General features: G+C 70.2%; 53 protein-coding genes and 1 tRNA gene (1 of these 54 running past the window's edge). 48 read left to right on the forward strand and 6 right to left on the reverse strand.

Features of this window, described 5'->3' with window-relative positions; all coding sequences use genetic code 11:
• Positions 1–377 (reverse strand): DEAD/DEAH box helicase family protein (locus ACYQ8L_RS05690; RefSeq protein ID WP_459940811.1); only part of this gene is annotated, 377 nt, incomplete at its 3' end.
• A gap of 24 nt (positions 378–401) precedes the next feature.
• Here ACYQ8L_RS05690 and ACYQ8L_RS05695 point away from each other — a divergent pair.
• Complete coding sequence (locus ACYQ8L_RS05695) at positions 402–1,688, forward strand: nickel-dependent lactate racemase family protein (protein ID WP_459940812.1); 1,287 nt, start codon at positions 402–404, stop codon at positions 1,686–1,688.
• A gap of 158 nt (positions 1,689–1,846) precedes the next feature.
• Here ACYQ8L_RS05695 and ACYQ8L_RS05700 read toward each other — a convergent pair whose 3' ends face one another.
• Positions 1,847–3,556: a carbohydrate kinase family protein gene (locus ACYQ8L_RS05700; RefSeq protein ID WP_459940813.1), complete on the reverse strand. Its 1,710-nt coding sequence runs from the start codon at positions 3,554–3,556 to the stop codon at positions 1,847–1,849.
• A gap of 135 nt (positions 3,557–3,691) precedes the next feature.
• On the opposite strand from ACYQ8L_RS05700, the gene ACYQ8L_RS05705 reads away from it, so the two are divergent.
• Positions 3,692–3,982 carry a hypothetical protein gene (locus ACYQ8L_RS05705; protein ID WP_459940814.1) on the forward strand — a complete coding sequence of 97 codons (291 nt, stop codon included), beginning with the start codon at positions 3,692–3,694 and terminating at the stop codon, positions 3,980–3,982.
• Positions 3,983–4,024: 42 nt separating this feature from the next.
• Here ACYQ8L_RS05705 and ACYQ8L_RS05710 read toward each other — a convergent pair.
• Positions 4,025–4,098: transfer RNA gene (locus tag ACYQ8L_RS05710), tRNA-Cys, on the reverse strand.
• 69 nt (positions 4,099–4,167) lie between these two features.
• Between ACYQ8L_RS05710 and ACYQ8L_RS05715 the strand changes: the two genes are divergently transcribed.
• The 30 genes from ACYQ8L_RS05715 to ACYQ8L_RS05860 all read left to right on the forward strand — a co-directional run bounded on the left by ACYQ8L_RS05715 (position 4,168) and on the right by ACYQ8L_RS05860 (position 36,771).
• Positions 4,168–4,773, forward strand: coding sequence for a 4Fe-4S single cluster domain-containing protein (locus ACYQ8L_RS05715; RefSeq protein ID WP_459940815.1), 606 nt, complete (start codon positions 4,168–4,170; stop codon positions 4,771–4,773).
• Between the two features lie 270 nt (positions 4,774–5,043).
• On the forward strand, positions 5,044–6,309 hold the full coding sequence (locus tag ACYQ8L_RS05720) for an ABC transporter substrate-binding protein (protein ID WP_459940816.1): 1,266 nt from the start codon (positions 5,044–5,046) through the stop codon (positions 6,307–6,309).
• Positions 6,310–6,606: 297 nt separating this feature from the next.
• Positions 6,607–7,473 (forward strand): branched-chain amino acid ABC transporter permease, encoded by an 867-nt coding sequence (locus tag ACYQ8L_RS05725; RefSeq protein WP_459940817.1) that lies wholly within the window; start codon positions 6,607–6,609, stop codon positions 7,471–7,473.
• The gene (locus ACYQ8L_RS05730; protein ID WP_459940818.1) at positions 7,470–8,489 is read left to right on the forward strand and encodes a branched-chain amino acid ABC transporter permease; all 1,020 of its coding nucleotides are present in this window, start codon (positions 7,470–7,472) and stop codon (positions 8,487–8,489) included. The genes ACYQ8L_RS05725 and ACYQ8L_RS05730 overlap by 4 nt, the downstream gene beginning before the upstream one ends.
• Positions 8,486–9,259 carry an ABC transporter ATP-binding protein gene (locus tag ACYQ8L_RS05735; RefSeq protein ID WP_459940819.1) on the forward strand — a complete coding sequence of 258 codons (774 nt, stop codon included), beginning with the start codon at positions 8,486–8,488 and terminating at the stop codon, positions 9,257–9,259. The genes ACYQ8L_RS05730 and ACYQ8L_RS05735 overlap by 4 nt, the downstream gene beginning before the upstream one ends.
• On the forward strand, positions 9,253–10,005 hold the full coding sequence (locus tag ACYQ8L_RS05740; RefSeq protein ID WP_459940820.1) for an ABC transporter ATP-binding protein: 753 nt from the start codon (positions 9,253–9,255) through the stop codon (positions 10,003–10,005). The genes ACYQ8L_RS05735 and ACYQ8L_RS05740 overlap by 7 nt, the downstream gene beginning before the upstream one ends.
• Positions 10,006–10,013: 8 nt before the next feature.
• Positions 10,014–11,693 carry a class I adenylate-forming enzyme family protein gene (locus ACYQ8L_RS05745; protein WP_459940821.1) on the forward strand — a complete coding sequence of 560 codons (1,680 nt, stop codon included), beginning with the start codon at positions 10,014–10,016 and terminating at the stop codon, positions 11,691–11,693.
• Positions 11,694–11,783: 90 nt separating this feature from the next.
• Positions 11,784–13,661, forward strand: a complete 1,878-nt coding sequence (locus ACYQ8L_RS05750) for a sensor histidine kinase (protein ID WP_459940822.1) — start codon at positions 11,784–11,786, stop codon at positions 13,659–13,661.
• Positions 13,658–15,016, forward strand: coding sequence for a sigma-54-dependent transcriptional regulator (locus tag ACYQ8L_RS05755; RefSeq protein WP_459940823.1), 1,359 nt, complete (start codon positions 13,658–13,660; stop codon positions 15,014–15,016). Before ACYQ8L_RS05750 ends, ACYQ8L_RS05755 begins: the two co-directional genes overlap by 4 nt.
• Positions 15,017–15,449: 433 nt before the next feature.
• Positions 15,450–15,680 (forward strand): addiction module protein, encoded by a 231-nt coding sequence (locus tag ACYQ8L_RS05760; protein ID WP_459940824.1) that lies wholly within the window; start codon positions 15,450–15,452, stop codon positions 15,678–15,680.
• On the forward strand, positions 15,677–15,985 hold the full coding sequence (locus ACYQ8L_RS05765; RefSeq protein ID WP_459940825.1) for a type II toxin-antitoxin system RelE/ParE family toxin: 309 nt from the start codon (positions 15,677–15,679) through the stop codon (positions 15,983–15,985). The genes ACYQ8L_RS05760 and ACYQ8L_RS05765 overlap by 4 nt, the downstream gene beginning before the upstream one ends.
• A 59-nt stretch (positions 15,986–16,044) precedes the next feature.
• Positions 16,045–16,227, forward strand: a complete 183-nt coding sequence (locus ACYQ8L_RS05770) for a helix-turn-helix domain-containing protein (RefSeq protein WP_459940826.1) — start codon at positions 16,045–16,047, stop codon at positions 16,225–16,227.
• A gap of 105 nt (positions 16,228–16,332) precedes the next feature.
• Positions 16,333–16,779 carry a flavodoxin domain-containing protein gene (locus tag ACYQ8L_RS05775; protein WP_459940827.1) on the forward strand — a complete coding sequence of 149 codons (447 nt, stop codon included), beginning with the start codon at positions 16,333–16,335 and terminating at the stop codon, positions 16,777–16,779.
• Between the two features lie 203 nt (positions 16,780–16,982).
• Positions 16,983–19,550 carry a leucine--tRNA ligase gene (gene leuS / locus ACYQ8L_RS05780; protein ID WP_459940828.1) on the forward strand — a complete coding sequence of 856 codons (2,568 nt, stop codon included), beginning with the start codon at positions 16,983–16,985 and terminating at the stop codon, positions 19,548–19,550.
• Complete coding sequence (lptE, locus tag ACYQ8L_RS05785) at positions 19,547–20,041, forward strand: LPS assembly lipoprotein LptE (RefSeq protein ID WP_459940829.1); 495 nt, start codon at positions 19,547–19,549, stop codon at positions 20,039–20,041. Before leuS ends, lptE begins: the two co-directional genes overlap by 4 nt.
• Positions 20,038–21,030: a DNA polymerase III subunit delta gene (gene holA / locus ACYQ8L_RS05790; protein ID WP_459940830.1), complete on the forward strand. Its 993-nt coding sequence runs from the start codon at positions 20,038–20,040 to the stop codon at positions 21,028–21,030. Before lptE ends, holA begins: the two co-directional genes overlap by 4 nt.
• Positions 21,031–21,319: 289 nt before the next feature.
• Positions 21,320–21,868: a nitroreductase family protein gene (locus ACYQ8L_RS05795; protein WP_459940831.1), complete on the forward strand. Its 549-nt coding sequence runs from the start codon at positions 21,320–21,322 to the stop codon at positions 21,866–21,868.
• A gap of 594 nt (positions 21,869–22,462) precedes the next feature.
• Positions 22,463–23,119 carry a histidinol phosphate phosphatase domain-containing protein gene (locus ACYQ8L_RS05800; RefSeq protein WP_459940870.1) on the forward strand — a complete coding sequence of 219 codons (657 nt, stop codon included), beginning with the start codon at positions 22,463–22,465 and terminating at the stop codon, positions 23,117–23,119.
• The gene (locus ACYQ8L_RS05805) at positions 23,116–24,351 is read left to right on the forward strand and encodes an outer membrane protein assembly factor BamB family protein (protein ID WP_459940832.1); all 1,236 of its coding nucleotides are present in this window, start codon (positions 23,116–23,118) and stop codon (positions 24,349–24,351) included. The genes ACYQ8L_RS05800 and ACYQ8L_RS05805 overlap by 4 nt, the downstream gene beginning before the upstream one ends.
• A gap of 84 nt (positions 24,352–24,435) precedes the next feature.
• A complete protein-coding gene (locus ACYQ8L_RS05810; protein WP_459940833.1) occupies positions 24,436–25,185 on the forward strand; it encodes a TerB family tellurite resistance protein in 750 nt (249 codons plus the stop codon).
• A gap of 185 nt (positions 25,186–25,370) precedes the next feature.
• Positions 25,371–26,840, forward strand: coding sequence for an IMP dehydrogenase (gene guaB / locus ACYQ8L_RS05815; protein ID WP_459940834.1), 1,470 nt, complete (start codon positions 25,371–25,373; stop codon positions 26,838–26,840).
• Between the two features lie 30 nt (positions 26,841–26,870).
• Positions 26,871–28,418, forward strand: coding sequence for a glutamine-hydrolyzing GMP synthase (guaA, locus tag ACYQ8L_RS05820; RefSeq protein ID WP_459940835.1), 1,548 nt, complete (start codon positions 26,871–26,873; stop codon positions 28,416–28,418).
• Between the two features lie 3 nt (positions 28,419–28,421).
• Entirely contained in the window at positions 28,422–29,054 is a 633-nt protein-coding gene (gene gmk / locus ACYQ8L_RS05825; RefSeq protein WP_459940836.1) for a guanylate kinase, read from the forward strand.
• Positions 29,055–29,110: 56 nt separating this feature from the next.
• On the forward strand, positions 29,111–29,320 hold the full coding sequence (gene rpoZ, locus ACYQ8L_RS05830; protein ID WP_459940837.1) for a DNA-directed RNA polymerase subunit omega: 210 nt from the start codon (positions 29,111–29,113) through the stop codon (positions 29,318–29,320).
• Between the two features lie 30 nt (positions 29,321–29,350).
• Positions 29,351–31,477: a RelA/SpoT family protein gene (locus tag ACYQ8L_RS05835; protein ID WP_459940838.1), complete on the forward strand. Its 2,127-nt coding sequence runs from the start codon at positions 29,351–29,353 to the stop codon at positions 31,475–31,477.
• 226 nt (positions 31,478–31,703) lie between these two features.
• A complete protein-coding gene (locus ACYQ8L_RS05840) occupies positions 31,704–32,120 on the forward strand; it encodes a RidA family protein (RefSeq protein ID WP_459940839.1) in 417 nt (138 codons plus the stop codon).
• A gap of 131 nt (positions 32,121–32,251) precedes the next feature.
• Positions 32,252–33,982 (forward strand): FAD-dependent oxidoreductase, encoded by a 1,731-nt coding sequence (locus tag ACYQ8L_RS05845; protein WP_459940840.1) that lies wholly within the window; start codon positions 32,252–32,254, stop codon positions 33,980–33,982.
• Positions 33,963–34,661 carry a hypothetical protein gene (locus tag ACYQ8L_RS05850; RefSeq protein ID WP_459940841.1) on the forward strand — a complete coding sequence of 233 codons (699 nt, stop codon included), beginning with the start codon at positions 33,963–33,965 and terminating at the stop codon, positions 34,659–34,661. The genes ACYQ8L_RS05845 and ACYQ8L_RS05850 overlap by 20 nt, the downstream gene beginning before the upstream one ends.
• 131 nt (positions 34,662–34,792) lie before the next feature.
• Positions 34,793–35,353 carry a DUF6125 family protein gene (locus tag ACYQ8L_RS05855; protein ID WP_459940842.1) on the forward strand — a complete coding sequence of 187 codons (561 nt, stop codon included), beginning with the start codon at positions 34,793–34,795 and terminating at the stop codon, positions 35,351–35,353.
• Positions 35,354–35,535: 182 nt separating this feature from the next.
• The gene (locus ACYQ8L_RS05860) at positions 35,536–36,771 is read left to right on the forward strand and encodes a L,D-transpeptidase family protein (RefSeq protein WP_459940843.1); all 1,236 of its coding nucleotides are present in this window, start codon (positions 35,536–35,538) and stop codon (positions 36,769–36,771) included.
• Positions 36,772–36,789: 18 nt separating this feature from the next.
• Here the strand turns inward: ACYQ8L_RS05860 and ACYQ8L_RS05865 are convergent, their stop codons facing one another.
• From ACYQ8L_RS05865 to ACYQ8L_RS05875, 3 genes are read right to left on the reverse strand one after another with little or no spacing between them, the layout of a single operon-like run.
• Entirely contained in the window at positions 36,790–37,284 is a 495-nt protein-coding gene (locus ACYQ8L_RS05865) for a hypothetical protein (protein ID WP_459940844.1), read from the reverse strand.
• Positions 37,281–37,841 (reverse strand): NUDIX hydrolase, encoded by a 561-nt coding sequence (locus ACYQ8L_RS05870; RefSeq protein WP_459940845.1) that lies wholly within the window; start codon positions 37,839–37,841, stop codon positions 37,281–37,283. Before ACYQ8L_RS05870 ends, ACYQ8L_RS05865 begins: the two co-directional genes overlap by 4 nt.
• A gap of 16 nt (positions 37,842–37,857) precedes the next feature.
• On the reverse strand, positions 37,858–38,421 hold the full coding sequence (locus ACYQ8L_RS05875; protein WP_459940846.1) for a UbiX family flavin prenyltransferase: 564 nt from the start codon (positions 38,419–38,421) through the stop codon (positions 37,858–37,860).
• 213 nt (positions 38,422–38,634) lie between these two features.
• Between ACYQ8L_RS05875 and mdh the strand changes: the two genes are divergently transcribed.
• From mdh to ACYQ8L_RS05955, 16 genes are all read left to right on the forward strand, one after another.
• Complete coding sequence (gene mdh / locus ACYQ8L_RS05880) at positions 38,635–39,564, forward strand: malate dehydrogenase (RefSeq protein WP_459940847.1); 930 nt, start codon at positions 38,635–38,637, stop codon at positions 39,562–39,564.
• A 56-nt stretch (positions 39,565–39,620) separates the two neighbouring features.
• Positions 39,621–40,499 (forward strand): LysR family transcriptional regulator, encoded by an 879-nt coding sequence (locus ACYQ8L_RS05885; protein ID WP_459940848.1) that lies wholly within the window; start codon positions 39,621–39,623, stop codon positions 40,497–40,499.
• Between the two features lie 116 nt (positions 40,500–40,615).
• A complete protein-coding gene (locus ACYQ8L_RS05890; RefSeq protein WP_459940849.1) occupies positions 40,616–41,458 on the forward strand; it encodes a fumarate hydratase in 843 nt (280 codons plus the stop codon).
• A gap of 14 nt (positions 41,459–41,472) precedes the next feature.
• Positions 41,473–42,033: a Fe-S-containing hydro-lyase gene (locus tag ACYQ8L_RS05895; RefSeq protein ID WP_459940850.1), complete on the forward strand. Its 561-nt coding sequence runs from the start codon at positions 41,473–41,475 to the stop codon at positions 42,031–42,033.
• Positions 42,034–42,348: 315 nt separating this feature from the next.
• The gene (locus ACYQ8L_RS05900) at positions 42,349–42,762 is read left to right on the forward strand and encodes a 4Fe-4S dicluster domain-containing protein (protein WP_459940851.1); all 414 of its coding nucleotides are present in this window, start codon (positions 42,349–42,351) and stop codon (positions 42,760–42,762) included.
• A gap of 12 nt (positions 42,763–42,774) precedes the next feature.
• Positions 42,775–43,641, forward strand: coding sequence for a CoB--CoM heterodisulfide reductase iron-sulfur subunit B family protein (locus ACYQ8L_RS05905; protein ID WP_459940852.1), 867 nt, complete (start codon positions 42,775–42,777; stop codon positions 43,639–43,641).
• 184 nt (positions 43,642–43,825) lie between these two features.
• Positions 43,826–45,130, forward strand: a complete 1,305-nt coding sequence (locus ACYQ8L_RS05910; RefSeq protein WP_459940853.1) for an FAD-dependent oxidoreductase — start codon at positions 43,826–43,828, stop codon at positions 45,128–45,130.
• A gap of 56 nt (positions 45,131–45,186) precedes the next feature.
• Complete coding sequence (locus ACYQ8L_RS05915; RefSeq protein ID WP_459940854.1) at positions 45,187–46,914, forward strand: CoB--CoM heterodisulfide reductase iron-sulfur subunit A family protein; 1,728 nt, start codon at positions 45,187–45,189, stop codon at positions 46,912–46,914.
• Positions 46,915–46,951: 37 nt separating this feature from the next.
• Positions 46,952–47,347, forward strand: coding sequence for a four helix bundle protein (locus tag ACYQ8L_RS05920; protein ID WP_459940855.1), 396 nt, complete (start codon positions 46,952–46,954; stop codon positions 47,345–47,347).
• An 86-nt stretch (positions 47,348–47,433) separates the two neighbouring features.
• Complete coding sequence (locus ACYQ8L_RS05925; protein ID WP_459940856.1) at positions 47,434–47,961, forward strand: 4Fe-4S dicluster domain-containing protein; 528 nt, start codon at positions 47,434–47,436, stop codon at positions 47,959–47,961.
• Positions 47,962–48,262: 301 nt separating this feature from the next.
• Positions 48,263–49,144: a CoB--CoM heterodisulfide reductase iron-sulfur subunit B family protein gene (locus ACYQ8L_RS05930; protein WP_459940857.1), complete on the forward strand. Its 882-nt coding sequence runs from the start codon at positions 48,263–48,265 to the stop codon at positions 49,142–49,144.
• A 581-nt stretch (positions 49,145–49,725) separates the two neighbouring features.
• Positions 49,726–52,755: an FAD-dependent oxidoreductase gene (locus ACYQ8L_RS05935; RefSeq protein WP_459940858.1), complete on the forward strand. Its 3,030-nt coding sequence runs from the start codon at positions 49,726–49,728 to the stop codon at positions 52,753–52,755.
• 44 nt (positions 52,756–52,799) lie between these two features.
• Positions 52,800–53,243, forward strand: a complete 444-nt coding sequence (locus tag ACYQ8L_RS05940) for a hydrogenase iron-sulfur subunit (protein ID WP_459940859.1) — start codon at positions 52,800–52,802, stop codon at positions 53,241–53,243.
• Between the two features lie 27 nt (positions 53,244–53,270).
• Positions 53,271–54,404 (forward strand): 4Fe-4S dicluster domain-containing protein, encoded by a 1,134-nt coding sequence (locus tag ACYQ8L_RS05945; protein WP_459940860.1) that lies wholly within the window; start codon positions 53,271–53,273, stop codon positions 54,402–54,404.
• Positions 54,405–54,490: 86 nt separating this feature from the next.
• Positions 54,491–55,273 carry a 4Fe-4S dicluster domain-containing protein gene (locus ACYQ8L_RS05950; protein WP_459940861.1) on the forward strand — a complete coding sequence of 261 codons (783 nt, stop codon included), beginning with the start codon at positions 54,491–54,493 and terminating at the stop codon, positions 55,271–55,273.
• A gap of 192 nt (positions 55,274–55,465) precedes the next feature.
• Positions 55,466–56,807: the 5' portion of an FAD-binding protein gene (locus tag ACYQ8L_RS05955; RefSeq protein WP_459940862.1), read on the forward strand. It continues 335 nt past the right edge of the window; 1,342 of the gene's 1,677 nt are visible here — the first part of the coding sequence; its start codon is at positions 55,466–55,468; its stop codon lies off the right edge, out of view.

Raw genomic sequence — 56,807 nt, forward strand, 5'->3', positions numbered from 1 at the left:
TCGGCGTGGAGCCGCGCCACCAGCACCCCGAGGGTCACGAACGAGTACGGGGTCTCCCGGGTCCCGCACCTGTCTTGGCGCACGTGGTAGCCCACCACCGGGCCGAGCCCCCACCGGTTCTCCTCGGCAACCCCTCGGCCCGCCGCCCGGGCCGCGATGCGCCGGGGTTCCAGGACGACGCAGATCCCCTCGCCCAGGAGCCCGGCGGCGAGGAGCGCCGGGGGGATCCGGGTGGTCTTCCCGGAGCCGGGGGGCGCCACGACCACGGCCGCCCCGTCCCGCCCCAGCGCGGCGCAGATGCCTGGCAGGTGCGGGTCGATGGGCAGGGGCGGTTTGCCCGGCGGGGGGCTTGCGGTAGGATCGGGAACCTCGGTCATCCCTCTTCCGGCGGAGGTCAGGCGATGCAGGTTGTCCTAAAGTACGGCACCACGGGGATCCCGGTCGAGATCGAGCCCACCCCCGGCTTCCTCGGGGTCATCGAGCCCTCGGAGCCGCCGGCCGTGGCGGACCCGATGGGCGCGGTCGCCCGGAGCCTCGCCGAACCCATCGCGAGCCGGCCCCTGGCCGAGATCGCCCGGGGCAGGGGGAGTGCCTGCGTGGTCATCAGCGACAGCACCCGCCCGGTCCCGAACCCCGTGCTCCTCCCCCCGATCCTCGAGACCCTGGAGTCCGCCGGGGTGCCCCGGGAGGGGATCACGATCCTCGTGGCCACCGGGATGCACCGGCCTAGCACCCCCGAGGAGCGCGAGCGGCTCGTGGGCCGGGAGATCCTTTCGCGCTACCCGGTGGTGGACCACCGAAGCCGCGACGCGGCCGAACTCCGCCGGGTGGGCACCCTCGAGGGCGGGGTGCCGGTGCTCCTCAACCGCCGGTACCTGGACGCCGAACTCAAGGTGCTCACCGGGTTCATCGAGCCCCACATGTGGGCCGGCTACTCGGGGGGGCGAAAGTCGCTCCTGCCCGGGATCTCGGGGCTCGAGACCCTCCAGTACATGCATGGCCCGGAGATGGTGGCCCACCCCGGCACGGTGTACGGGAAGCTCGACGGCAACCCGTTCCACGAGGCCGGGCTCCGGGTGCTGGAGATGGCCGGCGCGGACTTCATCGTGAACGTGACCCTGGACACCCGAAAGCGCGTGACCGGGGTATTCTCGGGCCACCCGGTGGAGGCCCACCTGGAGGGGTGCCGGTTCCTGGCCGGGCACTGCGTGCGGGAGCTCGACGCGCCCCTCGACTTCATCGTGACCACGAACGCCGGGGCGCCGCTGGACTGCAACCTCTACCAGACCGTGAAGGGGATCACCGGGGCGGCCCCCGCCGTGAAGCCCGGGGGCGACATCCTGATTGCGAGCCAGTGCCTGGAGGGGGCCGGGAGCCCCGAGTACCGGAAGATCCTGGAGATGGTGGACACCCCCCGGGCGTTCCTGAACCGCATCCTGCAAAAGGAGTTCTTCATCCCGGACCAGTGGTGTGCCCAGGAGACCTACCAGGTGCTCGTGGAGCGCAACGTCTGGGTCTACACCGAGGGGTTCACGCCCGAGGAGCTGGAGCGGTTCCACTTCCGGCCGGTGGCCGACCTGGCCCAGGGCATCCGCGATCTCCTCGCCCGCCACGGCCCGGGCGCCCGCTGGGCCGTGGTGCCCGACGGGCCCATGGTGATCCTCAAGGTGAGGGGCCCTGGCCGCTAGGAAGCTGGAAGGCGAGAAAGCTGGAAGGCCTGAACCCGTGTCTCTTTCGTTGCGTCGCGTGACCCGTGTGTGGGCGGTGTCCCCGTGGGACCGCCGCCGGGTCGCGGGCACCCGACGCGACTGGAGAGGCGGGTCCCCCCTGCCTCGACGGATAGGGCTCAGCCGCCTCGCGGCCGGGTCTTCCGGGTACGGCCGCGGCGGGGGGGCGCGCCTCGGGTCCGGCAGGCGAGCCCGGTTTCCAGGGCCAGGATCTCCCGGAAGGGGTGCTGGAGTTGCCGGGTCTGGATGGTGACCACGGTGTCGGTGATGGTGCCGTAGCGGGTGGGGTCGCCGGTGGAGGCCACGTGGTGGGAGATCACGTCCTGGAGCTCGGTCTCGGTGCCGAGCCGGATGTGGGCCTCGTCCATGGCGATCATGTCGGCGATGGCGGGCTTCTCCCGGGTCTGGATGAAATGCTGGGCGCCTAGGGTGGCCCCCCGGAGGGCGTGGCCGCCGTCCCATCCGAGGGCGGTGAGCCCGATGAAGATGCCGGTGAACACGTCTCCGGCCCCCAGGGTCGAGACCAGGTTGGTCACGTAGTCGTCCCCGCACACGATCCGGCGGTCGGCAAACCGGATCTCGATGCCCTCGGGCAGTTCGGCCTTGCGCCAGAACCGGATCGCCCGGTCCCGGGGCAGCCGCTCGGTGTACCGGGCCCCCTGGCTCCCGCCGGTCACGACCACCTTGCCGCCCTCGTAGCTCTCGTCGAACCGGCCCCGGTTCATCCGGTGGGCGATATGGCTCGCCGTGGCGTCGATGCCCTGCTTGTGGACCAGGTTGTCCACCTCGGTCAACTCCTCCCGGTTGCAGATCAGGTACTGCACGAAGGGCAGGACCGCCGTGTACAGGAAGTCCTTGCGGTACTCGTAGAACCGCTCCTTTTCGGTGGCGTAGTACTTCTGCTCGATCATCCGGTCCACGCACCGCAGCCACGTGAGCGTGGGGCACAGATACGTGCGCACCCCGCTCGCGAACGCGGTCTGCAGGAGCCGGGCCACGAGCCGCACCTCCTCGGGGTTCGTCATGGAGTTGATGACGAGGTGGGTCTCCACGAACTCGGGGTCGCGCCGGAGCCGGTACTCGATGTCGAAGTACACGTCGTTCAGTTGTTCCCGGGGGATCACCTCCTCGTTGGTGCGGGCGGTGAGGATGATCCGGTCCCGGGCCTTGCCCCCGTCCTCCACCAGGGTCAGCACGTAGGAGATGCGGGGCAGCAAGCCCTCCACGTGGAGTTCTTCCTCCGAGCCGGTGGAGACCCCCATGCGGTCGTAGAGTTCCCGCACCATCGGGTACCGGGGATCCCGGGTGTCGAAGAAGAACCGGTGTTCCAGGGCGATGCCCTTCGCCGGGTCCCCGAGTTCGGGGGAGCCGTAGAGAATGTGGAGCTCCTCGAGGATGTTCTTGTTGTTCCCCCCGAGGTTCACGGGCACGGGGACCGGCACCCGGACGACGGAGAGGTCGTCGGCCGAGCGGATCCGGTCGGGAAACGCGGCCCGAAGTTCCTCGAGCACGGTCTCCGGTGGGCCGCACAGGGTGAACTCGTACTGCTGGGCGTGTTTGCCGCCGAACTCCAAGCTGAAGAAAGGATTGCCGTGGACGTCTTGGAGCCCGCGGTTGGCCAGGGGGTTGAGCCACTGGGGCTGCGTGCCGTGGTCGGCCTCGAAGGCGAACACGGTGCCGGCCGGCAGGAGGATCCGGGGGCCCACCACCACGGCCCGGCCCGCCGTGGCTCGGACCACCTCGGCCATGTCCACCCGGAGCATGTAGTCGAACACCGGGATCCCGCCGAGGAGGATGAACCGCTTGGTGGGTTTCGGCGCTTTGGGCATGATTTTCCTCCGGGAAACCCTGGGTAATAGCTTTGCTAGGTTACCGGGACCCGCCGGGGAGGAAAAGGGCGGGAATTGACCGAGGGGGAAACGCCGGATAGAGTGGGCGCGCCGCCCCCCGAAACGAGGAAGGTCATGGAGAACCAAAGCCCGTCCGCCAACGGATTCCTCCGGTTTTTCGGCCTGGAGACCGGCGAGAAGGCCCGGGAGACGCTCCTGTGGGCGCTGCCCTACCTCCTGCTCATGGCGGCGGCCCTGGTGGGGCTGTCGCTCCTGGTGCAGTGGCTGTGGCCCGTCGCCGGGTGGGTGCACGCCGTGGCCATCGGGTTGGCGCTCGTGTACCTGTTTGCGTTTCTGGCCCGCATGCGCCAGATGGCCCTGGAGGCGCGGGCCGAGCCGGTGGACGAGGACCGCCCCGAACCATGAAAACGGCCGGACCCGTCGGGGCCCGGCCGTTCTGGTGTCGGATGGAGGCGCCACCCGGATTCGAACCGGGGATGGAGGTTTTGCAGACCTCTGCCTTACCGCTTGGCGATGGCGCCCCTGCAAGGTCCGTAAACCTACCCGGCGGGCCGGCCTCGTGTCAACCCCGGGGGGGGCCGAGGGAGCCTGTGATCCTCCGCTACGCCAACCTCGCCGTAACCTCCGACGTGAACGGGCCGGGGAACCGCCTGACCCTGTGGGTGCAGGGGTGCCGCCGGGGGTGCCCGGGCTGCTTCAACCCGGATCTCCAAGACCCCCTCGGCGGGGGCGCGGACACGGCCGAGGGGGTCGCCGAACGGGCCCTGGCCCTGGGGCCCTGGGAGGGGGTGAGCCTGTCCGGGGGGGAACCGTTCGACCAGGCGGGGCCGGTGGCCGCGTTCGTGCGGGCGCTGGGGGAGCGCCGGGGCCGGGCGCTCGACGTGATCGCCTTCACCGGATACCGCCTGGAGGACCTACGGGCGGGAACCCGGGACCAGCGGGAACTCCTTTCGCTCGTGGACCTCCTGATCGACGGTCCCTACCGGGCGGACCTGCCGCCGGCCCCGCCCCTGCGGGGTTCCGCGAACCAGCGATGTCTTCCCCTGACCCGGCGGGGCGCCGGGCTGCTCCAACGCGCCACATCGTCCCGCGCCGAGGTCGCCGTGACCATTGGCCCCACGGGCGAGATCTTCCTGAGCGGATTCCCCTCCCCCCAGCTCCTTCGTGCGCTGCGGTCCCGGCTGCGGGCGGGCTGACCGGGGCCACCGCCGGCGCCTTGCCCTCCTCCCGTCTCCCGGACCGCGGACCGGCGGCCTCCACCGTGTAACGCTCCTTTACACCGGCGGGATCTCCTTTACACTCTCCGATCTCGCTTGCGCGATGAAATCAAACGCGGTATCCCTGGAACGGCGGGCGGGGCGGCCGGAGCCGAACCGCCCGTTTTCGCGGGACCAAACGGCACGGATCGTGCAACTTGCCCGGTCCGGAAACCCAGTCGCGCGTCGGGGCGCGGGAAGGAGGTCGCGATGAGAGGAAAACGGTGGATCGCAGGGGCGCTGGGGGTGGTGGCGGGGGTCGGCCTCGTGGCGGCGGGGGCGTGGGCCAAGCCGATCAAGCTCGGGGCCCCGCTCTCCACGGCCTATCTCTACGGGTGGGACGCCGAACGGGGGATCCGGCTCGCGGTGGAGGAGATCAACGCCACCGGCGGGGTCAAGGTGGGGGGCGAGATGCGGCCCTTCGAGGTGGAGGTGGTGGACACCCGGGACCTAGAGCCGGGCGTGCCGGTGGACGACGCCATCAAGGCCGTGGAGAAGCTCATCCTCCAGCACAAGGTGGATTTCCTCGTGGGCGGCCCGGTCCGCTCGGAGGCGGCGCTGGCGGTGCTCGACCTTCTGAGCCAGTACAAGAAGGTCTCCATCGTCTCCACCGGGGTGCTCTCGCCCGCCTACCACAAGACCATCGCCAAGAACTACGACAAGTACAAGTACGCGTTCCGGATTTCCAACGAGATCGTCAACATCATCGTCAACGAGATCATGGCGGTGTTCAAGAAAATGCGGGCCGACTTCGGCCTGGACCGGGTGTACATCATGGTCCAAGACGTGGCCCACGCCCGGAAATCGGGGGAGGTCGTGGAGAAGTTCCTAAAGAAGGAGGGGTTTACGGTGCTGGGCCACGACGTGTACCCCACCGGGAACACGGACTTCGCCCCCGGGCTCCTGAAGGCTCGGAAGGAAAACACCCAGATCCTGTTCATCTTCATGGACATGCCCGAGACCGCCATTCTCCTCAAACAGTGGAAGAACTTCCGCATGAAGGCCCTTCCGTTCGGGTTCATGTCGGCGGCGGAGCAGCCGGGGTTCTGGGAGGCCTCGAACGGCGACTGCGAGTACACCGTGGTGGATGTGATCAACGGGGGGAACGCCCCGGCAGAAATCACCCCCTGGACCATGAAGTTCGTCAACGCCTACAAGAAGCGCTGGGGCCTGGAGCCCGAGGGCTACGGCACGAGCTCGAGCTATATGGCCGTGTACGCCCTCAAGGACGCGATCGAGCGGGCCGGAACGCTCGACCCCGATGCCGTGGTGAAGGCCCTGGAGACGATCGACCTCATGGGCGTGTACGGCCGGATCCGGTTCGATCCCAAAAGCCACCAGGTCATCCCTTCCACCGATCCGAACGAGGGGGCGGTCACGGGGTTTTTCCAGTGGCAGGCCGGTAAGCGGGTGGTGTTCTGGCCCGAGGCCGGGGCCATGGGCGAGCTCAAGCTGCCGCCCTGGGTGAAGGAGTAGCCGGCCGAACCGCCGGGGGCGGCACCCCCGCCCCCGGCGGTTCCGGCTGATGGATACCACGGAGGGCACGGAGGGCACGGAGGGGGAAGGGCACGGTGCGGGAAGGGCGCTCGCGGGCCTACCGCCGAAGGTGCTCCGGGCCCTCCACGCAAGTTCGGTCCACGGTCCACGGTCGGCGGCCTCCGGTCCCGTGGCCCGGGCCGCCGCCGGCCGCGCCGGTTTTGCTCTCCGTCCGGGTCGCCGTCGGCCGCCAAGCCGCCTGGCCGCCAAGCCGCCAAGCCGAAAAGGGCGCCTTTCATGGACATCGTCGTCTACGGATTCGTGCAGAGCGTGGTGCTTCTCCTGATGGCCTTCGGGTTCAGCCTGGTCTACGGGGTGAGCCGGTTGCCGAACTTCGCTCACGGGGCGCTCTACGTCATGACCGGGTTCGTGGCCTGGGCGTTCTCGAACCGCCTGGGGCTCCCCTACCCCCTGGCCGTGGCGGGGGCCCTCGGGGTGGCCGCCCTCGCGGGGACGCTCCTCTACCAGTTGGTGCTCAAGCGGATCCGGGGCATGGAGATGTCGGAGGTGATCGCCTCCTACGCCATCGGGCTCGCGATCCTCGAGGGGCTCCGGTGGTGGGGGTTCCGGGGCGGCACCCACGCCCTTCCGGTCATCTCCGACGGGGTGGTGTTTCCCTTCGACGTGCCCCTGGACCACCAGCGGGTGCTCGTGGTGGCCGTGGGGGCGGGGCTGCTGGTGGGCCTTTGGGCCTACACCCGGTTCTCCCGCACCGGCCTGGCGCTGCGGGCCATCGCCCAGGACGAGCGGGCCGCCATGATGCTCGGGATCGACTCCGACCGCACCGGGACGCTCGCCGTGGCCCTGGGGTCGGCCCTGGCCGGGCTCGCGGCGGTGGTGATCTTCCCCCTGGGGAACATCGTGGTGGAGGAGGGCTACAAGGTGCTCGTGTACGCCCTGGCCGTGTGCGTGGTGGGCGGGCTTGGAAGCTGGATCGGCACGGTGCTGTCCTCGTTCCTCCTCGGGTTCTCCCAGTACGTGACCGTGGCCTACGGAAAGCCCCACTACCAGATGGTGGTGATGCTGCTGGCGATCGTCGTGACCCTCGTGATCCGGCCCTCGGGTCTCTTCGGCCGGCAGAAATCCCTGGAGGAGCGGGTGTGAGCGCGCAACCCCAACGCCGGAAGGAACGGATCGACCGGGGTATCAAGGCCCGGGCCGAGACGATCTACGCCCTGAGTTCGTGGGAGGAGCTTGCCTACCTCCTGGGCCCCCGGCTCGTGTTCATCGTGGGATTCCTGGCGCTGCCCGTGCTGCTCGCGCCCTGGCCCTACTGGCACCGGGTGGCGCTTTCGGTGTGCGTGTTGGGGCTCCTGTCAGTGGCCTTCGATTTCCTGGCCAACCAGGTGGGGCTCGTGTGCCTGGGCGGAGCGTTCTTCTTCGGGGTGGGGGGCTACGCGGCCGCGCTCCTGAACACCGAGTGGGGCCTGCCGCCGGCCCTGGCGATCGGGTTGGCCACGGTGATCGGGGCGGCGTTTTGCGCCGTGCTGATCTGGCCGTGTCTGCCGCTCCGGGGCATCTACTTCGCCATTGTGACCCTGATGTACCCGCTCCTCATGACCCGGATCATCGAGGCGGCCGACATCCTGGGCGGCACCGAGGGGTTCCGGGGGCTCACGGGGTTTTCGTCGGCCTGGACCGAGTCGTACGGCCTGATCCTGGGGCTGCTGGTCGGGGTGTTCGGGCTTCGCCGGTATCTCGCCGAGGACGCCGGGCTCGTGATCCGGGCGGTGAAGGAGAACGACCAGTCGGTGCGGGCCTCGGGCATCAGCGTCACCGCGGTGCGGTTCAAGGCGGTGTTCCTGGCGGCGCTTCTCGGGTGTTTCGCCGGCGCCTACTACGTCCACATGTACCGGAACGTGGGCATCTCGGCCTTTGCCCTCGACCTGTCCATCATGCCCATCGCGGCCACCGTGATCGGGGGCGGGGGCACCCTGGTGGGGCCGGTGCTGGGGAGCCTCCTGCTGGTGCCGCTCTCGGAGTTGCTACGCGACTTCGGGTCGCTCCGGATCGTGGTGTATTCGCTCGTGCTCGCCGGGTTCGTGGTGTTCCGGAGCGAGGGGATCCTGGTGTTCGCCCGGCGAAAATACGAGCAGTTCGAAAGGTGGGTGGAGGTATGAGCGCCGGGCCGATCCTGGAACTCCGGAACGTGTCCATGCACTTCGGCGGGGTCCGGGCCGTGGACGACGTGAGCTTCTCGGTGGCCCCCGGCGAGGTGGTGGGCATCATTGGGCCCAACGGGTCGGGGAAAACGACGCTCATCAACTGCATCACGGGGTTCCTGAAGCCGACTCGGGGGAAGGTGTTCTTCCGGGACCGCGACATCACGGGCCTCGCGCCCCACCGGGTGGCCCAGCTCGGGGTCACCCGGACGTTCCAGATCATGCGGCCCTACCACTCCCTGCCGGCCTACAAGAACCTGGTCGTGCCCCTGTGCTCCCCCCGGGCCCGCCGGACCGGGGGCTGGCGAGGGGGCGGCCGCCACGGCGACCGCGACACCGTGGCCCTCGACATCCTCGAGGAGCTCGGGTTCGAGCGGGACTCCCGGGTGCCCTACCAGCCCGCCGGAACGCTTCCCACGGGGTACCTGAAGCGCCTGGAGCTCGGCCGGTGCCTCGCCCTGAACCCCGACGTGATCATCTGCGACGAGGTGTTCTCGGGGCTCTCCGCGAGCGAGATCGCAAGCCTCGTGCCCCTGATCCACAAGCTCAACGAGCAGGGGCTGACGATCCTCATGATCGAGCACCGGCTCAAGGAGCTCTTCCAGGTGGCCCGGCGGGTCGTGGCCCTCTCCTACGGCGAGAAGATCGCCGAGGGAACCCCCGAGGAGGTCACGGCCCACCCCAAGGTGCGGGAGGCCTACCTGGGATCGGAGGAGACGGGATGTTAGAGGTCCGGGAGCTCCTGGTGTTCTACGAGAACATGCTCGCCCTGAACAACCTGAGCCTCCGGTGCGACAAGGGCCGGATCGTGGGGGTGTTCGGGGCAAACAGCGCCGGAAAGAGCACCCTCATGTACGCCGTGAGCGGGGTGCTCCTGGACATCGCCTACAAGGAGAAGGTGCGGGGCGGGGAGCGGGTCAGCCAGTTCGGGGAGATCCTCTACGAGGGCGAGCCCATCGGCCACCTCAAGGCCCACGAGCGGGCCCGCCGCGGCATCGTTCTCTGCCCGGAGCGCCGCCGGCTCTTTCCCGAGTGCACCGTGCTCGAGAACCTGAAGATCGGGGGCTACCTGGCCACCCGGGCCCAGGCCCGGGAGACCCTGGAGTTCGTGCTGGAGCTCTTCCCCCGGCTCCGGGACCTGCGGCGCCGCCAGGCGGGGTTTCTGAGCGGGGGCGAGCAGCAGATGGTGGCGATCGGCCGGGCGCTCATGGCCCAGCCCCGGCTCCTGCTCCTCGACGAGCCGCTTCTGGGCCTGGCCCCGGCCATCCAGCACGACGTGATGCGGTCGGTGCCCCAGATCCGGGACGAGCGGGGGGTCACCGTGCTCGTGGCCGAGCAGTACGCCCGGCCGGTGCTGCCCTATGTCGACTACGCCTACATCGTGGAGAACGGCTCCACCGTGCTCGAGGGCACCCGGCAGGAGCTCATGGACAACCCCGACGTGCGCGCGGCCTACTTCGGGGGCATGGGATGAAGGCGCCGATGGAACGCAAGTACACGCTGGAGGGGCTCCGGATCCCCGAGGACGGGGGCCGCGAGTACACCTATAGCCGGTTTTTCGCCATGGCCGAACGGCACCCGGACCGGCCGGCCTTGGTGTACCTGGGCCAGCGCTACTCGTACCGGTGGCTCCGGGAGGCCGTGGACCGGTTCGCCACGGCCCTGGCCGCCCTGGGGGTGGGCCCCCAGGACCGGGTCATGCTGTACCTGGCCAACTGCCCCCAGTGGGTCATCGCCAACTTCGCGGTGAACCGGATCGGGGCGGTGGTGGTGCCCGTGTCGCCCATTTACACGGCCCACGAACTCCAGTACCTGGTGGAGGACGCGGGCGTCGAGACCGTGGTGTGCCAGGACACGAACTTCGGCTACGTGCAGGAGGTGTTCGAGCGCACGGGACTCCGGCGCATCGTGGTGACCACGCTCACGGAACTCCTGCCCCGATGGAAAACGGCCGTGGGCCACCTCCTGGACCGGATTCCCCGGGGCAAGGTGGCCCGGGGCGAGCACGTGGTGTGGTTCGGCGACCTCCTCAAGGCCCACCGGCCGGACCCGCCCGGGGTGGAGGTGGATCCCTGGCGGGACCTGGCCTACATCATGTACACGGGCGGCACCACCGGGTTCCCCAAGGGCGTGCCGGGCAATCACGCCACCGAGGTGGGCTACATCCGCGACGTGATGGAAGAGGTCCTCGCCCCGGGGATCGAGGAGGGGACCGACCGGATCATCATGGTGAACCCCCTCTACCATATCATGGCCAAGGGGTTCCTGATCGCGGCGGGCCTCAACTTCGGCAACACCGCCGTGCTCATGCCGGTGCCCCACGTGGACGCGATCCTCCGGGAGATCGAGCGCCACCGGGTGCGGTGGTTCCTGGGGGTGCCGGCCCTGTACCGGATGATCCTGGAGCACGACCGGGTCGACCAGTACCGGCTCGACACGCTGCGGTACTGCTTCTGCGGGGGCGACGTGCTCCCCCGGGAGGTGTTCAACCGGTGGCGGGAGCGCACCGGCGTGGCGATCCGGCAGGTGTACGGCGCCACCGAGGTGGGCCACGTGGCCTACGGACGCCTCGACGAGGAGCCCGAGCCCGACGTGATCGGCCGGCCCCTGCGGTCCTACCGGTGCAGGGTGGTGGACCCCGAGACCCTGGAGCCCGTGCCCCGGGGGGAGGTGGGGGAGCTCCTGGTGACCGCGGACTTCACGATCAAGAGCTACTGGAACAAGCCCGTGGAGACCGAGCGGGCCTACGTGGAGCTCGACGGCGAGGTGTTCTACCGCATGGGCGACTACGTGAGCGAGTCGGCCGACGGCCACCTGCGGTTCATGGAGCGCACGGCCGACATCATCAAATACAAGGGCTACCGGGTGAGCGCTTCCGAGGTGGAGGCGGTGCTCCAGGACCACCCCACCGTGGTGGGGGCCTGCGTGGTGGGGGTGGAGGACCCCGCGGTGGGCGAGCGGATCAAGGCCATCGTCGTCCTCAAACACGACGCCCGCGGCGTGAGCGGCACCGAGCTTCGCAAATGGTGCAAGGAACGGCTGGCCCCCTACAAGGTGCCCCACTACATCGAGTTTCGCGACATGCTGCCCAAGAGCAAGGTGGGCAAGCTCCTGCGGCGCGAGGTCCGGGAAGAGGAGCGCCGCAAGGCGAAGGGGGGTTAGTTTGGGCCTTCGGACCGCTAGAAGGCTGGAACGCTGGGATGCTGGGAGGCTTGGTGAAAGCACCAGGCCGAAATCCCCGCCGAAGTTGAGGTGACCGAAGACCGTGGATCGGAGACGGACCAAACGGGCATCGCGATGGTCTTGAGCCTTCCGGGTTCCCAGCCTTCCGGCTTCCCGGCGGCTCGGCGCTGGGGGCTCGTCCTGGCGTCGGGGGTGGTGGCGGCGGTGCTGTTGGTCTGGGTGCTCCGCACCGCCGACCGGATCCGGGACGAGGCCCGGGACCGGTTCTTCGAGCAGTACAACCACCAGCAACTCCTCCTGGCCCAACAGGCCGCGCGCACCATCGAGGGCACCTTCGCCACCTTCCGCCGGCACCTTTCGCTGGTGGCGAGCCTGTTCGAGGAGGGCGAGGTCTCCCGGGACACGGCCGCCCGGTTCGCCAACAGCCTGCGGCGCACCTACGACACCCTGTCGGATCTCCCCATCATCGACCTCGTGGTGTTCGATCGGGACGGCACGGTGGTGGCCATCGTGCCCGAGGACACCTACACCCTGGGCCGCAACTACGCCTGGCGGGGGTACTACCAGTGGGCGCGTGACCGGGGTGGGCCGGGGCGGATGTACGTGACCCCGTTCATGACCATGCAGGGCGGCCAGCACCGGGGGGACAAGGCCCTCATCGTGGCCGAGGGGATCTACGGCCCGGCCGGGGCGTTCAAGGGGGTGGTTACCTTCACCGTGAACTTCGACCGGTTGGCCCGGGACCAGGTGCTTTCCGTGCGGATCGGGCGTGAGGGGTACGCCTGGCTCGTGGACGCCGACGAGCGAAGCGTCCTGGTCGACCCGGCGGGCAAGATCGGGGGCCAGAGCTTCGAGCAGGCGTTCCAGGATCGGTGGCCCGTGCTCTACGCCCTGCTCGACCGGGCGGCCCGGGAGAGGGAGCCGGGGGTGGGGTGGTACGAGTTCGAGGACCCGTCCGACCCGGCCCAGACCGTGCGCAAGCTCGTGGGGTACACCCCGGTGCGGGTCGAGCAGCGGGTTTGGATCCTGGGCGTGTGTACCCCGGTGCGGGAGGTGGAGGCCGTGATGGCCTCGTTTCTCCGGGAACAGGGGCGGTTTACGGCGGCCACCATCGGCGCGATCCTCCTGGGCAGCCTCCTGCTGGCCTCCGCCTTGGCGGCCTGGAACCGGGCCCTGAGCCGCCGGGTCGAGGCCCGCACCCGGGACCTGAACCGGGCCCGCCGGGAGCTGGAGGCGGCGGTGGACGAGATCGTGGCCGCGAAACGCCTGGCCGCGGCCGGCAACCTGGCCCTCGGGGTGGTCCACGAGATCCGAAACCCCCTTTCGTCCATCCGGATGAACATCCAGATGCTCCGGGAGACCGTGGGGCCCGGGGGCGACGCGGACGAGAACTTCGCCATCATCGAGGAGGAGATCCAACGCCTGAACGGGCTGCTGCAGGGGATCCTGTCGTTCGCCCGCCCCCAGGAACTGCGGCCCGTGCCGGTGGATCTGGACCGCCTGGTGCGCTCGGTGGTGTCGCTGTGCGAGGAGCGGCTGCGTCAGTCCGGCGCCGAAGCCAAGGTGGTGGCCGAGGCGAATCTGCCGCCCGTGCGGTGCGACCCGGACCAGGTGCGCCAGGTGGTGTGGAACCTGGTCCTCAACGCCGTCGAGGCCATGGAGTCCGGGGGCGCGGTGCGAACGGTCCGGATCGAGGTGGGCCGGGACGGCCCGTGGGGCACGGTCCGGGTCTCCGACACCGGGCCCGGCATCGCGCCCGAGGTGCTCGAGAACCTCTTCGACCCGTTTGTGACCACGAAGGCGGGGGGAGGGGGGTTGGGCCTGGCCGTGAGCCAGCGGATCGTTTTGCGGCACGGGGGCAAAATCCTGGCGGAAACCCAGGGAAGCGGCGCGGCCTTCACGGTGTTCCTGCCCATCGCCGGGCCGCGGGGAGGGGAGGCGGGGTGAAAACGATTCTCGTCGTGGACGACGACCGGTCCATCCGGCGGAGCCTCCAGCTCCACCTGAAGCGCCGGGGGTTCCGGGTGCTCCTGGCCGGAGCCGCCCGGGAGGGGCTCGACCTGGCGGGCCGGGAGTCGCCGGACCTGGTGCTCCTGGATCTGCGGCTTCCGGGGGAGGACGGGTTCTGGTTCCTCGACCGGTTCCGGGACCAGCGGCCCGACACCCCGGTGGTGGTGATCACGGCCTACGACGACATGACCACCGCGGTGGAGGCCATGCGGCGGGGCGCCATGGACCACCTGGGCAAGCCCCTCGATCTCGGGCACCTCGACGCCGTGATCGGCAAGGCCCTCGATCTCGCCGCCCTGGCCCGGCGGGGCTACGCCTTCGCCGAGGCCCCCCCGCCGGCCTACGACCCCCACGTGATCGTGGGCCGGAGCCGGGCCATGAAGGAGGTGTACAAGGCCATCGGGGCCGTGGCCGACTCCCCGGCCACCGTGCTCATCCAGGGGGAGAGCGGCACCGGAAAGGAACTCGTGGCCCGGGCCATCCACTACAACGGCCGGTTCCGCACGGGGCCGTTCGTGGCCGTGGCCTGCTCGGCCCTGGCCCCCGGGGTTCTGGAAAGCGAACTCTTCGGCCACGAGCGCGGCGCCTTCACCGGCGCGGTCCAGGCCAAACCGGGGAAGTTCGAGTTGGCCGAGGGGGGCACCCTGTTCCTCGACGAGGTCTCCGAGATCCCCCTGGACGTGCAGGTGAAGCTCCTGCGGTTCCTCCAAGAGCGGGAGTTCGAGCGGGTAGGCGGAGTGGAAACCCGGCGGGCCCGGGTGCGGGTGGTGGCCGCCACCAACCGGGACCTGGCCGACCTGGTGGCCCGGGGCGCGTTCCGCCACGACCTCTATTACCGGCTCCGGGTGGTGACCATCGACCTGCCGCCCCTGAGGGAGCGGCCCGAGGACATTCCGCTCCTCGTCTCGTTCTTCCTCGAGAAGATCCGCCAGGAGCTCGGGTGCGCCGTGGAGGTGGTGCCCGAGGAGGCCATGGAGATGCTCCTCGCCCACCCCTGGCCCGGAAACGTGCGCGAACTCGAAAACGCCCTGCGCCGGGCCGCCGTGCTCTCCCCCGGCCGGGTGCTCCTGCCCGAAACCCTGCGGCTCGACGACGCCCGAAGCCGCGGACGCCTGCCGCTGTTCGTGCGCCCCCTGAAGGAGATCGAGCGCGAGCACATCGAGAACGTGCTCGCCTACACCGGCTACGAGAAAAAGCGCACCGCCGAGCTCCTGGGCATCTCCCGCCCCACCCTCGACCGGAAGATCCGCGACTACGGCATCGAGGTCCCGGGCCGGGGGGGTGCAAGATAGGGTGTTTTTCTGAAACGCATATCCGTGCAGGATAGGTGCGTGAATCGAAATTCCATGATGCGGTAAGGGATTTCCTGCAGCATATCAGGCAGGTGTCGCGAAATATCGGGGAATGAACCTTCTTGAAGATGAGTGGGAAGCAGCGCATTTCTTGCGTATAGCGCGCGGACGCATCACGCCCCTGTGTGGGGGACAGGATTCCCGCGTTGACGGGTACTGGGGTGGAGGGTATATCGAAGCCCATAGGGGGGGGTGGGGCCGGATGGGACGGGGAGGTCCGGACCATCTCTTGACGCGAGGCATCCGACGGCCGCGCGCCAATCAGCGAGGGTGGCCGCGGCCGTTTTGCTCTGCGGGGACGACGAAAGCCGAGTTCGGACCGGCGAGAGCCGGAATCCCCTCGCGATGCTCCCGAGCGAAGGAGTCGGATACCATGTCCCGGGGAAGCGACGAGCTGTTGGAAAAGGCCCTGCGTCTGAGTCTCGAAGAACGGGCCGCCCTCGTGAGGCGGCTCCTGTTGAGCCTTGACGAACCGCCGGAGTCGGAGGTGGAACGGCTTTGGCTGGAAGAGGCCCGGCGGCGCCTGGAGGAACTGCGCGACGGAAAAACGAGGGGCATACCGGCAGACGAGGTCTTCCGCCGTGCGGTTACTGAGGTCTCATGAGGGCCGAGTTCCACCCCGATGCGGCCGAGGAGTTCCGGGAAGCCGTCCGATACTACGAGGAGGAAGCCCCGGGCGTCGGCATGTTGTTCGTCGCGGAGGTCCACAGGACGATCTCGTTCCTCTGTGAGCACCCCCACGCCGCACCGGACCTGGGTGGGGGAATACGCCGAAAGGTTCTGGACCGCTTTCCGTACAGCGTCCTTTATGCCGTTGAGGCCGACTCGATCCTCGTCGTCGCCGTTGCCCACCAGAAGAGGCGACCCACCTACTGGCGCGGGAGGACCAGACGGTCCGGGGGGCCGTAATCCCGAGTTTGACTCCCGCAACCTCGGAAAGACGTAGAAAAACCGATACATTTTGGCCTGTGACCCCCAGAGTGCGCCACTCCGGTACGTGGTTTCGGCCCACCGGAGTACCCCACTGCTTCCCCCCCACCACTGGCTACGACAAGAAGCGCACCGCCGAGCTCCTGGGCATCTCCCGCCCCCCCCTCGACCGGAAGATCCGCGACTACGGCATCGACCTGACGGGGCGCAGGCGGGGTTGATGGGGGACTTTGTCGGTTTTTTATTGCTAGAAACTTGACGCCCCGGAAACCCGGTGGAAGAATGGCGGCGTTCGGTTTTCCCCAACTTCCGCTGGAGGGTTCGTCATGAAGAAGTTTCTGGTGCTGTACGTGAGCCGCACGGGCAAGACGAAGCAGATGGCCGAGTGGATCGCCGAGGGCCTCCGGTTCGCCGGGCACGAGGCCGACGTGATGCCGCTTCCCAAGTTCAAGGACCTGGAGGAGCTCAAGAATTACGACGGGGTGCTCCTGGGGTCTCCCACCTACCACAAGGATATGCTGCCGGTGTTCAAGAACTGGCTCTTCAAGGCGGCCAAGGTGGGGCTCGAGGGCAAGTTCGGCGGGGCCTTCGGCTCCCACACCCACTCGGGCGAGGCTCCGGTGGTGCTCCACGACACCATGAACCACGTGTTCAAGATGAACATGCTCGACATGGGCCCGCTCAAGATGGAGGAGCGGTTCGTGAACACCGACGAGGGCATGCGCACCTGCCAGCAGTTCGGCCGTTCGATCGGGGAGCGGGCCGGCCAGTAGGCGCGGGGTCCCACCGAGTTTCGGCGCGGGGCGGTCTCCCCTTGCGGAGGCCGCCCCGCCGCTGCGTTTGGGGCCCGTTGAAACGCCCGGGGGCGTGTGCTACGGTCACGCCGCCTCGGCGTCGGGAAGGCCCCGGCGCCCTTGCGTTTCCGGGCGTTTCGCCCGCCTTCCGAACCGATCCCGTGAACGAGGAGTGGCCGCCGATGGACGTGCGCTATCACCCCGAGGCCGTCGAGACGAAGTGGCAGCGCCGCTGGGCCGAGCAGAAGACCTTCAAGGTCACCGAGGACCCGGCCCGGCCCAAATACTACGTGCTCGAGATGTTCCCCTACCCCTCGGGCCGGATCCACATGGGCCACGTCAGGAACTACACGATCGGCGACGTGGTGGCCCGGTACAAGCGCATGCGCGGGTTCAACGTGCTCCACCCCATGGGGTGGGACGCCTTCGGCATGCCCGCGGAAAACGCGGCGATCGCCAGCGGGGTGCACCCGGCCAAGTGGACCCGGGAGAACATCGCCTACATGAAGCGCCAGCTCCAGCGCATGGGGTTCTCCTACGACTGGGACCGGGAGCTCGCCACCTGCGACCCCAGCTACTACCGCTGGGAGCAGTGGCTCTTCCTGAAGATGCTCGAAAAGGACCTGGTCTACCGCAAGACCACCACGGTGAACTGGTGCGAGACCTGCGCCACGGTGCTGGCCAACGAGCAGGTGGAGCAGGGCCGGTGCTGGCGCTGCGGCGAGGAGGTGGGGGAGAAGGAGCTCCCGGGCTGGTTCTTCCGGATCACCCGGTACGCCGACGAGCTCCTGGAATGGACCGAGAAGCTCCCCGGGTGGCCGCCCCAGGTGCTCACCATGCAGCGCAACTGGATCGGCAAGAGCCACGGCGCCGAGGTCACGTTCCCCCTGGCCGACCGGGAGGGGGCGATCACGGTGTTCACCACCCGGCCCGACACCCTCTACGGGGTCACCTTCATGAGCCTGGCCCCGGAGCACCCCCTGGCCCTGGAGCTCGCGGCCGGCACCGAGCAGGAGGCCGAGGTCCGGGCCTTCGTGGAGCGGGTGCGCCGCCAGGACAAGATCCGCCGCACGAGCGACGAGGCCGAGAAGGAGGGCGTGTTCACGGGCGCCTACTGCGTGAACCCGCTCACCGGCGAGCGGGTGCCGATCTTCGTGGCCAACTTCGTGCTGATGGAGTACGGCACCGGCGCCGTGATGGCGGTGCCGGCCCACGACCAGCGGGACTTCGAGTTCGCCAAGAAGTACGGGCTCCCCATCCGGGTCGTGATCGAGCCCGAAGGCCAGACCCTGGACCCGGCCACCATGACCGAGGCCTACGAGGGCGAGGGCCGCATGGTGCGCTCGGGGCCGTTTGACGGCACCCCCAACCGCGAGGGAATCCAAGCCGTGATCCGGCACCTGGAGGAGAAGGGCATCGGCCGGGGCACCGTGAATTATCGGCTCCGGGACTGGGGCATCTCGCGCCAGCGGTACTGGGGGGCGCCGATCCCGGTCGTCCACTGCGAGAGCTGCGGCATCGTGCCCGTGCCCGAGAAGGACCTGCCCGTGGTGCTCCCCGAGGATGTGGAGTTCCCCGAGGGCCGGGTGCTCCCGCTGGCCGAGATCCCCTCGTTCTACGAGACCACCTGCCCCGCCTGCGGCCGGCCGGCCCGCCGGGAAACGGACACCATGGACACCTTCGTGGAGAGTTCGTGGTACTTCGCCCGGTACACCTGCGCCGACTACGACGAGGGCATGCTCGACCCCGAGCGGGTCCACTACTGGATGCCGGTGGACCAGTACATCGGCGGCATCGAGCACGCGGTGCTCCACCTGCTCTACTCCCGGTTTTACACCAAGGTGCTGCGGGACCTGGGGCTTCTGCGCGTGGACGAGCCGTTCACGAACCTCCTGACCCAGGGCATGGTCTGCATGGAGACCCAGCGGTGCCCCACCCACGGGTGGCTCCTGCCCGAGGAGGCCGAGGGCGGCCGGTGCAAGGCCTGCGGCGCCGAGGTGGTGCGGGGCCGGGTCGAGAAGATGAGCAAGTCCAAGAAGAACGTGGTGGACCCGGAGCACCTGATCGCCCGGTACGGCGCCGACACGGCGCGGCTGTTTAGCCTGTTCGCCGCGCCGCCGGAAAAGGACCTGGAGTGGAGCGAGGAGGGCGTGGAGGGCGCCTACCGGTTCCTGCGCCGGGTGTGGCGGCTCGTGGCCGAGAACGCCGACTGGCTGCGGGAGACTGAGCCGTTCGCGGGCGGCGACCTCGAGGGCCCGGCCCGGGCGCTCCGGCGAAAGGCCCACGAGACGCTCCAGAAGGTCACGGCCGACATCGAGGACCGGTTCCACTTCAACACGGCCATCGCCGCCACGATGGAGCTCGTGAACGAGATGGCCTCGTTCGAGCCGAAAACCGAGGTGGACCGGCGGGTGTTCCGGGAGGCGGTGGATCTTCTGTTGCTGATGCTCGCGCCCATGGTGCCCCACCTGGCCGAGGATCTCTGGGAGGGACTGGGCCACGACACCCCCTTGAGCGACGCGGCCTGGCCCGAGGTGGACCCGGCGGCCCTGGTGCGCGACCTCATCACGGTGGTGGTCCAGGTGAACGGGAAGCTCCGGGGCCGGATCGAGGTGGCGCCCGACGCCGACGAGGCGGCCGTCCGGGAGGCCGCGCTCGCCGATGAGAACGTGCGAAACCACGTGGAAGGGAAGACCCTGGTCAAGACCGTATGGGTGCCCGGCCGGCTGGTGAACCTGGTCGTGCGGTGAGGCGGGCGGCGGCCCTTCTGGCGCTGGGCCTCCTCATCGGGTGCGGGTACCGGTGGGGCCCGCCCGCCGGCCCCGTGGAGCTCCGGATCGCGCCGGTGGACGACCGGGGCGCCGAGCCCCTGTTCGGCGCCCGGCTGGCCCGGGCCCTGGCCGAGGAGGCGACGGCGTGGGGCGGGCTCCGGCTCGCCGGGGAGGACGCGGCCCTGGTGCTTCGCACCCGGGTGGACGAGGTGACGGAGTCCGGCTCGGCCTACGCCGCCGGGGGGCTCGTGGAGTACCGGGTGGCGGCCCGGGTCACGGCCACGGCCGTCCGGCCCTCGGGGGAGGTGCTCTGGCGGGGGGCGGTGGAGGAGGACCGGGAGTTCGCGGCCGGCGCCGACGTGGGGTCCACGGAGCGGGCCAAGGAGGAGGCCCTGGGGCTTCTGGCGGGGGACCTCGCCCGGGACCTCCTGCGAAGGGTGTCGCTCGTGGCCGCGGAGGCGGGGCCGTGAGCCCGGCGCCGGTCGTCTGCCTCGTGGGCGGCGAACCGTTCCTGGTCCGCCGGGAGCTCGCCCGCCTCGAGGCCGAGGTGCTGGCCGGGGGCGATCCGGGGCTCAACCGGGAGGTGTTCACGGCGCCCGACGCGACGCCGGGCCAGGTGGTGGCCGCGGCCCAGACCCTTCCGTTCCTGGAGGGGCGACGGCTCGTCGTGGCGCGCGACGCCCACCGGTGGCCGGCCGCGGCCTGGGACCCCCTGGTGGCGTACCTCGAGCGGCCCAACCCCAGCACCTGCCTGGTGATCGTGGCCGAGACGATCGACCGCCGCACCAAGGCGGGAAAGCGGCTCCTGGAAGCGGCCGAGGTCGTCCCGTGCGAGCGCCCCAAGGAGGCCGAGGTGCCCCGGTGGGTCGAGCGGCTGGCGAAGGAGGAGGGGTTGCGGCTCGACGCCCGGGTGGCCGCGGCCCTGGCGCTTCGGGTAGGGCCCGACCTGGAGCAGCTCCACCAGGAGGTCCAAAAGCTCCGGGCGTTCGCCGGCGACGGCGGCGCGGTGGGCCTGGACGACCTGGAGCGGCTGGTCGGCGACAACCGCGAGGCCTCCGTGTTCGCCCTGTGCGACGCCCTGGGGCTGCGGAAGCTGGGGGACGCGGTGGGGGCGCTGCGGAGCCTCCTGGGCATGGGGGAGCCGCCGGTGCGGCTCCTCTACATGATCGTCCGCCATTTCCGGCACCTCTGGATGGCCCGGGAGCTCCTGGACCGCGGGGGGCGGGTCTCCCGGAGCGAGGCGGCGAAGGCCCTGGGGGCCCACCCCTTCGTGGCCGCGAAGGCCCTGGAGCAGGCCCGGGGGTGGCGGGAGCCGGAGCTCCGGCGGGTGTTCCTCGAACTCGTCCGGGCCGACCTGGCGCTTAAGACCGGGGGCGGGCCGGAGGTGTTGGAGGCCCTCGCCCTGGGCCTGTGCGGCCGGGGGGAGGCGCAAGCGACCCGCCGCGGCCGCGGGCGGTGAGCCCGTCTTGGGGGGAACCACGGAGGGCACGGAGCCCGGGAGGGGCCCGCCTCATAGTTCCGGGCCCACGGCCGCCCCCCGGAGCGGTGGAACCGCCCGCCCGTTTGGTGCCTTCCGCGATCGGCCGGCAAGCGACCGAACGGCGGAAGGGGGGTTCCGGGTTTGACGGCCAGGGGCGAATGGGGTACGAGGGGCGGGGAACGGCGCCGGCGGGCCCACCGGGGGGCACCGACCGGACGCCGGAGACCGTCGGCCGGACGACCGAAATTCTTCCAAAGGAGGTGGCACCATGGAGCTCTACGAAGCGATCCGCGGACGCCGTTCCATCCGGAAGTACAAGCCCGATCCCGTGCCCCAGGAGGTGCTGGACCGCCTGTTGGAGGCGGCCCAGTGGGCGCCCAGTTGGGCCCACACCCAGTGCGCCGAGGTCGTGGTGGTTTCGGACCCGGCGGTGAAGGAGGCGTTGCAGCAGACGCTCCCGCCCTCGAACCCGGCGTACAAGGCCATGGTGGAGGCCCCCCTGGTGGTGGCGTTTTGCGGCCAGACCGGCCGGGCCGGGTTCTACAAGGGCAAGGCGGCGACCCCCCGGGGCGATTGGCTCATGTTCGACGTGGCGCTCGCCATGCAGAACTTCATGCTGGCCGCGCACGCCGAGGGCCTGGGGACCGTGTGCATCGGGCTCTTCGACCCGGCGGCCGCGGCCAAGGCGCTCGGGGCCCCCCCGGGCATCGAGGTGGTGGCCCTGACCCCGCTGGGCTACCCGGCGGCCGAGGCCAAAGTGCCCCCCCGGAAGCCCCGGGAGGACTTCGTGCGCTGGAACCGGTACTCCGGCGGCTGAGGCGGCGACCCCACGCGTGCAGACCAGACCCGGGCCCCGTGGGGCCCGGGCTTTTTCCGTAGCGGGCCTCCGGGCGGAGTGAACCCTCCCGGGGAAACCGGGGGGCCGGGGCCCTACCGCGGGTATGACGACGGTGGGGTTACGAATACCTTCAAGAGTATTGCCCGAGGCGGGTGGGGGACTGGTTCCGGCCGGGTGCGAGTGCGGCACCCGATCGCCGCGCCCTCGCATGCCGTCGCAGGGTCGGCAGATCGGAGCGTCAGCATCGGAAGTTCCTGAACTTCCAAAGCAATCCAAGCCTGGTGATGGCGCGGCGAGGTGAGGGGCCGCACCCGGCTCTCCACCAGCCCCCCACCCGCGGGTTTCGCTGGCAACGACGGGGATCCGACAATACTTTCGTTGGCGTTCGTAACGCCCGAGTCGTGGGAGCGCCTTCCAAGGCGCGATCCGGGCCGAAGTCCCGCCGAAACACCTGTCGCCGCGCGAGAGCCGCTCGTACCCGCAGGGACAGGCGCGCGCAGGAATCGCGAAGCAGTTCAGCGTCCTAGCATCCCAGCTTCCCAGCGTCCCAGCGGAAGACACATGGAAACCCAGATGATCGATCTCCACACCCACACCCTGTTTTCCGACGGTGAGCTCCTGCCGTCGGAGCTCCTGCGCCGGGTCGAGGCGCTCGGCCTCCGGGCCGTGGCCCTGGCCGACCACGCCGACATGGCCACCCTCGACCACGTGATCCCCCGGATCGTGCGGGCCTGCGAGGAGAACAACGCCCACCGCCGGGTGCGCGCCGTGCCGGCGATCGAGCTCACCCACGTGCCGGCGGCCCTGATCGGCCGCTACGTGGCCGAGGCCCGGCGCCTGGGGGCGCGACTCGTGGTGGTCCACGGCGAAAGCCCGGTGGAGCCGGTGGAGCCGGGCACGAACCGGGCGGCCATCGAGGCGGGGGCCGACATCCTGAGCCATCCGGGGCTCATCACCGAGGAGGACGCCCGGCTCGCGGCCGAGCGGGGGGTGAGCCTCGAGGTGAGCGCCCGCAAAGGCCACAGCCTGGCCAACGGCCATGTGGTGGCGATGGCCAGGCGCACCGGGGCGCCCCTGGTGCTGAACACCGACGCCCACGCCCCGGGCGACCTCATCGGCGCGGCCTTCGCCCGCACCGTGGCCCTGGGGGCGGGCCTCACGGAAGAGGAGTACGAGGCCCTGCGGCGGAACATGGCCCGTCTGGCGGGATGGGAAGGAGGCGAGGCGTGATCCCAGCGCGACGAAACGGGCCGGGCTTCGGCCGTGCTACCTTCGGTGGGCGACGAGGAAGACCGGGGCGGGGCCTGGCCGCCGTGGCCGGGGTCCTGGCGGTTCTCCTCGTCCTGGCGGGGTGCGCCACGGCGCCCCGGCCCGTGGAGGTGCCCACGGAGCCGGTGATGTGGGGCCAGGAGGGCGGAGGCTCGTCTCGCAATGCTCGGGTGGACGTTGCCGTTCCTGCCGGCGTCGAACTTCAGCGGATGGTCCGGCTGGTGGCCGAGCCCGGGTACCGGCCCGAGGGGTACGCGAGCCCCGTGGTGGTGGGCGGGGTGGCCTTCGTGGGGCACGAGGGGCGCTCGTTCGACGCCGTGCGCCTCGCCGACGGGGGGATCCTGTGGCGGTTCCCGACCCGCGGCCGGGTGTACGCGAGCGCGGCCTGGACGGGGGGCGTGTTCGTGGTGGGGGACGACGCCGGCCGGGTGTACGCGGTGACACCCCGGGGCGAGAAGGCCTGGGAGTTTGCCACCACCTACCCGGTGGTGGCCGGGGTGCTCACCGACGGGGAGCGCGTGTACGTGCCCGTGGCCGACGGCAACGTGTTCTGCCTCGAGGCCGCCACGGGCCGGCCGCTGTGGCAGTACGGCCGGAAGTTTCCGGCCCACCGGTCGGTGTTCCGGGCCCACGGGCTCGCCCTGGGGGGCGGCCGGGTGTACGCGGGGTTCTGGGACGGCACCGTCGTGGCCCTGGACCCCGAGGTGGGAAGGGTGCTCTGGCGGGCCAGCCTGGAAGGCGCGGGGTTCCGGGACGTGGCCGCCGGCCCCGTGTACGAGGGAGAGCGGGTGTACGCCGGAAGCCTCGACGGGCCGGTGGTGGCGTTGCACGCGGCCACCGGCGAGATCCTCTGGAAGGCGGACCTGCCGGCGGCCGGGGGGATCGCCGTGGGCGCCGACGCCGTGTACGTGGGATCCCCCGGCGGGGCCCTCGTGGCCCTGGACCGGGGCGACGGCCACGAACTGTGGCGAGCGGGGATCGGGGATGGGGTGTCCACAGCGCCGGTTCTCGCGAGCGGCTCGGTGGTCGTGGGATCCTCCGACGGCCCTCTGGCGGTGCTCGACGCCGCCACCGGAACCGAGCGGTTCCGGTACTCGCCGGGCCCCGGCCTCCACGGCCAGCCCGCGGTGCTCCCGGGCCGGATCGCCTTCCTTTCGGACGGCAGCACGCTCCACGTTCTCGGGTGGCACTGAGGGCGGCGGCGCCCGCGACGGAGAGGGGCCGGGCAGCCGAAGGGAGGAGGGCCCGTAGCCCCCGGCTCTGAAACGGAGAATCCCATGGCGCTACAAGGCAAGCTGATCGGTGCGGGGCTGGGCTGGCTCCTGGGCGGGCCCCTCGGGGCCGTGATCGGGGGCGTGATCGGCCACTACGTGAAGGACGCCCCCCTGGGCGAGGGGGCCGGTCCGGCCGAGGACCCCCGGGTGCGCCAACAGCAGGAGGAGCTCTACTTCGTGGCGAGCCTCGTGGGCATCCTCACGGCCATGCTCCACGCCGACGGCGAGGTGAAGCGCGAGGAGGTTCGCACCATCCGGCGGTTCTTCGAGGAGCGGCTGGGCTACCGGGGCGAATCGCTGGAGATCGTGCGGGACCTCATCAAGCAGTTCCTGCGGGAGGGGGTGGACCTCGACGCCCTGTGCCGCGACGTGGCGGCCCGGTGCGACTATGCCACCCGCCTCCTCCTGGTGGAGTGCCTGATCGACGTGGCCCGGGCCGACGGTCAGGTGCACCCGGCCGAGGAGGCGGTGCTCCGCCGGGCCCTGGCCGGCCTCGGGGTGAACCCGGCCGACGTGGCGGGTCTTCGGGCCACGGCCGCCGGCGGGGACGGCCGCCGGCCCTACGAGGTGCTCGGCGTGGCGCCCGATGCCTCCGAAGAGGAGATCAAGCGGGCGTACCGGGAGCTCGCCAAGAAGTACCACCCCGACCGGGTGGCCCACCTGGGCGAGGAGTTCCGGGAGCTCGCCCACCGCAAATTCCTCGAGATCCAACAGGCCTACGACGCCATCCGCACGGCCCGGGGGTTTTCATGACCCGGCAGTAGTCGGTGCGCCCAAGCCGCGGGGGGGACACGAGATCTCCTTCCCGCCCGCGCGAACGACGGACCCCGACCGCCTGGGTTTCTTAGGGGTCGGCAGTCCTTGACCTCCGGGGACGACTCCCCTATCCTTCCGGGTTCTTTATCCCCCACCCCTCGATTCCCCGTCCCGGAGGCGCCATGCTCGACGAAAAGATCCCCTACGGACTCACCTTCGACGACGTGCTCCTCCTTCCGGCCGAGTCGGCCGTGCTGCCCGACCAGGTGGACGTCTCCACCTGGCTCACCCCCAAGATCCGGCTCAAGATCCCGCTTCTGAGCGCGGCCATGGACACCGTGACCGAGGCCCGCACGGCCATCGCCATGGCCCAGGAGGGCGGCATCGGCATCATCCACCGGAACCTCACGGTGGAGGAGCAGGTGGCCGAGGTGGACAAGGTCAAGAAGTCCGAGGCCGGGATGATCGTGGACCCGATCACGATGCGGCCCGACCAGAAGGTGGCCGAGGCCCTGGATCTCATGGCCCGGTACCGGATCAGCGGGGTGCCGATCACCGACGAGGAGGGGCACCTGGTGGGCATCCTCACGAACCGGGACCTTCGGTTCGAAAAGAACCTGGAGCGCCCCGTGCGGGAGGTCATGACCCGGGAGAACCTGGTGACCGTGCCCCCCGGGACCACCCTGGAGCAGGCCAAGGAGCTCCTCCACGAGCACCGGATCGAGAAACTGCCCGTGGTGGACGAGCACTACGTGCTCCGGGGGCTCATCACGATCAAGGACATCGAGAAGGCCCGCAAGTACCCGAACTCCTGCAAGGACGACATGGGCCGGCTGCGGGTGGGGGCGGCCGTGGGGGTGGGCGCGGACCGGGACGAGCGGGTGGCCGCCCTCCTGGCCCACGGGTGCGACGTGATCGCGGTGGACACGGCCCACGGCCACTCCAGGATGGTTCTCCAGGCCGTGGAGGCCATCAAGCGCCAGTGGCCCGACGCCCAGGTCATCGCCGGGAACGTGGCCACGGCCGAGGGCGCCGAGGCCCTGATCCGGGCCGGGGCGGACGCCGTGAAGGTGGGGGTGGGACCGGGATCCATCTGCACCACCCGGGTGGTGGCCGGCGCCGGGGTGCCCCAGGTCACGGCCGTGGCCGAAGCCTCGCGGGTTGCCGACCGGTACGGGATCCCGGTGATCGCGGACGGCGGCATCAAATACTCGGGCGACATCACCAAGGCCATCGCGGCCGGGGCCTCGTCGGTCATGATCGGGAGCCTCCTGGCGGGCACCGAGGAGAGCCCAGGGGAGCTCATCCTCTACCAGGGTCGCTCGTACAAGGTGTACCGGGGCATGGGGTCGCTCGGGGCCATGAAGAAGGGCAGCCGCGACCGCTACTTCCAGGGCGTGCGCGACGAGTCGGAGCTCGTGCCCGAAGGCATCGAGGGCCGGGTGCCGTACCGGGGCCCCCTGTCGGCCAACGTGCTGCAGCTCGTGGGGGGGCTCCGGGCCGGCATGGGGTACACCGGGTGCGCCACGATCGAGGAGCTCCGGAAGAAGGCCCGGTTCGTCCGGATCACCCCGGCGGGGCTCCGGGAGAGCCACGTCCACGACGTGATCATCACGAAGGAGGCCCCCAACTACCGGGTGGAGCCCGCGTAGGCGGCCCCGGCCGGGGAAAGGACGCGAGCGTTGCGCCACGACCAAAAGATCCTGATCCTCGATTTCGGGTCCCAGTACACCCAGTTGATCGCCCGCCGGATCCGCGAGAGCCGGGTGTACTGCGAGATCCACCCCTGCACCGTGCCCCTGGAGCGGGTGCGGGAGTTCCGGCCCCAGGGCATCGTGCTCTCGGGCGGGCCCTCGAGCGTGTACGACCCCGACGCCCCCAAGGTGCCGAAAGAGATCTTCGACCTGGGGGTGCCGGTGCTCGGCATCTGCTACGGCATGCAACTCATGACCCATCTCCTGGGCGGCCGGGTGGCCCGGGGCCTCAAGCGGGAGTACGGGCTCGCCCACATCACGGTGGACGAACCCCGGGGGCCCCTGACCGGGTTCGAGCCCGGAGAGACCGTGCCGGTCTGGATGAGCCACGCCGACCGGATCGAGGAGATGCCCCCGGGGTTCCGGGCCCTCGCCCACACCGAGAACAGCCCGGTGGCCGCGATGGGCCACGGGGAGAAGCCCTGGTTCGGGGTGCAGTTCCACCCCGAGGTGGTCCACACGCCCCGGGGCACCGAGATGCTCGAGGCATTCCTGTTCGACGTGTGCGGGTGCGAACCCACCTGGACCATGGGGTCGTTCATCGAGGCCGCGGTTCGGGACATCCGCGAGACCGTGGGCGATGGCAAGGTCATCTGCGCCCTGTCGGGCGGGGTGGACTCCTCGGTGGTGGCGCTCCTGCTCCACCGGGCCATCGGCGACCAGCTCACCTGCATCTTCGTGGACAACGGGCTGCTGCGAAAGGGCGAGGCCGAGAAGGTGGTCCGGACGTTCCGGGACCACTTCCACCTGAACCTGCTCGCCGTGGACGCGGCCGACCTCTTTCTCGAGAAGCTCAAGGGGGTCACCGACCCCGAGCAGAAGCGAAAGATCATCGGCAACGAGTTCATCTACCTGTTCGAGCGCGAGGCCCGGAAGCTCGGCGACGTGGAGTTCCTGGCCCAGGGTACCCTTTACCCCGACGTGATCGAGAGCGTCTCGTTCAAGGGGCCCTCGGCCACGATCAAGAGCCACCACAACGTGGGGGGTCTGCCGGAGCGTATGAACCTCAAGCTCGTGGAACCGCTGCGGGAGCTCTTCAAGGACGAGGTGCGGGAGGTGGGCCGGGAGTTGGGGCTTCCGGAGGAGATCATCGAGCGCCACCCGTTCCCCGGGCCGGGGCTCGCCATCCGGGTCCTGGGCGAGGTCACCCGCGACCGGCTCGAGATCCTGCGGGAGGCCGACGCCATCGTGCGCGAGGAGATCCACCGCGAGGGCCTGCACCGTAGCGTGTGGCAGGCGTTCTGCGTGCTCCTGCCGGTGAAGACCGTCGGGGTCATGGGCGACGAGCGCACCTACGAGCACGTGGTGGCCGTCCGGTCGGTGAACTCGGTGGACGGCATGACGGCCGACTGGTCGCGGCTGCCCTACGAGCTCCTGGGCCGCATCTCGAACCGGATCATCAACGAGGTGGACGGCGTGAACCGGGTGGTGTACGACATCTCCTCGAAGCCGCCGGCCACCATCGAGTGGGAGTAGGCGGTGGCCCAGGGGCTGGTGCTCGTGGTGTCGGCGCCGTCGGGGGCGGGGAAATCCACCCTGATCCGGCGGCTGCGCGATGCGATGCCGGAGCTGGGCTACAGCGTGTCCCACACCACCCGGCCGCCCCGGCCCGGGGAGCGCGACGGGGTGGACTACCACTTCGTGGACCAGGCCACCTTTGAGGCCATGCGCGACCGCGGCGAGTTCGCCGAGTGGGCCGAGGTCCACGGGAATCTCTACGGCACGGCGCTCACCGAGCTGCGCCGGGCGGCCGAGGCGGGCCGGGACATCGTGCTCGACATCGACGTGCAGGGGGCGCTCCAGGTGGCCGAACGGCTGCCCGACGCGGTGCTGGTGTTCGTGCTGCCGCCGTCGTGGGAGGAGCTTCGCCGCCGGCTCGTGGAGCGGGGCCAGGACAGCCCCGAGGTGATCGAGCGCCGGCTCGCGAACGCCCGAAGCGAGGTGGCGGTGGCGCCGCGGTACCATTACGTGGTAGTGAACGACGACGTGGACCGCTGCCTGGGGGACCTGGTGGCCGTGGTCCGGGCCGAGCGGTGCCGACCGGCCCGCCGCCGGGAGGCCCTGGAGCGCCTCCTTGGGCCCGGCCCAGCGGCCGATCCGGGGGGACAGTGAGTTTCGGCTTTCCAGCCTTCTAGCTTTCCAGCTTTCCAGCCGTAAGGAGTCACACGATGGCGCGCGTTACCGTAGAAGACTGTCTGGAAAAGGTCCCCAACCGGTTCGAGCTCGCGATGGCCGCGGCCCAACGGGTGAGGCAGCTCCTCGAGGGAGCCCCCCCGCTGGTGGACACGAAGAACAAGATCGTGGTCACGGCCCTGCGGGAGATCGCCGAGGGCAAGGTGACCGTGCGCATGCGCCAGATCCCCCGCCGGGCCCGGTAGGGCCCCGGGCGGGGCCCGGCCCGCGACCCGATGCACCGGATCGCCGAACTCCTGGAAGCGGTCGAGCAGCGCCACCCGGACGCCAACCTGGACCTCATCCGGAAGGCCTACCTCTTCGCGGCCCGGGCCCACGGGGGAGCCGACACCAGTTCCCAGGATCCCACCCTCCGCCATTCCGTCGCCGTCGCCCAGAACCTAGCCGAGCTCAACCTCGACGAGGTCACCGTAGCCTGCGGCCTGCTCCACGACGTGGTGGAGGAGGCCGTGAGCGACCTGGACCAGGTGCGCGCCCACTTCGGGGAAGAGGTGGCCTCGGTGCTCCAGGGGCTCGCCCGGATCGCCAAGGTCCGGTACACCTCCCGCAAGAAGGAGCAGGCCGAGCGGTTCCGGCGGCTCATCCTCGCCATGGCCCAGGACGTGCGGGTCGTTCTGGTGAAGCTGGCCGACCGGCTCCAGGTGATGCGGACCCTGGAGGCCCGGCCTGGCCCCGGGCGCCTCGCCCTGGCCCAGGAAACCCTCGACATCTACGCGCCGCTTGCGAACCGGCTCGGGATCCACCGCCTGAAGAGCGAGCTCGAGGACCTGGGCCTGCGGTTCGCCCATCCCGAGGTGTGGGCCGAGCTCGAGGAGGGGGTCCGCCGCCGGCTGGCCGAGAGGGAGGCGTACATCCAGGACGTCAAGGTCCGGTTGGAGCAGTTGCTCCAGCGCCACGGGTTCGCCGGCCGGGTGAGCGGCCGGCCGAAGCATCTGTTCTCCGTGTACCGGAAGATGCAGGACCAGGGGATTCCGCTGGAGAAGGTGTACGACCTGGTGGCCTTCCGGATCATCACCGGCACGGTGCAGGACTGCTACGCCATCCTGGGGGCGATCCACGCCGAGTGGAAGCCCGTGCCGGGCCGGTTCAAGGACTACATAGCGCTGCCGAAGCCCAACCTGTACCAGTCGCTCCACACCACGGTCATCGGGCCGGGCGGCCACCCCATGGAGGTGCAGATCCGCACCGAGGAGATGCACCGGATCGCCGAGGAGGGCATCGCGGCCCACTGGCGCTACAAGGAGAAGCGCTCCGAGGCCGACCCCATGGACCGGGTGTTCGAGTGGCTCCGGAAGCTCGTGGACGCCCACAAGGAGATCCAGGATCCCCAGGACTTCCTGGAGAGCGTGAAGGGCGACTGGTTCCCCGAGGTGGTGTACGTGTTCACCCCGGCCGGCGACCTGATGGAGCTGCCCAGGGGGGCCACCCCGGTGGACTTCGCCTACGCCATCCACTCCAAGGTGGGGGAGCAGTGCGTGGGGGCCAAGGTGAACGGCCGCATGGTGCCCCTGAGCCACGAGCTGCGAAACGGCGACCAGGTGGAGATCATCACCTCCAAGCACCACACCCCGAGCCCCGACTGGCTCGAGTTCGTGAAGACCAACCGGGCCCGGGCGAAGATCCGGGCCTGGATCAAGGCGCAGCAGCGGGTCCGTTCGGCCGAGCTGGGCCGGGAGATCTGCGAACGGGAGTTCCGCAAGGCCGACAAGAGCCTCTCCAAGGCCCTGAAATCCGGGGAGATGGACGAGGCGGCCAAGGCCTTCGGGCTCAACAAGGCCGAGGAGCTCCTCGAGGCCGTGGGGTACGGGAAGATCTCGGCGCGTCAGATCCTGGGGAAACTCTACCCCGAGCTCGAGGAGAAGGAGGCCCCGCCCAAGCGGCCCCGAAAACCTACCCGCACAACGAGCGGCATCGTGATCCAGGGGGTGGGCGACGCGATGGTGCGGTTCGCCCGGTGTTGCCACCCCCTTCCCGGCGACCGCGTCATCGGGTTCGTGACCCGGGGACAGGGCATGACCGTGCACACGGCCGACTGCCCGAACGTGCGCCGCCTCGATCCAGAACGCACCGTGGCGGTGGAGTGGGCGGGGAAGAAGGGGGCGGTGCACCCGGTGAAAATCCGGGTGGACTGCCTCGACCGCAAGGGGATCCTGGCGGAGATCACGAACCTCCTGGCCGAGCACGACATCAACGTGGCCCGGGCCCAGGTGGACACCTGGGCCGCGGGCCAGGCCGTTTGCCGGTTCGAGATCCTGGTGGAAGACCTCGACCGGCTCCAGCGGGTCCTGAACGCGATCCTCTCGGTCAAGGGAGTCCACCGGGTGACCCGGGTGAAGACGTAGGGCGGCCGGTCGGCTGGGAGGCTGGGAAGCCCCCGGAACGGCGGTGGCGTGACCTTGGCGGTCGGAAGAAGTCGGGAGGGGGCGCCGCCGGGAACCCCCGAGGGGTGCCGAGCAACCAATCGATTCACGATTCACCCCAGTCGAGCCTCCTAGCCTCCTAGCGTTCTAGCCTTCCAGCGTTTTAGCCTTCCAGCGGGCCGAAGGCCCCCCCACAGGAGGTGACCCCATGAAGCGAATCGTCTCGACCGACCAGGCGCCCAAAGCGATCGGGCCCTACAGCCAGGCCGTGGTGGCCGGAGGGTTCGTGTTCTGCTCGGGGCAGATTCCCCTCGACCCGGAAACCGGAGAGATGGTGGCCGGCGACATCCGGGAGCAGACCCGCCGGGTGCTCGAGAACCTGAGGGCGGTCCTCGAGGCGGCCGGAAGCGGCCTGGAGCGGGTGGTGAAGACCACGGTGTTCCTGGCCGACATGGGGGATTTCGCGGCCATGAACGAGGTGTACGCCGGGTTCTTCCCCGACCGACCGCCGGCCCGGGCCGCCGTGGCGGTGGCGGCGCTGCCCAAGGGCGCCCGGGTGGAGATCGAGGCCGTGGCCCTGGCGGGCGACGGGCCGGGCCTGGAACCGGTCGACCTCGTGCGGTAGGAGGGACGGGTTTCCCGATTTTTTTGTGACTTTTGGCCTCGCGGGGCATCTCAAGGGTTCGGCGGGTGTGCCTCGGCCCCTGCCGGAAACCGGGATGCCCCTTTTTTCTTGCGCTTCGGGAGGAGTGAGCCATGGCAAAACGAATCGTCGTGATCGGGGGGGTGGCCGCCGGGCCCAAGGCCGCGGCCCGGGCCCGGCGGCTCGACCCCACCGCCGAGATCACCGTGGTGGAGCGGGATGCCCGGGCCAGTTACGGCGCCTGCGGGTTCCCGTACTACGTGGGCGGGAGCGTGGGCCGGATCGAGGAGCTCATGGAAACCCCCTCGGGCGTCGTGCGGGACGAACGGTTCTTCGGCCAGGTCAAGGACATCCGCCTCCTCACCCGCACCGAGGCCGTGGAGATCCGGCGGGAGGCCCGGGAGGTGGTGGTGCGGCACCTCGATTCGGGCGAAACCCGCACGCTGCCCTACGACCGGCTCGTCCTGGCCACCGGCGCGGAGGCGGCTCGCCCCCCGATTCCGGGGCTCGACGCCTCGAACGTGTTCTTCCTCAAGACCTACGAGGACGCCCGGCGGTTCCGCGCGGCCCTCGACCAGATCGCCGATCTCCTCAAGGAACGGGACCTCTCCGGAGAGCGGCCTGCCCGGCCGCTGCGGGTGGGGGTGATCGGGGCGGGCCTGATCGGGCTCGAGACCGCCGAGGCCCTGCGGGAGCGCGGCGAGGACGTGACGGTGGTGGAGCGGCTCCCCCAGGTGCTTCCCAACGTGGATCCCGAGGTGGCCGCCCACCTCGAGGCCCACGCCCGCCGCAAGGGGATCCGGGTCCTCACCGACACGGCGGTTTCTGAGGTGGTCACCGAGGGGGACCGGGCCGTGGCGCTTCGCCTGCCGGCCGAGACCGTACCGGTGGACCTGGTGCTCGTGGCCACCGGGGTCCGGCCCCAGGTGGCCCTGGCCCGGGCGGCGGGCCTGGAGATCGGCCCCACCGGGGCCATCCGGGTGGACGAGCACCTTCGCACCTCGGACCCGGCGATCTATGCCGCCGGCGACTGCGCCGAGAAACGCCACCTGGTCACCGGAAAACCGTGCTGGATTCCCCTGGGGTCCACGGCCAACAAGGAGGGGCGGGTCGCCGGCACCAACGCGGTGCTCGGAGACGTGGACGCCTTCCCCGGGGTGGCCGGCTCCCTCGTGATGCGGTTTTTCGAGCTCACGGTGGCCCGCACGGGGCTGGGGGAGGCCGAGGCCGCCGGAGCCGGGTTCGACCCCGTGGCGGCGATCGTGGTGGGGTCGGACAAGCCCCATTTCATGCCCGGATCCGCCCCGATGATGCTCAAGCTCATCGCCGACCGGAAGACCCGCAGGGTGCTGGGGGTGCAGGGCGTCGGCCGGGGCGACGTGGCCCGCCGGGTGGACGCGGCCGTGGCCGCCGTGACCTCCGGGATGACCCTGGAGCAGGTGGCGAACCTGGACCTGGTGTACGCGCCCCCCTACGCGCCGCCCATGGACCTCCTGGTGGTGGCGGCCAACACGGTCCGGAACGTCCTGGACGGCCTGGCCCGGGGCGTGCGGCCCGAGGAGGTCCTCCGGTGGCGCCGGGAGGGCCGGCCGCACGACCTGGTGGACGTCCGAAGCCCGGCCGAGCACGAGGCCCTGCCCTTCGACGCCGCGAAGCTGGTTCCCCTGGGCCAGTTGCGGGCCCGGGCGGGCGAGCTGCCCAAGGACCGGCCCGTGGTGCTGGTGTGCAAGATCGGGCTTCGGGGCTACGAGGGGCAGCGCATCCTGGAGGGGCTGGGGTTCGAGAACGTCTCGTTCCTGGAGGGGGGCGTGGTGGGATGGCCTTATGATACGTCGGACGGCTGAGCCCGACGGGATATTCGGCCCTCTGCGGGCACGGCTCGATGTGCGGCTTGCCGCGGCGGGCCACCGGGACGTCGGGGTTCGGGTCGAAACCGCCCCGGAGCGCTGGCCCGGCATCGCGTGCCTCGGCCCCGTGCCGGCCCGGTTCGTGCTGCGTGCTCGGGTGGGGGAGGCCGAGGGGTTTTGCGTGTCGCCCCTGGCGGTCCGATATGAGGGCCCCATCGGGGATCTCGCCCGCCGGCCGGCCGAGGTCCCGGCGGAACGGGCGAGGCTTCTGGCGGCGATCAACGCCTACCTGGCCTGGCGCCGGGAACTGGTGGTGGCCCCCCGCCTGTGCTCGGTGGCCGGAACCGCGGCCTGCGCGGCGCAGTTCGCCGAGCGCTACGGCCCCGGGGGCGGCCCCCCGTGCGCGTGCCTCGTGGGAACCCACAGTTGCCTCTACGAGGCGCTTTCGACCGTTCGTCCCCTCATCTGCCTGGGGGAACGTTCGGCCCTGACGGACCTCCCCGAGGCGGTCGGGCGGTGCCGCACGGTGCTGGTGGGCGCCGGGGGACTCGTGCAGGGCGTGTGGGATCGGGTGGGGCCCCGGCTCGCGCCGGGCACCCGCGTGGTGGCCTACGGCGTGGGGATCGCGGGCGCGGCCCGCCTGCTCGGGTGGGAGCACCACTGCCCGGAGGCCTGAGGGCCGCGGCTCGGAAGGGATCTTGGGATAGGCGATTCCGGTGGAATCCGTAGGCGAAACCCGAGAGAATCCCGGCCGCCGGGCCGGGTCCCGCGTCGTTTGGTTTCCCATTTCAATCCAGGAGGAGCCGCATGCACCAGACGCTCAGGGGGAACGAAGGCATCCGGATGCTCTACGACATGACGAAGGAGGAGCTCATCCGGATGCTCATCGACGACGCCAAGAACTGGCTCGCCCACGACGGCCTGTGGTTTCAGGCCGTGGAACGGGCCCACGGCATGGAGGCCGCCATCGAGGCCGACCGGGAGGCTTGGCGCACCTTCACCGTGATCGAGGCCCGTCGGATCATGGAGCGGCTCGGCATGGAGCCGGGCGGCGGCATCCCGGCCCTCGTGGAGTGCCTGAAGCACCGGTTCTACGCCCGGTTGAACCTCCAGGAGACGATCGAGGTCACCGACACGCGGGCCGTGTTCCGGATGCTCGACTGCCGGGTCCAGTCGGCCCGGAAACGAAAGGGGCTTCCGGACTTCCCCTGCAAGTCCGTGGGCATCGTGGAATATTCGGAGTTCGCCCGGGCCGTGGATCCGCGCATCCGCACCCGCTGCATCGCCTGCCCGCCGGACGAGCATCCCGACGAGTTCTGGTGCGCCTGGGAGTTCACCCTGGAGCCCGGGTCTGGCGAAACCCCTTAGCGGCCGGCCAAATCCCCGACCCGGCCGGCCCGTCGCCCCCCGGAAACGCCAGCGGGGCGACTTTCCGCAGAGGGGCTGCGCGGGTAAACTGACCCCGGGGAAACTCGCAGCATCGCGCTTCCGTCGGGGTGTCGCGCATGGGACGTGCCGTTCGTTGTGGGATCGTTTGGGGAGTGCTCCTGATGTGGGCCCGGCTTGCCGCGGGGCACGAGCTCGCCCAACCTCCGGGGCCCCGGCTCGGGGTGTTCCGGCAGGTGGTGGGGGAGCTCCGGTCCGTGGAGGTGAAGCCGGGGGATACCCTGATCGGGATCGCCTCGAGCGTGGGGGTGCCCTGGAAGACCCTGGCCGCAGAGAACGGCATCGAGCGGGCCGACCGGATCTACCCGGGCCAGCGCCTCGCCGTGGACACGAGGCGGGTGGTGCCGGCCGTGCTGGACGACGGCTGGGTCATCAACGTGCCCGAGGCCACGCTCTACGTGTTCGAGGGGAAGCAGGTGACGGCCCGGTACCCCGTGGGCCTGGGCCGGCCCGCCCGGCCGACGCCCCTCGGATCGTTTACGATCCTGTTCCGGGAGGAGGACCCGACCTGGGACGTGCCGCCGTCGATCCAGGAGGAGATGCGGCGGGAGGGCCTTCTGGTACGCCAGCGGGTGCCGCCCGGACCGGACAACCCCCTCGGCCGGTACTGGATCCAGCTCTCCCTCTGGGGATACGGCATCCACGGCACGCCGTTCGGGACTTCGGTGGGGCAGTTCCTGAGCCACGGGTGCATCCGGGCCCGGGACGGGGACATCGACGACCTGTATGGGCGGGCGACCCAGGGGTTGCGGGTGGACATCGTGTACCTGCCGGTGAAGGTCGCCGTGACCCCCGACGGGGAGGTGTGGGCCGAGGCCCACCCGGACGTCTACGGGTTGGGGACCCCGTCCCGAGGGGAGGTATGGGCCGCCCTGGAGCGGGAGGGAGCCGCCGGTACGGTCGATCCCGGGGCCCTCGACGCCGTGTTGGCGGCGAAAGACGGGGTGGCGCGGCGGGTGGGGAGCCTGCCCAAGGAAAACGGGATGTCCGATCCGGCGGAAGGCGCGGACGGGTTCGCCCGGTGGTCGTGCCTCGACTGCCCTCCGGACGCCCGACGCCGGGTCACGTTCCAGATCGAGGCCCAGGTCCCGATCGACCTGCCCAATCCCTACCCCATCGAGGTCCGCGACGACACCGGCCGGGTGGTGTTCCGGCCCCAGATGGTGGCCCAGTCCATGGTGCATCTGGAGCCGGGAGAATCCCGAAACTTCGTCTGGGAGGTCCGCGACACCCTGGGCCAGCCCCTTCCCCCGGGCAGCTACCGGGCCGTGATCCGGTACTTCCCGTCGAACGGGGGCGAGGCGAGGGAGCTCAGCCTGCCCCTGTGGGTGGGGAAGTGAAGGCGGTCGGGGGGTAGGCTAGGCGGCGGGGCCGGCGAGCAGGGCGTCGGCGAAACGGGCCAGGGCCTCCCGGGTGGCGGGGGCCCCGAGGTGTTTCTTTTTGATCGCCAGGGTCGAGCGCACCTCCACGCCGAGGCGTTCGAGCCGCCGCCGGTAGCCTTCGAGGTAGCGCTCCTGATCCCACCCGCCGCAGGTCACCAGGAGCCCGGTGGGGGGGAGGGTCTTCGCGACCCGGGCGAGAAACGCGTTCACCGGTGGGTGGGAGAACGTCCATTTGGGGAACGCGACCACCGCGCGGGAAACCTCGGTGGGCGCCGGGCCCGCGGGCCGCACGGGAAACCGGCTCCCGGGCACGAACGACAGCGCGAGCCACAGGGGGTAGGGCAGGTCCCAGCGGGGCCGGATCTCCCCGGGGCGCACCTCGGCCCCCCGGTCCTCGAGGATCCCGCGCAGCATCTCCACGGCGCGTCGGGTCGTGCCCGTGCGGGAGTGCCAGTACAGGCCCACCGTCACGGACGGGCCGCTCCTTCCCCTCGGCGCCAGAGCTCGTACCAGTAAAACGCCGCCAGCACGTGGGCGTGGGTGATCTCCCCCGCGGCGATCATCCGGGGCACGTCGTCCACGGACGCGAGCGCCACCCGGAGGTCCTCGCCGGCGTCGGGGGCCGGGTCTCCCACCCGCACGCAGCCCAAGGCCAGGTAGGTGTGGCACCGGTTGTTCTGGAGGGCCGGTTGGGCGTCCACCGAGCCCAGGTGGACCACGGTGCCGGCCCGGTACCCGGTTTCCTCCTCGAGTTCCCGCGCCGCGGCCGCGGCCGGGGCCTCCCCGTCGTCCACGAGCCCCCCGGGAATCTCCACCGTGACCCGCTTGACCCCGTGGCGGTACTGGCGCACCAGCACCACCTGCCCCTCGGGGGTGAGCGGGATCACGTTCACCCAGTCCCCGGTCTCCAGAACGAAAAAGTCGTGAAGCGCCCCGGTGCGGGGGCTGCGGGCCCGCTCCCGCACCAGGCGAAAGATGCGAAAGTCCCCTTCCAGGGTCTTCTCCACGAGGGGCCAGGGCTTGGGCAAGGCGGTCTCCTTGGGGTCAGGTCTCCTGCCAGCGGCGGTAGAGTTGGTGCTCGACGTCCAGCTGTTCTAACACTTTTCCCACGGTGTGGTCGACGATCTCCTCGATCGTGGTGGGCCGGTGGTAGAAGGCCACCATGGGGGGCACGATCGCGGCGCCGAGATCCGCCGCCTTCGCCAGGAGCTCCAGATGCCCCTTGTGGAGCGGCGTCTCCCTCGGCACGAGCACCAGGGGCCGCTTCTCCTTGAGGGTCACGTCGGCCGCCCGGGCGATCAGGTTGTGGGCGAACGAGTGGGCAACGGCCGACAGGGTCTTCATGGAACACGGCACGATCGCCATGCCGGCGGTGGGCACCGACCCGCTGGCGATGGGAGCGGCCAGGTCGTCGGGGTCGTAGGCCCGGTCGGCCAGGGCCTCCACGGCCTCCGGGGCCCACTCCGTTTCGAGCACCAGGGTCTCCCGGGCCGCGCGGGAAAGGATGAGGTGGGTCTGGACGTCGGGCATCTCCCGCAACACTTGGAGGAGCCGAACGCCGTAGATCACCCCGCTTGCACCGGTGATGCCGATCACGAATCTACGCATGGCCCATTCCCTCCGTGTTCCGGTTGGATGGCACACCGCGGTACACAATGGGGCGCGCCGGGGCCCCGGTCAAGCCGGACTTGCCGGCGCGGGGGCCGGTTTTAGCGAGACTCAAGTTTTTTAGCGTTGCTGAAGTCGGGGGCGGGTGCTAGGATGCCGCACCCTGCGGGGGTGGACCTCTTTTCCACGTCCAACACGAAAGGGAGGAAGACCATGGCGCGCAACAAGATCACGGTGGTGGGGGCAGGATTCGTGGGGGCCACCGCGGCCCACTGGGCGGCCGCGAAGGAGCTCGGCGACGTGGTGCTCGTCGACATCGTGGAGGGGGTGCCCCAGGGCAAGGCCCTGGATCTTCTTGAGGCCAGCCCGGTCGAGGGGTTCAACGTGAACGTCGTGGGCACGAACGGCTACGACGAAACCGCCGGCTCCGACGTGGTCATCATCACCGCCGGGCTCCCCCGCAAGCCGGGCATGAGCCGCGACGACCTTCTCCTCAAGAACTTCGAGATCGTCAAGAGCGTCACCGAACAGGTGGCCCCCCGGTCGCCCAACGCGGTGATCATCGTGGTGTCGAACCCGCTGGACGCCATGGCCTACACGGCGCTCAAGGTGAGCGGGTTCCCCAAGGAGCGGGTGGTGGGGATGGCCGGCATCCTCGACACGGCCCGGTTCCGCACCTTTGTGAGCCTGGAGCTCGGCGTGAGCGTGGAGGACGTGCAGGCCTTCGTGCTGGGCGGCCACGGCGACTCCATGGTGCCCCTGGCCCGGTACTGCAGCGTGGGCGGCATCCCGCTCCAGTCGCTCCTGCCCCCCGAGCGGATCGAGGCGCTGATCGAGCGCACCCGGAACGGCGGGGCCGAGATCGTGGGGTACCTGAAGACGGGGAGCGCGTTTTTCGCCCCCTCGGCCTCGGCGGTGCAGATGGCCGAGGCGATTCTCAAGGACCAGAAGCGGGTGCTCCCCTGCGCCGCGTACCTCGAGGGCGAATACGGGTACCAGGGCATCTACCTGGGGGTTCCGGTGCTCCTCGGGGAAAAGGGCGTGGAGAAGATCTTCGAGATCGACCTGACCCCCGACGAGAAGGCCGCCCTGGACCGCTCGGCGGCGGCCGTAAAGGGGTTGGTCGAGAAGCTGCCCCTCTAGGTCCCCAAAGGGCGCCCCGGTCCGGAGTTTCGGACCGGGGCGCCGAGCGTTCGGCCATGTCCCTTCGGGCCCTTCGGACCCTGGTCGCCATCGCGCGAAAGGGCAGCTTTGCGGCCGCCGCCGAGCAGGTGGGGCTCAGCCAGGCCGCGGTGAGCCTCCAGATGAAGGCCCTGGAGGAGGAACTCGGGGTGGAACTCTTCGACCGCTCCGGCGGCCGGCCGCGGCTCAACGCCGCCGGGCGGCTGGCCCTGGAGCGGGCCGAGGAGATCCTGGCCCTCTACGACGGCCTCAAGGCCCAGCTCAACCCCGAGGGAAGCCTTCCGGGGGCCCTGGTCCTGGGGGTGATTCCCTCGGCCCTCACCGGGCCGGTGCCCCGGGCCCTGGCCGCGCTCAAGGGGGAGTACTCCCAACTCCAGATCCGGGTCCATTCCGGGATCTCGGATGCCCTGGCGCCCCGGGTGGAGGAGGGGGACCTGGAGGCGGCCCTGATCAGCGAGCCCCCCTACGCCCCGCCGGCCCACTGCGAATGGAGGGGCTACGACGAAGAGCCGTTTTACGTGGTGGCTCCCCCCCACATGGAGGGCGACGACGACGCCGAATGGTTCCGGGGGCTCCCCTTCGTCCGGTTCGACAAGACCGCCTGGACCGGGGCCATGGTGGAAGGGCAGCTCATGGCCCGGGGCATCCGGCCCCGGGACGTGATCGAGCTCGACAGCCTGGAGGCGGTGCTGAGCCTCGTCGAGCAGGGCCTTGGCGTCGCCGTGATCCCCCTGAACCGGACGCGGCTGGTCTCGGTGGGCCGGCGGTTCCGGATTCTGCCCTTCGGGAGCCCCCAGTTGGTCCGCCGGGTGGGGGTGTACGAGCGGCGCCGCCACCCGGCTCGCCCGCTGACGGATTTCCTGCTTTCGATCCTGCGAGATCTGTGCGGTTCGTAAGATATACTTAAGCCGACGTTAAGAACTTCCAACTTTTCTTTAAGCTGAACCGCTGTTAGGATGCCACGGGTTCACGAACCGAGAAGCGAGCCGTGCCGGCGGGAGAAGGGCTGAGAATGCGCGACGTCCCCGTGCAAGCGATCACCGAGACCGTGCGGCGCCTGTGCGTGGAGGCCAACACCCGGTTGGGCGACGACGTGGTCCGGGCCTTCGAGCGGTTCCGGGACGCGGAGGAGAGCCCCACGGGCCGCGACGTTCTGGAGCAACTCCTGGAGAACGCCCGGATCGCCCGGGACGAGGGGCTCCCCCTGTGCCAGGACACGGGGTTCGCCGTGGTGTTCGTGGAACTGGGGCAGGACGTCCACCTCGTGGGGGGCGACCTCTACGAGGCCGTAAACGAGGGGGTCCGACGGGGCTACGAGGAGGGGTATCTGCGAAAATCCATCGTGGCCGACCCCCTGCGCCGCAAGAACACGGGCGACAACACACCGGCCGTCGTGCACGTGCGGATCGTGCCCGGCGACCGGGTGCGGATCACGTTTGCGCCCAAGGGCGGCGGCAGCGAGAACATGAGCGGCATCGCCATGCTCAAACCCGCCGACGGGGTCGAGGGGGTGAAGCGGTTCGTGGTGGAGCGGGTGCGGGAGGCCGGCCCGAACCCCTGCCCCCCCACCATCGTGGGGGTGGGGATCGGCGGCACCTTCGAGGTGGCGGCGCTCCTGGCGAAGCGGGCGCTCCTCAGGCCCGTGGGCGAGCCGAACCCCGACCCGTTCTACGCCGACCTGGAGCGGGAGCTCCTGGGGCGGATCAACGCCCTGGGCATCGGGCCCGCCGGCCTCGGGGGCACCACCACGAGCCTGGCCGTCCACATCGAGGCCCACCCCTGTCACATCGCGAGCCTGCCCGTGGCGGTGAACATCCAGTGCCACTCCGCCCGCCACAAAGAGGCCGAGATTTAAGGGAGGGCCGGGCCATGAGCGAACCGATCCGACTGACCCCGCCCCTCACCGACGCCGACGTGGAACGGCTCCGGGCCGGCGACCGGGTGCTCCTCACGGGCACGGTGTACACCGCCCGCGACGCGGCCCACGCCCGGCTCGTGGCGTTGATCGAGAAGGGCGAGCCCCTGCCCTTCGATCCCCGGGGGCAGATCATCTATTTCGTCGGGCCCACCCCGGCCCCCCCGGGCCGCCCCATCGGCTCGGCCGGCCCTACCACGTCGTACCGCATGGACCCGTACAGCCCTGTGCTCGTGGCCCACGGGCTCAAGGGCATGATCGGCAAGGGCAAGCGCTCGGCCGAGGTGAAGGAAGCCCTCAAGAAGCACAAGGCCGTCTATTTCGGCGCCGTGGGCGGGGCGGCCGCGCTGATCTCCAAGCGGATCCGCTCGGCCGAGATCGTGGCCTACGAGGACCTGGGGCCCGAGGCGATCCGGAAGCTCGAGGTGGAGGACTTCCCCGTGGTCGTGGTGAACGACGCCCACGGCGGAGACCTCTACGAAGAAGGCCGCAAGCGGTACGCGAAGGACGGCTAGGAAGCTAGAAAGCTGGGAGGCTGGAAGGCTAGGAGGCTGGAAGGCTGGAAGGCTGGAAAGGCAGCCGGGAAAGCCCCCTCCCCCTGTCCCCCTCCCTCCCGGGGAGGGGGACTCGGTGCCGCCCCGCGGCACCCCCACGGAATGCCCTCTCCCCCGCGGGGGGAGAGGGTCGGGGTGAGGGGGGGGCCGGGTGCCGGGAAAGAAGGGCTGTCGCGGCTCGGGCCAAGGGACCGGAGACCGCGAGACCGGCGGCCGTGGACCGAAGTTATCGTACGGAGCCTGCCAGCGGCGGAGGCTCGGCCGGGAGACCAAACCATGCGCGTTCGGATCGAAACCGAAAAGATCAGGAACGACCGGATCCGGAAGATCGAGGAGGTGGCCGCCCAGAGCGTGTACCGCTGCTACCAGTGCGGCAAGTGCTCGGCCGCCTGCCCGGCCACCCCCGAGATGGACATGCTGCCGAACCAGGTGATCCGGTACCTCCAGTTGGGGCTCGAGGAGAAGGTGCTTGAGGCCAACACCCCGTGGATCTGCGCCTCGTGCCTCCAGTGCCGGGCCGTGTGCCCCAAGGGGGTGGATCTGGCCCGGATCATGGAAGCCGTGCGGATGCTCCAGATCCGCAAGGGCAAGAGCGAGATCCAGCTCCAGAAGCTCCCGCCCGAGTACCTCCAGCGGGTGCCCCAGATCCTGCTCATCAGCGCGGCCCGCAAGTTCGTGCCCCTGAGCTGACCGGAGCTTGCGATGAATCTCACGTATTTTCCCGGCTGCACCCTGTATACCAAGGCCAAGTCGTTCGACGAAGCCGCGAAACGGGCGGGAGAACGCCTCGGGTTCACCTTGGAGGAGATGCCCTACTGGACCTGTTGCGGCGCCACGTTCCCGCTGGCCGAGGACTACGACATGGCTCTGGCGTCGCCGACCCGGGTGCTGGCCCGGGCCCGGAAGGCTTCGGAGAAGCTGGTGACCCTGTGCGCGGTATGCCACAACGTGCTCAAGCGCACGAACCACGTGATGCAGACGAACCCCGAGCGGCGAAAGAAGGTCACCGACTTCATCGAGGAGGAGTACGCGGGCGACCTCTCCGTGCTCCATTACCTGGAGGTGCTCCGGGACGAGATCGGGTTCGACGCCCTGGCCGAGAAGGTCTCGCGCCGGCTCGAGGGGCTCCGGGTGGCGCCCTTCTACGGGTGCCTCCTCCTTCGGCCCAAGGTCGAGATGCAGATGGATGACCCCGACCGGCCCCGGATCTTCGAGGACCTGATCGCGGCGCTGGGCGCCGAGCCCGTGGACTACCCCATGAAGAGCGAGTGCTGCGGGGCGTTCCAGGTGGTCCACTCCGACGCCATGGCCACCCGGTGCTCCCGGGAGATCCTGGCTTCGGCCAAGGGTCGGGGGGCCGACCTCGTGGTGACGGCGTGCCCCCTGTGCCAGTTCAACCTGGACGACCGGCAGGGCGAGATGGCCAAGGCCGACAAATCGTTCCGGGGCCTCCCGGTGCTCTACTTCACGGAGCTCCTGGCCCTGGCCCTGGGCGAGGGGCTGGAGCTCCTGGCCGAGGAACGGCACGCCGTGGATCCCCTGCCGGTGTTGGAGAGGCTGGAAGGCTAGAAGGCTGGGAGGCTGGAAAGCTAGGAGGCTGGGAGGCTGGGAGGCTGGGAAGCCGGCGGGGTGGGCGTTGCCGGGTTTCCTACCGGGAGGCGGCCGGAAACGGGCGTTGACGGGCGGTCAATCCAGGCAACGAGCTTCCGAGCCTCCCAGCTTCCTGGCTTCCCAGCCGTTTACGGGACCTGATATGGCGAATCAACGGGTACTGGTGATCGGAGGGGGCATCGCGGGCATCACCGCGGCCATCGACCTCGCGGACGCGGGCCACGAGGTGGTGCTCGTGGACCGGCTTCCGAGCGTGGGGGGCCGGATGCTCCAGCTCTCCGAAACGTTTCCGACCCTCGACTGCGCCCAGTGCACCCTGACGCCCCGCACGGTGGAGACCGGCCAGCACCCCAACATCCGGCTCCACATGTACTCCGAGGTGGTGGGGTTCGAGGGCGAGCCGGGGGCGTTCCGGGTGCGGATCCGCCACAAACCGGCCTACGTGGACTGGGAGAAGTGCACCGGCTGCGGGGCCTGCCAGGAGAAATGCCCCTCGAAGGTGCCCACGAACCCCTTCGAGCGGGGCGTGGGCATCAAGAAGGCCATCTACACCCTCTCGCCCCAGGCCGTGCCCAACAAGCCCGTGATCGACGCCGAAAACTGCCGGTACCTGACCCAGGGCAAGTGCGGGGTCTGCGCCAAGATCTGCCCGGTGGGGGCCGTGGACTACGAGCAGACCGAGTCGTTCGTGGAGGAGGAGGTGGGCGCGGTGGTGGTGGCCACCGGGTTCGATCTCTACCCCATCGCGGCCATGACCGAGTACGGCGCCGGCCAGGTACCGGACGTGATCGACGCCCTGGCGATGGAGCGGCTGCTTTCGGCCTCGGGGCCCACGGCGGGCAAGGTGCTCCGGCCCTCGGACGGCCGGGAGCCCAAGCACGTGGTGTTCATCCAGTGCTCGGGGAGCCGGGATCCCGAGAACCACAAGCCCTACTGCTCCCGGATCTGCTGCATGTACTCGGCCAAGCACGCCCGGCTGTACCGCCACAAGGTCCACGACGGGCGCGCGACGCTCTTCTACATGGATCTGCGGTGCACCGGGAAGGGCTACGAGGAGTTCCTCCAGCAGTCCACCGAGGAGGAGGGCCTCGTGTATGTGCGGGGCCGGGTGAGCCGGATCTTCCGGGACGGCGACCAGGTGGTGGTGTGGGGCGCCGACACCCTGTCGGGCCAGGCCCTCGAGGTGCGGGCCGACATGGTGGTGCTGGCCCAGGCCCTGGTGCCCAACCCCGAGCAGGCCGAACTCGCCCGGGTGCTGGGGATCGAGGTGGACGAGAACGGGTTTTTCCGGGAGACCCACTACAAGGTGGGCTCCACCGACACGGTTCGTGAGGGGGTGTTCGTGGCCGGGTGCGCCCAGGGGCCGCGCGACATCGCCGACACCGTGGCCCACGCCTCGGCCGCGGCGAGCCGGGTGCAGGGGTTTTTGAAACGGCTGGGCGGCTAGGCGGCTGGACGTCCTAACGTCCCAATGTCCTAACGTCCTAACGGACAGAGGTGGGAATGGCCCGGATCGGGGTGTTCATCTGCTGGTGTGGGTCCAACATCGCCGGCACGGTCGACGTGAACCGGCTCGTGGAGGAGCTGCGGCAACTGCCCGACGTGGTCCACGCCGAGAACTACATGTACATGTGCTCGGACCCGGGTCAGGACCGGGTCAAGACCGGCATCCGCGAGCACCGGCTCGACCGGGTGGTGGTGGCCTCCTGCTCGCCCCGGATGCACGAGACCACGTTCCGCCGGGCGGCCGCGGCCGTGGGCCTGAACCCGTACCTCGTGGAGATCGCCAACATCCGGGAGCAGTGCTCCTGGGTGCACCAGAACGACAAGGACGCCGCCACCCGGAAGGCCTTCAACATCATCCAGGCCACCATCCAGAAGGTGCGGCGCAACGCTGCGCTCGAGGCCATCCGGGTGCCGCTCACCAAACGGGCCCTGGTGGTGGGCGCCGGCATCGCCGGCATCGCGGCGGCACTGGAGCTCGCGGACGCCGGGATCGAGACCCTGGTGGTGGAGCGGGAGGCCGAGCCGGGCGGCAACGTGCGGCGGCTCTTCAAGACCTTCCCCCATCACGAGGACGCCCGGGACATCCTGGGCCCCCGGGTCGAGCGGCTCCGGAGCCACCCGAACATCCGGCTCCACACCTCGAGCCGGGTCACGGCGGTCACCGGGTACGTGGGGAACTTCGAGGTGGAGATCTCGCCCCTCGACGGCACCCCGGTCCAGGAGCGGGTCGGGGCCATCGTGGTGGCCACCGGGTACCGGCTCTACCCGGTGGAGCGCATGGCCGAGTACGGGGCCGGCGAGATCCCCGACGTCATCGACGCCCTGCGGTTCGAGGAGCTCCTCCGGGAGGCGGCCGAGGCCGGGGCGCCGGTGCGGCGGCCCTCCGACGGCCGGCCGGTGCGGGACGTGGTGTTCATCCAGTGCTCGGGGAGCCGCGACCCGGAAAACCACAAGCCCTACTGCTCGCGGGTGTGCTGCCTGTACACCAACAAGCAGGCGAGGCTCTTTCGGGAGCTCACCCCCGACGGCCGGGCCGTGGTGTCGTTCATGGACATCCGTACCGACTGCAAGCTCACCGAGGAGTACTGCCAGCGCAACATCGAGGAGTCGGGGCTCGTGTACGTGCGGGGCCGGGTGAGCAAGGTGTGGGCCGAGAACGGCCGCCTTCGCCTCTGGACCGCCGACACCCTCACCGGCGAGAAGATCGAGCTCGACGCCGATCTCGTGGTGCTGGCCCAGGCGGTGGTGCCGGCCCAGGGGTTCGAGGAGGTTTCGGGGCTCTTCCGGGCCAGCGTGGACCAGAACGGGTTCTTCCAGGAGAGCCACATCAAGCTCAGGCCGGTGGAGAGCTCCACCCGGGGCGTGTACCTGGCTGGCGCCGGCCAGTACCCCAAGGACATCACCGACTCTGTGGCCCAGGCCATGGCCACGGCCTCCAAGATCCAGACGCTCTTCGCGGCCGAGGAACTGAGCCAGGATCCCCTGGTGGCCACCGTGGACCCCGACCGGTGCTCGGCCTGCGGGTTGTGCGTGCCCATCTGCCCCTACGACGCCCGGGAGATGGACCGAGCCCTGGGGTACAGCCGGGTCAACGAGGCCCTGTGCCAGGGCTGCGGGGCCTGCGTGGCCGTGTGCCCCAACAAAGCCTGCCGGCTCAAGAACGACACCCCCGAGCAGGTGATCGGGGAGATCGAGGTGTTTACGGAGGGCAGGCTGGAAAGCTAGAAGGCCGGAAGGCTGGAAGGCTGGAAGGCTCCGGGGGATGGCGGTGATCGGGGAACGATGGCGGAGGCTCGAGGTTTGGCAACTGGCGGATGATCTCGCGGCCGAGATTTACCAGGCGACCCGGGAGTTCCCTAGGGAGGAGCGGTTTGGGCTCGTGGCTCAGCTTCGGCGCGCGGCCCTGTCGGTTCCGACGAACATCGTGGAGGGATATGCCCGCCGTGGAGACAGGGAACTGACCCGGTTCTTGAGCATCGCGTTGGGATCCCTGGCGGAAACCAAATACCTTCTGCACTTCTCGCGTCGGATGGGGTATCTGTCCGTAGGGAAATACAACGAACTCCAGGCCGCGTGTCAGCAGGTGGGCCAGAGGCTGTGGCGGTTTTACGAAGCGGTGGGCAAATCGGAAAAGTTAGAAAGCGGCGAGAAGCCGTAGGTGGCTGAAGCGTTCTAGCTTTCTAGCCTTCCAGCTTTCCAGCTTTCCCGCTTTCCCGCCGCCACGCGGCGACCGAAGGGAGCCCCATGCATCCATTCGCCCGAGAGATCCAGGAGCGAAGCGGGCAGAACCTGAGCCGGTGCTACCAGTGCAAGAAGTGCACGGCCGGCTGCCCCACGGTGACATGGTACGAATGGCCGAACCATGCCGTGGTCCGGATGATCCAGCGGGGCCTGCGGGACGAGTTGCTGGGCTCCCGGGCCATCTGGATGTGCGTGACCTGCGACACCTGCGGGGCCCGGTGCCCCAACGGCATCTACCTGGGGCCGGTGTTCGACGCGCTGCGGTCCCTGGCCCGCCAGGAGGGCCGCCGGATCCCCGAGCCCGCGGTGCTCGCGTTCCACGAGGCGTTCCTCGGGAGCGCCCGGCGGTTCGGCCGGGTCCACGAGGCCACCATGCTGGCGGCCTACAAGCTCAAAACCCGCGACTTCTTCACCGACCTTGCCGTGGGGCTCCAGCTCTTCGCCAAGGGCAAGATCCCGGTGCTGCCCAAGGGGGTCAGGGGGAAGGCGGAGATCGAGAAGATCTTTCAGGCGGGGAGGCAGGGCGGCTAGGCGGCTGGGCGGCTGGGCAGCTAGGCAGCTAGGCAGCTAGGCAGCTGGGCGGCATGAACTTGTGGGCTCACGCCACGCTCGCAACGCGCGCAACGGAAAGCTGGATTGGGAATTCGTTGAGGTCTTGGCGGTCGTGGCGCGAGACAAGCCGTTGAGGTGGTCCAGGCGGCGGCGTGGACTTCTGGGCTCACGCCACGCTCGCTACGAACGCAACGGAAACCCGGATTGAGAACTCGTGGCGGTCTTGGCGGGCGTTGCGAGAGACCAGCCGTTCGACACAACCGCGGAGGTTCCAAAGAGGATGGCCGTGGCAGAAGAGCAAAGGGCGAGGGAGGCTTCCGGCGGCGGTCGCGGGGAACTCAGCTACTTCCCCGGGTGTACCGCCCACTCCACGGCGTGGGAGTTCAACGAGTCCACCGAGGGGGTGTTTCGCGCCCTGGGCTGGGCGCTGCGGGAGCTCCCCGACTGGAACTGCTGCGGCGGGGCGTCGGCCCACAACGTGGACCACACCGTGGGCCTGGGGCTTCCGGCCCGGAACCTGGCCATCGCCCAGCGGCTGGGCCGGGACGTGCTCGTGCCCTGCGCCGGCTGCTACAACAACACCCAGAAGGCCCGGCACGCCCTGGAAACCGGCGACCCGGACGCCCGGCGGATCGAGCAGGCCCTGGGGTTCCGGTGGGCCAAGGGGGTGCGGGTGCTGAGCCTGGTGGACTGGCTCGAACAACCCGGCGTGATCGAGGCTATCCGGTCCCGGGTGACCCGGCCGCTCCATGGCCTCAAGGTGGTGGCGTACTACGGGTGCCAGCTCGTGCGGCCCCCCCGGATCACCGGCCGGCCGTCGTGGGAGAACCCCACGACCCTGGAGCGGGCCTGCGAGGCCGTGGGCGCCACGGCGCTCGACTGGTCGTACAAGGTGGACTGCTGCGGGGCGGACCTGGGCATCACCCATCCCGACCGGGCCCAGGCCCTGTGCTCCCGGCTCGTGGCCCGGGCCCGGGAGGCCGGGGCCCAGGCGATCGTGGTGTCCTGCGGGCTGTGCCAGGCGAACCTGGACATGCGCCAGGGCGGCCAGGGGATGCCCATCGTCTACGTCACCGAGCTCCTGGGCGCGGCCCTCGGGGTGCCGGGCCGGGAGAAGTGGTGGAAGAAGCACCTGGTGGACCCCTCGCCGCTCTTTCGGTGACCGGGGGGTAGGGGCTCACGCCACGCTCGCAACGAACGCCACGGAAAGCTGGATCGGAAATTCGTGGCGGTCTTGGCGGTCGTTGCGTGAGACAGGCCGTTGAAGTGGTCCGGGCAGCGGCGTGGACTTCTAGGCTCACGCCACGCCCGCAACGCGCGCAACGGAAACCCGGATCCGGAATTCGTGGCGATCTTGGCGGTCGTGGCGAGAGACAAGGCCGTTGAAGTGGTCCAGGCGGCGGCGTGAACTTTTGGGGCTCACGCTACGCCCGCAACGCGCGCAACGGAAAGCTGGATTGGGAACTCGTGGCGATCTTGGCGGTCGTTGCGTGAGACAAGCCGTGGAAGTGGTCCGGGCAGCGGCGTGGACTTCTGGGCTCACGCCACGCTCGCGACGCACGCAACGGAAACCCGAATCGGGAATTCGTGGCGATCTTGGCGGGCGTGGCGTGAGACAAGGCCGTTGAAGTGGAGCGAGCCGTGGCGTGACAGGGCTCACGCGACGTTGGCGATGCAGACCAAACCCTGAGCATCCGTGGCGTGCCTGCCGGGCGCCGCGAGAGCCTCCACGGGGATGAACGGATGAGCGAAGCCGTGGGCAAACCGAGCGGGCAGGGCCCCGACACCGCGTTGGTGGTGGGCGGGGGGCTTGCGGGCATGCAGGCGGCTCTGGTGCTGGCCGAGCAGGGCCGCCGGGTCGTCCTGGTCGAGGAACGGCCGGCGCTGGGCGGGTTCTTCCCCCTGCTCGACAACCAGTTCCCGACCCAGTCCTGCGGCGTGTGCTTCATGGCCTGCGACACGCCCACCTACTGCCCCTTCGTGCAGTGCGAGCTCCACCCCAACGTGGACGTGGTGGCCTTCGCCTCGGTGGACGAGGCGGAGCGCGGCGCCGACGGGCGGTTCCGGGTGAAGCTCGTCCAGCGGTCCACCTGCGTGGACCCGGAGAAGTGCACCGACTGCGGGGCCTGCGAGGAGGTGTGCCCGGTCACCGTTCCCCGGGAGTTCGGGGACGGGCTCGAGACCCGGAAGGCCATCTTCCGCTACTACCCCAAGGCCGTGGGCAAGGCGTACGTGGTGGACCCCGACGCCTGCACCCGGTGCGGCAAATGCGTGGAGGCCTGTGATCCGGGGGCCATCGACCTCGACGCCCCGCCCCGGGAGGTCGAGGTGGAGGCCGGGGCGGTCGTCCTGGCCCCCGGCGCCGAGGTCTTCCCGGCGAGCCGCAAGGAGGAGTTCGGGTACGGCCGGTACCCCAACGTGCTCTCCGCGGTCCGGTTCGAGCGGATGCTCGCGGCCGGCGGCCCGTCGTCGGGCCGGCCCGTGCGGCCCTCCGACGGCCGGCAACCCCGGAGCCTCGCGTTCGTGCAGTGCGTGGGGAGCCGCGACGCGGAGGCCGGGCAGGGCCACTGCTCCTCGGTGTGCTGCATGTTCGCCCTCAAGCAGGCCCGGTTCGCCAAGGAGCGGCTGCCCGACGCCCAGGTCACCGTGTACTACATGGATCTGCGCACCTTCGGCAAGGACTACGAGCGCTACATCCGGGAGGCCGAGGCGGCGGGCATCCGGTTCGTGCGGGCCATGCCCTCGGTGGTTCGCGAGGTGCCGGGGAGCCGCGATCTCCTCCTCCAGGTGGCGGCCGAGGGCGCCGGGTTCGAGGAGGTGCGCCACGACCTGGTGGTCCTGGCGTCGGGGTTCTGCGCGAGCCCCTCGGCCCGGACGCTGGCGCTCAAGTTCGGGGTGGAGCCCGGGGAGGCCGGGTTCGCCGGCGGTCCCGAGTTCGACCCGTGCTCGACGCCGGTTCCCGGGGTGTACGTGGCCGGGGCGTTTCGGGAGCCTCGCGACATCCCGGAGTCGGTGCTCGACGGTGCCCGGGCCGCGGCCCTGGCCGGTCGGCACCTGGCCGCCCGCGCCGACGTGGGGGTGCCCGAGCTCCCGGCGCCGGCCGATTTCCGCGGCGAGGAGCCCCGGGTGGCCGTGGTGCTCTGCGAGTGCGAGGGGTTCAACACGGGCCGCGCGGATTTCGAGGCCCTGGAAGGGGTGGTCCGGGGGCTTCCGGGCGTGGCGGCGGTGGAGCGGGTGGCCCACGCCTGCTCCCGCGCCGGGCTCGAGGAGGTGCGAAACCGGTTCGCGGCGGCCGAGGCCAACCGGCTCGTGCTCGGGGCGTGTTCCCACCGGATCGTGGAGCAGTTGGTGAAGGGGGTGCTGCGGCGAAGCGGGTTCCATCCGGGGCTCGTCACGGTGGCGAACCTCCGGGAAGCCTGCCTCGAGACCTCGGGGGGCACCGCGGCCGCGGCCGACACCCTGCGGGCCGCCGTGCGGGAGGCCTGGTACGCCGGGTTCCCGGCGCTGGGGGCCCAGAGCCTCGAGCGCACCGTGCTCGTGGTGGGCGCCGGCGCCGCCGGCATGGAGGCGGCCCTGCGGCTCGCCGACCTGGGGCTCGCGGTCCACCTGGTGGAGCGCGACGCCGACCCGGGCGGAAACCTCACCACGGGCCGGTTCACCCTGCGGGGCGCCGACCCCCGCGCCCTGCGGGACGATCTCCTCCGGCGGGTCGAGGACCATCCGGGCGTGCGCCTCTACCGGTCCACCCGGGTCCGGGGGGCCTCGGGCCGGCTCGGGGCGTTTCGCACGGCGCTTGAAACCCCCGAGGGCGAGGTCGAGGTGCTCCACGGCGCGGTGGTGCTCGCCACGGGCGGCCGGGAGGCCAAGCCCCGGTCCTACGGGTACGGCGAGAGCCCGCGGGTCGTGACCCAGAAGGAGTTCGAGCGGCTCCTGGCCGAGGGGCAGGTCCGGGGCGGCCGGGTCGTCATGATCCAGTGCGTGGAGAGCCGGGAGGAGGCTGAGGGGTGCCGGCCCTGGTGCTCCCGGGTCTGCTGCACCCACGCCCTCAAGAACAGCCTCCGGCTCCTGGACGCCGCCCCCGACGCCGAGGTCACGGTGCTCTACCGGGACCTGCGGGCCTACGGCACCTACGAGGCGTTCTACCGGGAGGCCCGGGACCGGGGCGTGGTGTTCGTGCCCTACACCCTGGACCGCCGCCCGGCCGTGGAGCCCACCGCAGAGGGGGCCCGGGTGCGCTACCACGATCCGGCCCTGGGGCGGGAGTGGACCGACACCGCCGACTGGGTGGTGCTCTCGGTGGGCATGGAGCCCGAGGCCGAGGAGAACCGGCGGCTCGCCGCCCTCTACGGCGTGGAGGTGGACGCCCACGGGTTCTTCCGGGAGAAGAACCCCAAGGCGGCCCTGGCCGACGCCACCCGGCCGGGGGTGTACCTCGCGGGCATCTGCCACGGCCCCAAGCACATCGAGGAGACCCTGGTGCACGCCGGGGCGGCCGCGGGCCGGTGCGCCGCGGTGCTCGCCCGGGGCGCGAGGCCGGTGCCCGAGAACGTCTCCTACGTGGTGGAGAAGATCTGCTCCCGGTGCGGCGTGTGCGTCGAGATCTGCCCCTACGGCGCCCGAAGCCTCGACCGGGAGGACAATGTGGCCCGGGTGGACCCCGTGCTCTGCCGGGCCTGCGGGGCCTGCACCATGGCCTGCCCCAACAAGGCCGCCCAGCAGCACGGCTCGAGCCCGAAACAGATGCTGATGGCCCTGGACGAACTCTTGGGATGAGGCGGGGCCCGGCCGCCCCACCGCCCAGCCGAAAGGAACCCCAAATGGCTGAACCCGCAACCGACACGAACGCGTTCGAACCGAGGATCGTGGCCTTCCTGTGCCACTGGTGCACCTACACCGGCGCGGACCTGGCCGGCACGACCCGCCAGCAGTACCCCCCCAACGTGCGCATCGTGCACCTCATGTGCTCGGGGGCGGTGGACGTGGTGTACGTGCTCAAGGCCCTCATGGACGGGGCCGACGGCGTGCTCATCGGGGGCTGCCACCCGGGCGACTGCCACTACCAGTCCGGCAACTACAAGGCCCGGCGGCGGGTGGCGATCCTCCGGAACATCCTGGCCCAGCTCGGCATCCCCGAGGACCGTGTGTGGCTGCGGTGGATCAGCGCGAGCGAGGGCAAGAAGTTCGCCGAGACGGTCACCGAGATGACCGAGGCGATCCGGGCCATGGGCCCCTGCGAGTTCAAACGGCACTGGGACGTGTAGGCTCCCCGCATTTCCAGGACGATGACGATGAAAACGGGCGTTCTTCCTACCCAATCCGACCCCCTGGCCGCGGCCGAGGCCTTCCTGAAGGGGCTCCTGGAGCGCGATCTGGTGGACGAGGTGCTCGTGCCGGCGCGCTCGGCCGGGGGCACGACCGCCCTGGGGCTCTTCGCCGACCCCGCACGGCTCGAGGGCGCGAACCCCTGGTCGCCCGTGATGCCGGTCCAGGGCGCCCGGGCCGTGTCGAACCTCACCTTCACCGACCCGGGCCGGCGGGTGGCCGTGGTTCTGCGGCCGTGCGAGGCCCGGGCCGCCGTGGAACTCATCAAGCTCCAGCAGATCCAGCCCGAGCGGGTGGTCTTCGTGACGGTGGACTGTCCCGGGACCTTCGAGGTCACGGGGTTTGCCGCCGCCGGCCTCGACCCGGCCGAGGTGTCCCGCGGGCTCGTGGCGGCCATGGCCGGCGGGGCGCCGGCCGCGCCCGAAGGGCTCGCGTTTCGGACGGCCTGCACCGTGTGCGAGCACCCCGACGCGGCCTGGGGCCAGGTGCGGCTCCTGGCCTGGGGCGCCGCCGACGGCGCGATCGCGGTGGAGGCTGAGGACGACTGGGCCGACCGGCTCGCCGAGGCGGGCCTGGCCACGTTCCCGGCCGAGGCGCCGGCGGGCCGGGCGAGCGTGCTCTCCGAGCTCAAGGGGACCCGCACCCAGGCCCGGGACGAGCTCTTCGAGCGGTTCCGCTCGGAGGCCCGGGGCATCGAGGGCCTCAAGGAGGCCTTCGCCACCTGCATCCGCTGCTACAACTGCATGGAGAACTGCCCCATCTGCTACTGCAAGCAGTGCATCTTCAAGAGCCCCACCTTCGACCACCCGGGCGAGCTCTACGCCCGGTGGGCCGAGCGCAAGGGGGGCCAGCGGATGCCGGCCGAGACCCTTCTCTTTCACCTGACGCGGCTCAACCACATGGCCACCTCGTGCATCGGCTGCGGCCTGTGCGACACGGCCTGCCCCATGGGCCTGCCGGTGGCGACCCTGTTTCGCAGCGTGGCCCAAAACGTCCAGGCCATGCTCGAGTACGAGCCCGGCCGGAGCCTCGACGACCCGATCCCGCTGGTGGTGTTCCGGGAGGACGAACTCCAGGAGGAGTCGGGGGCGGGGGAATAAGGCTGGAAGGCTAGAAAGCGGGAAGGCTGGAAAGCTAGGAGACGTCCCAACGTCCTAGCGTCCCAACGTCCAAACGGAGTCCGACAATGAGCGCGCAAGCCCAGAAGAAGGTCGAGATCATCGCGAGCGGCGACCGGCCCATCCTGCCCGAGGGGGCCCGCACCGTGCCCGTGTACATCATGGGCAAGAAGTACCTCCTGCCCGAAACCCTGACCATCCAGAAGGCCATCGAGTACGCCGGGTACCAGTTCATCCGGGCCTGCGGGTGCCGGGGCGGTATCTGCGGGGCCTGCCCCACGGTGTGGCGGATCCAGGGCGATTTCCAGCTCCATTTCGGGCTGGCCTGCCAGACCGTGATCCAGGAGAACATGATCCTGGCGCAGATCCCGTTCTTCCCGGCCAACAAGGCCGTGTACAACCTCGAGGAGCTCCAGGCCACCGGCGAGGTGGTGGCGGCGCTCTACCCCGAGATCATGAAGTGCGTGGGCTGCAACACCTGCACCCGGGCCTGCCCCATGGACATCGACGTCATGGAGTACATCAACGCGGCCATGCGGGGCGACATCGCCCGGGCCGCCCGGGTGTCCTTCGACTGCATCCAGTGCGGCCTGTGCTCGGCCCGGTGCCCGGCCCAGATCGCCCACTACCACGTGGCCCAGCTCTGCCGCCGGCTCTATGGCAAGTACATGCTGCCCCGGGCCGAACACCTGAAGCGGCGGGTCGAGGAGATCGAGTCCGGCAAGTACGACGCCATCCTCGCGGAACTCGCGAAGATGGACCACGAGGAGCTACGCAAGCGCTACGTGGAGCGGGAGATCGAGCCCCTGGATTCCACGGGCTGGGAGCCCGAGGACAAGACGTATCTGTGATCCTTCTTCGGCCCCTGTGAGGCCCGAAGCGCATACGGGGTAACCGCCGAGTTTCGGCCCGCTGGAGGAATTGTCGCGGCTTTGGAGCCGCTCTAGAGGTTGGGACGGCCGGTGCCGTGGGAATACCAGGGGTCCCCAGCCGCCAAGCCGCCTAGCTGCCCAGCCGCCTAGCCGTCGATCGGAGAAAAAGCCATGGGTTACACGCCGGAAATGAAGGAACTGATCAAGCGCGTCGAGGCCACCCGGGCCGAGCGCATCGAGCGCACCCGCCGGGGCGAGTACTTCCCCGCCATGACCCTGGAGGAGCGCGAGGAGGTGCTCCGGAAGTTCCACCCCGACTACAAGCCGGAGGGCCGGCGCGAGGTGCGGGTGGGGCCCAACAAGGGCGACGTCTACCCCGAGGAGTTCGTGGACGTGCTCGAGGCCTACCCCCGGATCCCGCCGGAGAAGGTGGACTTCTCGGTGCTCCCCACCTACACCACCGACGTGCTGGTGATCGGGGGCGGCGGGGGCGGCACCTCGGCGGCGCTCCTGGCCTCGGACAACGGGTGCAAGGTGATCCTGGCCACGAAACTGCGCCACGGCGACGCCAACACGGTGATGGCCGAGGGCGGGATCCAGGGCGCCGACCAGGAGGTGGACAGCCCCTACTTCCACTTCCTCGACACGATCGGGGGCGGCCACTTCACGAACCGGCCGGACCTCGTGGCCGCCCTCACCCGGGACGCGCCCATCGTGATCTCGTGGCTCGAAAGCCTCGGCATGATGTTCGACAAGCTGCCAGATGGCCGCATGCGGGTGCGCCACGGCGGGGGCACGAGCCGCAAGCGGATGCACTCGGCCGGCGACATGACCGGCTCCGAGATCATGCGGGTGCTCCGGGACGAGGCCCGCAACCGGCCCGACCGGATCGAGGTCATGGAGTTCTCTGCGGCCGTGGAGATTCTCAAGGACGACCAGGGCCGGGCCTGCGGGGCGCTCCTCTACAACATGGAAACCGAGGAGTACTTCGTGGTGCGTTCCAAGGCCGTGGTGCTCGCCACCGGCGGGTTCGGCCGGCTCCACATCCAGGGGTTTGCCACCACCAACCACTACGGTGCCACGGCCGACGGCCTGGTAATCGGGTACCGGGCCGGGGTGCCGCTGGACTTCATGCACTCCACCCAGTACCATCCCACCGGCGCCGCATATCCCGAGCAGAACGTGGGGCTTTTGATCACCGAGAAGGTGAGGGGGTTGGGGGCGAATCTCCTCAACATCCACGGCCAGCAGTTCGTGTTCGAGCGCGAGCCCCGTGACGTGGAGAGCGCCGCGATCATCCGGGAGTGCGTGGAGCGCGGAAACGGTATCGTGACCCCGGTGGGCCGCTACGGGGTGTGGCTCGACTCGCCCATGATCGAGGAGCTCGAGGGACCGGGCACCATCGAGCGGGAACTGCCGGCCAAGTTCGTGCAGTTCATGCGCTACGGCATCGACATCCGCAAAGAGCCGATGCTCGTGTACCCCACGCTCCACTACCAGAACGGCGGGCTCA

Source organism: Deferrisoma palaeochoriense (genome assembly GCF_054656955.1).

Coding starts and splice junctions, on each gene's coding strand:
- ACYQ8L_RS05695 (WP_459940812.1), top strand. CDS start 402: ATGCAGGTTGTCCTAAAGTACGGCACCACGGGGATCCCGGTCGAGATC.
- ACYQ8L_RS05700 (WP_459940813.1), bottom strand. CDS start 3,556: ATGCCCAAAGCGCCGAAACCCACCAAGCGGTTCATCCTCCTCGGCGGG.
- ACYQ8L_RS05705 (WP_459940814.1), top strand. CDS start 3,692: ATGGAGAACCAAAGCCCGTCCGCCAACGGATTCCTCCGGTTTTTCGGC.
- ACYQ8L_RS05720 (WP_459940816.1), top strand. CDS start 5,044: ATGAGAGGAAAACGGTGGATCGCAGGGGCGCTGGGGGTGGTGGCGGGG.
- ACYQ8L_RS05725 (WP_459940817.1), top strand. CDS start 6,607: ATGGACATCGTCGTCTACGGATTCGTGCAGAGCGTGGTGCTTCTCCTG.
- ACYQ8L_RS05735 (WP_459940819.1), top strand. CDS start 8,486: ATGAGCGCCGGGCCGATCCTGGAACTCCGGAACGTGTCCATGCACTTC.
- ACYQ8L_RS05740 (WP_459940820.1), top strand. CDS start 9,253: ATGTTAGAGGTCCGGGAGCTCCTGGTGTTCTACGAGAACATGCTCGCC.
- ACYQ8L_RS05745 (WP_459940821.1), top strand. CDS start 10,014: ATGGAACGCAAGTACACGCTGGAGGGGCTCCGGATCCCCGAGGACGGG.
- ACYQ8L_RS05760 (WP_459940824.1), top strand. CDS start 15,450: ATGTCCCGGGGAAGCGACGAGCTGTTGGAAAAGGCCCTGCGTCTGAGT.
- ACYQ8L_RS05765 (WP_459940825.1), top strand. CDS start 15,677: ATGAGGGCCGAGTTCCACCCCGATGCGGCCGAGGAGTTCCGGGAAGCC.
- ACYQ8L_RS05775 (WP_459940827.1), top strand. CDS start 16,333: ATGAAGAAGTTTCTGGTGCTGTACGTGAGCCGCACGGGCAAGACGAAG.
- leuS (WP_459940828.1), top strand. CDS start 16,983: ATGGACGTGCGCTATCACCCCGAGGCCGTCGAGACGAAGTGGCAGCGC.
- ACYQ8L_RS05795 (WP_459940831.1), top strand. CDS start 21,320: ATGGAGCTCTACGAAGCGATCCGCGGACGCCGTTCCATCCGGAAGTAC.
- ACYQ8L_RS05800 (WP_459940870.1), top strand. CDS start 22,463: ATGATCGATCTCCACACCCACACCCTGTTTTCCGACGGTGAGCTCCTG.
- ACYQ8L_RS05810 (WP_459940833.1), top strand. CDS start 24,436: ATGGCGCTACAAGGCAAGCTGATCGGTGCGGGGCTGGGCTGGCTCCTG.
- guaB (WP_459940834.1), top strand. CDS start 25,371: ATGCTCGACGAAAAGATCCCCTACGGACTCACCTTCGACGACGTGCTC.
- rpoZ (WP_459940837.1), top strand. CDS start 29,111: ATGGCGCGCGTTACCGTAGAAGACTGTCTGGAAAAGGTCCCCAACCGG.
- ACYQ8L_RS05835 (WP_459940838.1), top strand. CDS start 29,351: ATGCACCGGATCGCCGAACTCCTGGAAGCGGTCGAGCAGCGCCACCCG.
- ACYQ8L_RS05840 (WP_459940839.1), top strand. CDS start 31,704: ATGAAGCGAATCGTCTCGACCGACCAGGCGCCCAAAGCGATCGGGCCC.
- ACYQ8L_RS05845 (WP_459940840.1), top strand. CDS start 32,252: ATGGCAAAACGAATCGTCGTGATCGGGGGGGTGGCCGCCGGGCCCAAG.
- ACYQ8L_RS05850 (WP_459940841.1), top strand. CDS start 33,963: ATGATACGTCGGACGGCTGAGCCCGACGGGATATTCGGCCCTCTGCGG.
- ACYQ8L_RS05855 (WP_459940842.1), top strand. CDS start 34,793: ATGCACCAGACGCTCAGGGGGAACGAAGGCATCCGGATGCTCTACGAC.
- ACYQ8L_RS05860 (WP_459940843.1), top strand. CDS start 35,536: ATGTGGGCCCGGCTTGCCGCGGGGCACGAGCTCGCCCAACCTCCGGGG.
- ACYQ8L_RS05875 (WP_459940846.1), bottom strand. CDS start 38,421: ATGCGTAGATTCGTGATCGGCATCACCGGTGCAAGCGGGGTGATCTAC.
- mdh (WP_459940847.1), top strand. CDS start 38,635: ATGGCGCGCAACAAGATCACGGTGGTGGGGGCAGGATTCGTGGGGGCC.
- ACYQ8L_RS05885 (WP_459940848.1), top strand. CDS start 39,621: ATGTCCCTTCGGGCCCTTCGGACCCTGGTCGCCATCGCGCGAAAGGGC.
- ACYQ8L_RS05890 (WP_459940849.1), top strand. CDS start 40,616: ATGCGCGACGTCCCCGTGCAAGCGATCACCGAGACCGTGCGGCGCCTG.
- ACYQ8L_RS05895 (WP_459940850.1), top strand. CDS start 41,473: ATGAGCGAACCGATCCGACTGACCCCGCCCCTCACCGACGCCGACGTG.
- ACYQ8L_RS05900 (WP_459940851.1), top strand. CDS start 42,349: ATGCGCGTTCGGATCGAAACCGAAAAGATCAGGAACGACCGGATCCGG.
- ACYQ8L_RS05905 (WP_459940852.1), top strand. CDS start 42,775: ATGAATCTCACGTATTTTCCCGGCTGCACCCTGTATACCAAGGCCAAG.
- ACYQ8L_RS05910 (WP_459940853.1), top strand. CDS start 43,826: ATGGCGAATCAACGGGTACTGGTGATCGGAGGGGGCATCGCGGGCATC.
- ACYQ8L_RS05915 (WP_459940854.1), top strand. CDS start 45,187: ATGGCCCGGATCGGGGTGTTCATCTGCTGGTGTGGGTCCAACATCGCC.
- ACYQ8L_RS05920 (WP_459940855.1), top strand. CDS start 46,952: ATGGCGGTGATCGGGGAACGATGGCGGAGGCTCGAGGTTTGGCAACTG.
- ACYQ8L_RS05925 (WP_459940856.1), top strand. CDS start 47,434: ATGCATCCATTCGCCCGAGAGATCCAGGAGCGAAGCGGGCAGAACCTG.
- ACYQ8L_RS05930 (WP_459940857.1), top strand. CDS start 48,263: ATGGCCGTGGCAGAAGAGCAAAGGGCGAGGGAGGCTTCCGGCGGCGGT.
- ACYQ8L_RS05935 (WP_459940858.1), top strand. CDS start 49,726: ATGAGCGAAGCCGTGGGCAAACCGAGCGGGCAGGGCCCCGACACCGCG.
- ACYQ8L_RS05940 (WP_459940859.1), top strand. CDS start 52,800: ATGGCTGAACCCGCAACCGACACGAACGCGTTCGAACCGAGGATCGTG.
- ACYQ8L_RS05945 (WP_459940860.1), top strand. CDS start 53,271: ATGAAAACGGGCGTTCTTCCTACCCAATCCGACCCCCTGGCCGCGGCC.
- ACYQ8L_RS05950 (WP_459940861.1), top strand. CDS start 54,491: ATGAGCGCGCAAGCCCAGAAGAAGGTCGAGATCATCGCGAGCGGCGAC.